Source organism: Ruegeria sp. MALMAid1280 (assembly GCF_049195285.1).
Classification (GTDB): Bacteria; Pseudomonadota; Alphaproteobacteria; order Rhodobacterales; family Rhodobacteraceae; genus Ruegeria.
Window position 1 is genome coordinate 1 of the sequence record NZ_JBMIRT010000037.1, and the last position, 54,004, is coordinate 54,004.

Sequence of the window (54,004 nt, forward strand, 5' to 3'; positions counted from 1 at the left end):
AGCAAGCCTGCTTCCCGCCGGGCTCGATGGGCGTCGACAAATACTGGTCCCCCGTCAACCGCGTCGACAACGCATACGGTGACCGAAACCTCGTCTGCACATGCCCCCCAATGGACGCATACCAAGACGCAGCTGAGTGAACTCAGTTCAAGAACAGACAAAACCCCCGCCTTGGCGGGGGTTTTTCTATTCGGCGGCCTCTTTCTGTTGGGCCGAGGCCAGTAGCGTGGCCAGTTCCGGGCGACATGATCCGCAATTGGTTCCGGCCTGCAGCGCCTCGCCAATGGCTTCAACCGAGATCAGTCCCTGGGTCTCGATCGCTGTCAGGTTCGCGTTCACGCCGACATCAAAGCAGGAACACAGAATTGGACCCGGGTCGGCATGTCTGCCGGGGCACGGCCCGACAACAGGCCCAGATTGGACACCTGTGGCAGCGTGGTCAGAAAACCCCGCATCACTGCCACCGCGTTGATGCGAGCCGAGGGCGCGGTTTCTCCGGTCCAGTGGATCGGGGCAATGACCTGACCTTTGGTGATATCCGTCGTTATAAACGCCCGCAGGATGGCTTTGCCGTGTGGATCACCCACAGCGCCGACCAGAAATCGCGCAGGGCGGCGCGGTGGTCGGCGTTTTCGATCTCCAGATGACTGGCGAGCACATTGGCCAAGCCGCCGACGTCACGCCCGCCCATGGCGTTGGGTTGACCGGTGACGGACAGAGGCCCGCAGCCCGGTATGCCGATCCGTCCCGTGGCCAGACGGTAATTGAGGATTGCGTTGACCTTGTCACTGCCCGAGGTGGACTGGTTCAAACCCTGACTGCAGATGGTCACCACCCTCTGGGTGCCAATCTACATGTCGCAAAACGTTGCGATACCCTCCGGCTCCAGCCCGATGACCACGATCTTGGTGCCGCGTGGCCGTCAGGCGTTGGTACAGAACCGGATGACGCCACGCCAGATTTGAGCCGACCAGTACCACCAGATCGGCGTCATTGATATCTTCCTAGGCGCCGGGGACGGTGTCGGTGCCGAAGGCGCGTTTGTGCCCCGCCACTGTCGAGGCCCTGCAAGGCCGCGAGTTAGGCTTGCGCATCCTGATGCAGGTTGACGGCTTCGAACCAAACCTGAGCCGGTCCGGGGACGGTCTCTGGCGAGGTCTTCACCTTGAGTGGCCCCATATTCCGGCTGGCTCAGCATCTCCTCTGCGGCGGGGCGGTTGGCGTTGTCGTTTTCGTCCAACCAGTAGCGCAGTTCATAGTTGTGGGTCGAAACCGGGAAGACCATGCCCATGTTGAATGGCTTGCCTTCGGATTTGTAGTTCTCGACCACCGGGGCCAGCGCCTCGGCCAAGATCGGGTGTTGCGGACGGCCGTCCTCCACAACCGGGATGTTCGGCTTAATTTCTTCCCAGATCGCGTTCGACACGGTGATGCCGTTGCCGTTCATGCCCATCGAGACGGGGGTGACGATATGCGCCTCGGTGCCGTAACCGATGGTCGCGGCCAGCAGCGGCCCAGCCAGCATATGCGTGCCGTCCAGTTGTCAGTCGATCACGCCATCCAGCAGAACCTTCCAGTTGGCCTGCGCTTCCAATGTCACGAACAGGCCTTCGTCCAGAAAATAGCCGTTCTCATATGCCAGCTTCAGCGTTTCGGCCAAAGCTCCGCTGATCAGGGCGGTGGTGGCGACAAGGCCTGCGAGGAGACGCGCCATCTGGGTCTGTCCCTTTCTTGGTCCCGGCAAATCCGGGTGTAAAAAAAGCCGCTGCACGTTCTGACCAGAAGGAGGGGCCAGAGAGCGAGCGGTTTTGCTCGGACATTCTCAAACTTTGGGAGGGATTTGTAAGGTACACGCCATTGCGTGCCGATAGTGGTATCGTGAGAAATGGTGCAGGTCTGATCTAGGGAACTTGCTGCGATGCGGCGTAAATTGCTGCGCTTGCACCTCACGCCGCAGGTCGATGCCTTTTTTGGGGGCGTCAGAAATCCTGCGGGTCAAAATTGCGCCCGCCCAAAACACGTCCCGCTGCCGCGACAGTTGCCCGATCTATGAGGCGACGGGCGTGGTGCTGCGAATCGCCCCGACAGCGCCCGGCACGAACATCATAACGGGCCGTTCCAGCGGCCCCGAGGCCAGCGTCAGTTCCTTGAGCATGTCGCGGGTGGGGTTATCGGTATCGATCAGCACCACATCGGGCACCAGCGCCGCGATCTTGCGCGCCAGGCTCGAGACATTGCCGATCACATGCACATCATAAGGCCCGGACGCCTTGAGCGCGTTGACGATGGCAATCGCGCGTTCGCGGTCTTCTTCCACCACTACTATGGTCCGCGTGTTTGGCATGACTTCCTTTCACCGGCGCGTTGCCTGTTCACAAGAGACCGGGCCCGATTCTGTCCGCGTCCCGCCTGCTTTGCCTAAAAAACAGTCAAATGCCTGCGGTGCGGCCTTCGGAAGTCATCGATTTGCCGCCTATCGGAAACTTGTGACCACAAGGGGCACAAATGAAGTTGTCGTTTTCTACTTTCAAAGCGTCTTTTTTGCTTGCTGCGCCGCGGCGGGCTTTCTAGGTGTTGAGGTGGGACACCCCTCCCCAACGAGGGGCGTGTATCTGGAAGGGTAATACAGATGACTATTCAACAACCGGTCACGCGGCCGGAAAATCCGCGTTTTTCCTCGGGGCCTTGCGCCAAACCCCCCACATTTGATCTGAGCAAACTGGCCGATGCCGCACTTGGCCGGTCGCACCGTGCCGCTGTCGGCAAGGGCAAGCTGAAAGCGGCCATCGATGGCACGCGTGAGGTGCTGGGCATTCCGTCGGATTACAAGATCGGCATCGTTCCCGCCTCGGACACCGGCGCGGTTGAGATGGCGCTATGGTCGCTTTTGGGCGAACGCAAGGTCGAGATGCTGGCCTGGGAAAGCTTTGGCGCGGGCTGGGTGACTGACGTGGTCAAGCAGTTGAAAATCGATGCCGAGGTGAAGACTGCCGAATACGGGCAGATCGCTGATCTGGCCTCGGTCGATTTTGCCAATGACGTGGTGTTCACGTGGAACGGGACGACCTCGGGCGTGCGGGTTCCCAATGGCGACTGGATCGCCGATGACCGTCAGGGTCTGACGATCTGCGACGCGACCTCGGCGGCCTTTGCGATGGATCTGCCCTGGGACAAGCTGGATGTGACCACCTTCAGCTGGCAGAAGGTGCTGGGCGGAGAGGCCGCGCATGGGATGCTGATCCTGAGCCCCCGCGCAGTGGAACGGCTGGAAAGCTATACCCCCGCATGGCCGCTGCCGAAGATTTTCCGCCTGACCAAAGGCGGTAAACTGATCGAAGGCATTTTCACCGGGGCCACCATCAACACGCCGTCCATGCTGGCGGTCGAAGACTACCTGTTCGCGCTGGACTGGGCGCGCTCGGTCGGTGGGCTGCAAGGCCTGATCGCCCGCGCGGACGCCAATGCCGGGGCCGTGCACGCGTTTTGTGACCAGAATGACTGGATTGCCAATCTGGCCGAGGACGCAGCGACGCAATCCAACACTTCGGTCTGTCTGAAATTCACCGACGCGCGGATTCAGGACGGTGCGAGTTTTGCCAAGGCCGTAGCCAAGCGGCTGGAAGCCGAGAACATCGCGCTTGATATCGGCGCCTATCGCGACGCGCCTGCGGGCCTGCGCATCTGGTGCGGCGGCACGGTTGAGACCTCGGATATCAAGGCGATGCTGCCCTGGCTGGAATGGGCCTTCGAGGCCGAGATCGCGGCCCAAAGCGAAGCCGCCTGACGTTTTTACCGGGCCGTCCAAGGCCCGGGCTTTCCATACAATTCAAGGACCAGAGAATATGGCCCCCAAAGTACTCGTATCTGACAAGCTCAGCGAAACCGCCGTGCAGATCTTCCGCGATCGCGGCATCGACGTGGATTTCATGCCCGACCTGGGCAAGGACAAGGACAAGCTGGCCGAGGTGATCGGCCAGTATGACGGCCTTGCCATTCGGTCCGCCACCAAGGTCACCCCAACCCTGCTGGAAAAAGCCGACAACCTGAAGGTCATCGGCCGCGCCGGGATCGGCACAGATAACGTCGACAAAGACGCGGCCTCGAAAAAAGGTGTGATCGTGATGAACACACCGTTTGGCAACATGATCACCACCGCCGAGCACGCGATTGCGATGATGTTCGCAGTTGCGCGGCAAATCCCCGAGGCCAGCACCTCGACCCATGCGGGCAAGTGGGAAAAGTCCAAGTTCATGGGGATCGAGCTGACCAACAAAACCCTCGGCGTAATCGGTGCCGGAAACATCGGCGGCATCGTCTGCGAACGCGCGCTGGGCCTGAAAATGAAGGTCATCGCCTATGATCCCTATCTGGGCGAAGAGAAAGCCGCCAAGATGGGTGTCGAAAAGGTCGAGCTGGACGAGCTGTTGTCGCGCGCCGATTTCATCACCCTGCACGTGCCGCTGACCGATCAGACCCGTAACATCCTGAGCCGTGAGAATCTGGAGAAAACCAAACCGGGCGTGCGCATCATCAACTGTGCCCGCGGCGGACTGGTCGATGAGGAAGCACTGGCCGAGATGCTTCAATCCGGTCATATCGCCGGTGCCGCCTTTGACGTGTTCAGCGAGGAACCGGCCAAGGAAAACGCCCTGTTCAACCTGCCCAACGTCGTCTGCACCCCGCATCTGGGTGCGGCAACGACCGAGGCGCAGGAAAACGTGGCACTGCAGGTGGCTGAGCAGATCTCGAATTATCTGCTGACCGGTGCGGTGGAAAACGCGCTGAACATGCCCAGCGTCACCGCCGAAGAAGCCAAGGTCATGGGCCCCTGGATCAAACTGGCCGGACATCTGGGCAGCTTCATCGGTCAGATGACGGACGAGCCGGTCAAGGCCATCAACATCCTTTATGACGGCGTGGCCGCTGAAATGAATCTGGCGGCGCTGAACTGCTCGGTGGTCGCGGGGATCATGAAAAAGTTCAACCCCGAGGTGAACATGGTCTCGGCCCCGGTTGTCGCGAAAGAGCGGGGGATCAAGATCTCGACCACCAATCAGGACAAGACCGGTGTTTTTGACGGCTATATCAAGGTGACGGTCGTGACCGACAAGCGCGAACGGTCGATCGCGGGCACCGTGTTCAGCGACGGCAAGCCGCGTTTCATCCAGATCAAAGGCATCAATATCGACGCCGAGGTGGGCGCGCATATGCTTTACACCACGAACGAGGACGTTCCGGGTATCATCGGCACGCTGGGTCAGACCATGGGTGAGAATGACGTGAACATCGCCAACTTTACGCTTGGCCGGTCCGAGGCGGGCGGTGAGGCCATCGCTCTGCTTTACGTCGACGAGCCGGTCCCGGCCGAAGCCCGCGCCAAGCTGGCGGAAACCGGGCTGTTCACCCAGATCAAACCGCTGGAGTTCGATGTCGCCTGAGCGGTGGACGCTGGAACTGTAACCAATTCGATGCCCGCGTCGGAAAAGCGCGGGCATTGTCTTTTTAGATGGACCGGGATACGGCACGAGGCACCTGAGCAGTTTTGAAGAGGCGCTGTCGTGACATCACCCATTTACGCCGTCGGGGATATCCACGGTCAGCATGAGATGCTGGAGGACGCGCTGCGTCTGGTCGAACAGGATGGCGGCCCGGATGCACGTGTCGTTTTTCTGGGCGATTATGTAGATCGCGGGCCAAACAGCCGTGGTGTGCTGGACCTGCTGATCGAAGGGCAGCGCGCGGGGCGAAACTGGGTGATGGTCAAGGGCAACCACGACCGGATGTTTGCCCGGTTCGTGCAAGGGGGCGAGATCGCCGACAAGCATCTGCCGGTCACGCTGAACTGGCTGGACCCACGTCTGGGCGGGCGTGAGACTCTGGCCTCCTATCGGGTAGCGGTCACGGACCGGGACCGGATTTTTCAGGTGCAAGAGCGCGCCCGCGCCGACGTTCCACAAGCACATACCGACTTTTTGAACGGCCTGCCTGCCTATCATCAGGAAGGCGAGTTGTTGTTCGTGCACGCCGGTATCCGCCCCGGCATTCCGCTGGAACAGCAGACCGAGGATGATCTGGTCTGGATTCGCAATGAGTTTCTGATGGAATCCGGTCCACACCCTTGGCTGGTTGTGCATGGGCACACGCCGGTGGATCGGGCCGAACATTGCGGGAATCGTGTCAATCTCGATACTGGCGCGGGCTATGGCAAGCCGCTGGCCACGGCGGTGTTCGAGGGCAAGGACTGCTGGCTGCTGACCGAGGCCGGGCGGGTGCCGCTGACCCCTAATCCTTGGTAAACAGGTCCTTGTAATCTTCGCGCAGGACGTTTTTCTGCACCTTTCCCATGGTATTGCGCGGCAACTCATCCAGCACGATCAGCTTGCGGGGATGTTTGAACCGGGCCAAAGCGTCTTGCACATTGGCCAGAATGGCCTCGGGGTCCGGGGATTGTCCCGGTTCGGGCACCAGAATACCCACCGGGGTTTCGCCGAAATCCGGGTGTGGCACACCGATCACCGCGCTTTCCAGCACGCCGGGCTGGTCATCCAGCAGCAGCTCGATTTCCTTGGGATAGATGTTATAGCCGCCCGAGATGATCAGGTCTTTGCCCCGGCCAACGATATGGACATAGCCGTCCTCGTCTACACGGCCCAGATCACCGGTGATAAAGAACCCGTCCGCGCGCAGCTCGGCGGCGGTTTTCTCGGGCATCTGCCAGTAGCCCTGGAACACGTTGGGGCCGCGCACTTCGATCATGCCGATCTCACCCTGCGGCAGGGTTTCGCCCGTTTCGGGATCGGTCACCTTCAGGTCCACATCCGGCAGGGGGAAGCCCACCGTGCCCGCGCGACGTTCGCCGTCATAGGGGTTCGAGGTGCTCATGTTGGTTTCGGTCATGCCATAACGTTCAAGGATGCGGTGGCCGGTGCGGGTTTCAAACCGTTCATGGGTTTCGGCCAGCAACGGGGCCGAGCCCGAAATGAACAGCCGCATATGTCGCGTCAGATCGTCGGTGAACCGGTCATCGTCCAGCAAGCGGGTGTAAAAGGTCGGCACCCCCATCATCGAGCTGGCCTGCGGCATCAGGCGCAGCATGTCCTCAAGATCAAACTTCGGCAGAAAGATCATCGACCCGCCCGAGGCCAGCACCACATTGGTCGCCACAAACAGCCCGTGGGTGTGAAAGATCGGCAGGGCGTGCAGCAGTACATCACCCTGCGTAAACCGCCATTCTTGTACCAGCGTCCCGGCGTTCGACAGCAGGTTGGCTTGCGTCAGCATCGCGCCTTTGGATCGCCCGGTAGTGCCCGAGGTATAGAGAAAAGCGGCCAGATCGTCCTCGCTGCGGCGAACAGGCTCGAACGCGGGTAGCATACCCAGTGACCGCCGCATCAGGCTGCCGGATCCGTCGGCGTTCAGCGTCTCTAACCTTGCATTTTGGGCGGCGGCGATGGGAGCGAGCCCTTCGGCTTTCGCATCGCCGCAGACGACCAGCTTGGCGCCGCTGTTTTCGATGAAATACTGTAGCTCGGCTGTGGTGTAGCCGGTGTTCAGCGGCAGAAAGATCAACCCGGTCTGTGCACAGGCGGCATAAAGCGCCAGTGCCTCGGGGGATTTTTCGGCCTGCACGGCCACCCTCTCACCGGGCTCCAACTCAAACCCGGTCAGCGCGTTGGCGATTTGCGCAGCCATATCCAGAAAGGCGGCATGGGTCAGGGTCTGACCATCGGGCAGATGAAGGAACGGGGAATGCTTGCCCGCGTGAATGCCAAACAGTCGGTCATAAAGCGGGTTGCCCATGGTGTTATTCCTTTGCGCCTGCTCAATTCGGAGCTGAATCTGTCCCGGATCGGTTGGGCGGTAAAGCGGAAAACGGGGTCGGGATCAGAATTCCGTGGTCATCCGGTACCTTGCGGCACGCCCGCAAACGCCGACAAACGTGGCGCGGGTGCACGAGAACTCGGTGGCCAGCATGCCCTCGGCAATCTCGCGCCCGACGGTCTGCGCTTGAGCCGTTGCGGCCCTGCATTCTGCTGTGAACACAACAAGGTCTCTGGTGAATTGGTCGGCTGTGCGATATGCGCAGAACAGCCCGCAGGAGACTGACCATGTACGTAGCCACTCTGTTGACCAACCCAAACACGCCTAAGCTTGAAGAAGCTTTGGTCGAGACGCTCTGCAATGCCTGGGGCGGGTCGGAGCCGATCTGGCTGGGCGAGAATGAGGCGGCCGAGTTCAGGTTCCCGGCGTTGTCCGACAATCAAGAGGCGGTCTGGGCTGAACTGCAGCTGTTGGAGGTCGACCTGATCGTGCAACCCCTCGGTAAGCGGCGCAAGCTGATGCTGCTGGCCGATATGGACAGCACTATGATCCAGCAGGAATGCATCGACGAACTGGCCGACGAGGCCGGTGTCGGCGACCGGGTCAAAGAGATCACCGCAAGGGCGATGAATGGCGAGCTGGATTTCGATGGCGCGCTGATTGAACGGGTCGGCCTGATGAAAGGGTTGGACGAGGCGGTGATCGACAAGGTGCTGCAGGAACGCATCACGCTGATGCCGGGTGGGGCGGAACTGGTTGCGACCATGCGCCTGAACGGCGGCTATGCGGCTTTGGTTTCGGGCGGGTTCACTGCTTTCACCGCCAAAGTGGCCGAGCAGCTGGGCTTTGACGAAAACCGTGCCAATGCGCTGCTGGTTGAGAACGGCAAACTGACCGGAGATGTGCAGCGTCCGATTCTGGGCAAGCAGGCCAAGGTGGACGCGTTGGAGCAGATCACCAAACGACTGGGCCTGTCTGCTGCCGATGTGCTGGCAGTGGGTGACGGTGCCAACGATCTGGGCATGTTGGGCAAGGCCGGAACCGGGGTGGCGCTGCACGCCAAACCCTCGGTCGCGCAGCAATGCGACATTCGGGTCAATTACGGAGATCTGACGGCGCTGCTGTATCTGCAGGGCTATTCCCGCGCGGCATTTGCTGACGTCTGACGCAAGGCTCTTCCATTTATTTAACAAAAATGTTAAACAGCGGTCATGACCACGCTTCTGACCGCATTCTCGGCCCTGTCCGACGCCACCCGTTTTTCGATTGTCGAGCAATTGATGCAGGATGGTGAACTGCCCGCCGGTGACCTGATCGACGGGCGCGGCATGTCCGGTGCCGCGATCTCGCGCCATCTGAAGGTACTGCGCGAGGCCGGTCTGGTGCAGCAACGGGTGCAGGGCAGCCAGCGGATGTATTCCGTCCAGCCCGAGGGGCTGCGGGCGATTGCCGAATGGGCCATCTCGAAACGGCAATTCTGGGAAGGCAGCCTCGACCGTTTGAATGATTTGATTGAAAGGGAAAACTCATGGCCGACCTGAAACTGGAACGTGAGTTCCCGACCACCCCGGAAAACCTGTTTGCCTGGATCAGTGACGGTGCAAAGCTGTTGCAGTGGTGGGGCCCGGAAGGGATGCATGTGCCTCAGCATGATCTGGATTTCTCGCGCCTTGGGCCGTGGTATTCGGTCATGCAGAACGCCGAGGGCCAGCAATACAAGGTCTCGGGGCAGGTCACCCATGTCGATCCGCCCAACTCGGTGGGGTTCACTTGGGGCTGGCATGATGATCAGGATCAGCGTGGGGCGGAAAGCCACGTGACGCTGACCGTTGAACCCGCGGACGAGGGCGCGCGTCTGATCCTGGATCACCGTGAACTGGGTGACGATGAAATCGCGGCCAACCACAACCAAGGCTGGACCTCATCGCTGCGCAAGCTCGAAGCGCAATTTTAAGGATATCATCAGGGAGGAAGAGAAATGCCCCAATTTCTGTTTGTCTATCACGGCGGTCATACCCCAACCGATCCCGCCGAAATCGAAGCGACCATGGCCGCCTGGGGCGCGTGGTTCCAGAACATGGGCGAGGCGCTGGACATCCCCGGTAACCCGGTGGGCCAGTCCTATACGGTCAGTTCCGGTGGGGTCGTCGACAATGGCGGCGCCAATCCGGCCTCGGGCTTTACCGTCGTCAAGGCCGACAGCATCGACGCCGCGACCGAGATGGCCAAGGGCTGCCCCATGGTTGTGAACGGCTCAGGTTCCGTCGAAGTGGCCGAGGTGCATCCGATCGAGATGTGACTCTTAGCCAGGGAAACCCGGCGCCGGGCGGATCACGCCGCATTCTATCCCGCGGCGGCTGTATTGGATGGCGTTCATGAATTTGCGGGTGGCCGGGTGTTCGGCCTCCAGCACGCCCAGATGCACCAGAATGGCTGCGATGGCGCATTCGCTGGCGCGGGTGGTGCCATCGGTGATCTTCAGCGCCACACCCATGCGTTTTTCGGGAATGACGGCGACGTAAACGGCCTCGGCCCCGGTTTTGATCGCGGCGCGGCCATTCATGGCGCGCATCAGCTCGGTACAGGCGCGGTTTTCACCTGCCACCAGTTCCGGATGTTTGATCATCGCGGCGGTCAACTGTTGCGCCGCATCACTGGCCCGGTCCGATCGGTCAGCGGCCGAGGCGAACCACGCCATCGACCGCGCCAACCCCGCCAGCGAAGTGGCAAAGTTCGGGGCCGAGCAGCCATCGATGCCATAGGCCGGGCTGGTCTCGCCCGTGGTGTCCTCAAGCGCCGACAGGCAGGCCTGCTGCACGGGGTGGTCGATTTCCAGATATTCCGGCCCCGCGCCCATATGCTGCGCCACGGTCAGGAACCCGCAATGTTTGCCCGAGCAATTGTTGTGAATTTGGCAAGGCGTGTCGTCGGCCAGAATCAGCCCGTCGCGCGCCGCCATATCCTCTGGTTCCTGCGGGCCACAGCGCAAATCGTGTTCCGCAAGGCCCAGATGATCCAGCCAGGCCGTCACGCGGTCGGTATGAATATGCGCACCGCTATGCGAGGCACAGGCCAGCGCCAGATGCTCGGAATTCAGCCCGTATTTCGCCGCCGCGCCGGATGTGATCAGCGGAAGCCCTTGAATCATCTTGGCCGAAGACCGGGGATAGATCGTCACGTCCGGATCCCCCCAGCTTTGCACGATCTGGCCGCTGTCGTCGCAGATCATCGCGTGGCCAAGATGCAGACTTTCCAGCAAAGGGCCGCGCCACAGTTCTGTCATTGCTATGGGCTGTGTCATCTGGACCTCCTAAATATGCGCAAAATTCTGCCAATCGCCCTTTCGCCTGTGGCGAAACCTGCGTTAGTGTGTGTATGTCGGCAATCATCGGAATACGCAACTTACAGACGAACCGGCAAGGGGCGCAGGTGTTTCCGATGGGTATGAGGTTTAGGTCGAGCTAGGAGGCTGGACAAATGGGATCGAAACTCGTCCGCGTGATCGCGGGCCTGTGCGTGGCAGGGATGGCCACAACTGTAACCGCTCAACAGGCGTCCAGCACCAATCGCGTGGCCGCCAAGACGGATTGGAGCGTGTTCGTCGAAAAAGATCCCACCGAGTGCTGGAGCGTGGCGACACCCGACGAAACCGTCAACACCCGCGGCGGGCGCGTGGTTTCGGTGCGGCGCAGCGACATCCTGCTGTTCGTGGTTTTCCGCCCCAGTGAAAACGTCGCCGGTCAGGTGTCCTTTACCGGCGGATACCCGTTTGCGGCCGGGTCTTCGGTCAATGTCCGGATCGACGATCAGGAGTTCGAGTTCATCACTGACGGCGAATGGGCCTGGCCCGCGACGCAAGGTCAGGAACCCAAAGTGATCGCCGCCATGAAAAAAGGCACCGAGGCGGTGGTGACCGCGCGATCCGAACGCGGCACGCAGACCAAGGATACGTTCTCGTTGCTGGGGTTCACTGCGGCACTTGAGGATGCCCAGAAACGCTGCGCGAACTGATTGCGATCCGCAGACACGCATAACCCCGTCATCCGGGGGGGTTTTCTTTTGGGCAAAACACGCCCGCTTGACGCCACGTCTGCCTGAAAAATTGATCCGTATCAAAGAGAGTCACCGGCCTTTCTGAACTAATCAGTTCAGAGACAAGGAAGGAGCTTGCCATGCTGAACAAAACCATTGTCGCTTTCATGATGACCGCCGCTATGTTCCTGAGCGCCTGTGAAAAAGGCGCCGACACCTACCCGGTCTCGGGTGAGCAGTGCGGTCCAGAAGATCCGGTGAAAACGTTGGACGCTGCAGATTGCGATATCCTGCCTGCGGGTATCTGAGGGGGTCAATCTGATCCGATGGACATGAACTCGGTCGCGCCGGCTTGGTCGGTGCGGCCGATCTGTATTTGGGGCCTTGGCCCGTTGCGTGGTATCGTCGCCCGGCAATGCCACAATCGGGACCGGACAATGCGCCACGCCTTGCTTTTATTGTTGTTGCCAACCGCTGCTATGGCGGACCCGACATTGGAGTGTTCGGACGCCGGATCACAGGTTGAAATCGGGTCCTGTGTCAGCGCGATGGAGGATCGGGTCGCGCTGGCGCTTGAGGAAAGCTACGGCTTTGCAATGCAGGCCGCTGCAGAGCTGGATGAGGTCACCGGGCGCTTGGTCGCTCAGCCAGCGCTTGAGGCCGCGCAATCGGCCTGGGAAAGCTACAGGGATGCGCAATGCGAGGCCATAGGTGCCTCATACGGCGGAGGGTCGGGAACCGGCATCGCGATCACATCCTGCCGCGTCGATCTGGGGCGTGCGCGTGTGGATGAATTGCTGCGCTTTGCCGATTGATTGGTACGATTCCTTTTGATCTTTGCGAATGTTCCTATATAGAGGCGCATCCCAAGCCAGAATCCGTTGAGATAGCCCCATGTCGCCCAAAGCGCCGATCACTCAAGATGTCATGACCATCCCCCGCAAATTGCCAGAGGGAAAGATTAACCTTGTCGGCCTGACCCGCGACCAGCTGCGCGAAGTTCTGATCGAACATGGCGCGCCGGAAAAGCAGGCCAAGATGCGCACCGGTCAGATCTGGCAGTGGATCTATCAATGGGGCGTGCGCGACTTTGGTGAGATGACCAACCTGGCCAAAGCCTATCGCGCGCAACTGGCCGAGAATTTCGTGATCGAAATCCCCGAGGTTGTGACCCGTCAGGTGTCCGAGGACGGCACCCGCAAATACCTGTGCCGCATCGCGGGCGGGCATGAGGTTGAGGTGGTGTATATCCCCGAAGAGGATCGCGGCACGCTGTGCATCTCGTCCCAGGTCGGGTGCACGCTGACCTGTTCCTTCTGCCATACCGGCACGCAGAAACTGGTGCGCAACCTGACTGCGGCGGAAATTGTCGGTCAGGTGATGATGGCGCGCGATGATCTTGAGGAATGGCCGGTTCCCGGTGCACCCAAGGATGAAACCCGTCTGTTGTCGAACATCGTTCTGATGGGCATGGGTGAGCCGCTGTATAATTTCGAAAACGTCCGCGATGCGATGAAGATCGCCATGGACCCCGAGGGGATTTCCCTGTCGCGTCGCCGCATTACCTTGTCGACCTCGGGCGTGGTGCCCGAGATTGCACGCACGGCCGAGGAAATCGGCTGCCTGCTGGCGATCTCGTTCCACGCCACCACGGACGAAACCCGCGATGTGCTGGTGCCGATCAACAAGCGTTGGAACATCGAGGAGCTGTTGCAGGCGCTGGCAAGCTACCCCAAAGCGTCGAATTCCGAGCGGATCACCTTTGAATATGTGATGCTGGACGGCGTCAATGACAGCGATGAGGATGCACACCGCCTAATCGACCACATCAAGCGCCACAACATCCCGGCCAAGATCAATCTGATTCCGTTCAACGAATGGCCGGGCGCGCCCTATAAACGCAGTTCGAACAACCGTATCCGCGCTTTTGCGAATATAATCTATCAGGCCGGTTACGCCTCACCCATCCGCAAAACACGCGGCGAAGATATCATGGCGGCCTGTGGTCAGCTGAAATCGGCCACCGAGCGCGCCCGCAAATCGCGCAAGCAGATCGAGGCCGAGGCCGGACTGCAAAACTGACCCGTTCGATTGTCTTGCAGCGGGCGACAATAATTTAATGTTTGCCCCGCTGTTTTTTGAATGCAAAATTTGATATATTTCGACCGTCAAGGCGGGATGGGCGCATTTCACTCTTGCGCACAAAGCGGTGAAAGCCGCCTTTCAGTCGTGGCGTGTTTGTTCAAGGCCGCTATCTTATTTCTGGCATGACGAGCGGCGTTCAGGCGAACCTTATTAACCAGGTGGGCCATCCATATGTTATTACGATTAAAACGAATGTATTCGATTTTCCTTGCAGCGTTGGTGATTTCGGGCGTTTCCGTCGCCCCTGCGGCTGCGCAATCCACCGGTGAGGATGCGCATATTGCCATCGAAAACCCGGCGGATCTGTCCAAGGACGAGGCGTTGCAGATTTACAGGTCGCTACAACGGCGCATGGCGCGTGGCTATGGTGCCGCGCAGCTGGATGAGTTGATGAATTACCAAAGCTGGCCGCTGTTCAACGATGCGCCCTATATCTCGGCCACCCATGGCCAGCGTTTCGTGAACAGCTATGCCAACCGTATGGCGCATAACTACGGCACCTTGCAGAAGGGCGAAAAGCTGCCCAAGGGCTCGGTGCTGGCCAAGGACAGCGTCACCGTCACGGATGAGGGCAACATTCATCCCGGCGCCCTGTTCGTGATGGAGAAACTGGCCGAGGGCGCCAGCCCCGATACGGCCGACTGGCGCTATATCATGGTGCTGCCGGATGGATCGCTGTTCGGTGACACGATGGGGTTCCGCGCCTCAGCGGTCGGCTATTGCCATGATTGCCACGAGGCGGTGGCGGACCGGGACTACACCTTCTTTGTTCCCGAAGACTATATCGCCGGGAACTGAACGTCAGACAGCATCGCCGGGCAGTTTCAGCGCCGTGGCTTCGCGGCGGCTGAGCTGTTCGCCCTGTTTGCGTTTCGACAGCGCCTCGCGGGCCAGCGCGTATTTCTCATCCTGCCAGAAGATCAGGCAGCCATTGCAGCCTTTGCCGCAACAACCCTCGGTGCCGATCCGGTTGGTCTTGAAGCGGCGTTCGTTGCCATCCTCGCCGATCTTTTCCACCAACGCGTCGCGGCGGCGGGCATAGGCGTTGGGGTTGTCGCGGCCTGTGGTTTCCAGCCCCTGCACCAGCTTGTCAAAGCGGATGCGGCTCCAGTGTTCGTCGGTCAGGGCGCGCTCCTTGCGCAGGACGGAATAGACCGGGAAACGGGCGCGCAGGTCGTCGATGTCTTCGTGATCGAACTGAGTGAAGGGCAGGCGGATGACGGTTTTCGTGCTGCCATGCACCACGTCCAGCCGCGCGCCATCTTCGGCGCGTTCGAAATCGTAGACGCGCAGCAGCACAGTTTCGCGCGCGATGGGCGAGACGAAATCCAGCACGTCACCCGGTTCCAGCTTGTTCTTCACCTCAACCAGAAACGCATCTTCGGTGACCTCGGTGACGATCCCGGCATATTCCCATTGCGCGATGGATGCCGTGTGCTCGTAATCATGCGCATAATTGGTCAGCCGCCCTTCGTGGAAGGCCAGCGTATAGCCGCGATTCCCGACGGTTTCGAGTTCGCGCATGTAAGGCTTGGGATCCCAGCTCTCGGGGTCGGCGTGATAATCGTCGATGGCCATGCGATAGGCCCGCGCGACGATGGCGGCGTAATACTCGGACTTGCCGCGCCCCTCGACCTTGAGGCTGTCGACGCCGATCTTCAGGTACTCATCCAGCTTGGGCATGATGCACAGGTCGCGGGAGTTCAGGATATATGAGCCGCGATCATCTTCTTCGATCGGCATCAGGTCACCGGGGCGGCAGCCCTCTTCCAGCAGGAACTCGAACAGGTCGGCATTTTCCTCGGTGATACGGAGTTCCTGATGCGTGCCGTCCTTCAGGCGCAGCTTGAGCCCATAGTTCCAGCGGCAGGAATTGGCACAGTTGCCCTGATTGGCACCACGCTCGGCCATGAAGTTCGACAGCAGGCAGCGGCCCGAATAGGTCATGCACATGGCACCGTGGACAAAAGCTTCAAGCTTGATATCGGGGCATTTCTCGCGGATTTCGACCAGTTCAGGGTAGGACACCTCGCGGGCCAGAACCACCAACTCGGCCCCTTGGTCCTGCCAGAACTTCACCGACAACCAGGAACAGATATTGGCCTGGGTCGAGATATGCAGCGGCAGCTCGGGTGCCCGCTCGCGCACATATTGGAACACACCGGGATCGGCGATGATCAGCCCGTCGGGCTTCACCTTGCGCACCGTGTCGATATATTCGTCCAACTTGGGGATGTCCTTGTTGTGCGAAAACAGGTTCAGCGTCAGGTAAGCGCGCCGCCCGTGCTGGTGGCAGAACTCGACTCCTTCGATCACCTCTTCCAGCGAGAACTCGGATTTCGTGCGCAGCGACATATCCGGCGTACCCAGATACACCGCATCCGCCCCGTAAAGGATGGCGAGTTTCAGCTTGCGCAGATTGCCCGCGGGCATCAGCAATTCGGATCTGGACTGGGTCATGGTCATACCGGGTTTTGGATCAAGGGGGCCTTTTACGGCAAAGACCCTGAGTCCAAAAGCCCGTTATCTGCGACGGAATCGCGCTGTGCCTATGACCTCGATCAGTTGCTGGCGCACGGGGTCGGACTGCGCCTCGACCGCGTTCAGCACCTCGCGCAGTTCGGCGCGTAACCCGTGCATCTGGTCGATCAGAGAGATCATCATCGACAGTGCATCTGGTTCCATCTCGTACTGATCATGCAGTTCGCAGGCCAGTTCCAGACGGGCAACGTCGAGGCTGTGATAGACCAGACCCTCATCGGTTTGTTCAGGGATCACGATCTCGGCGGCCAGGTATTCGGTCAGCCGGGCCGAGGTCAGGCGGGTAATGGTTGCGATCAGTTGCTCTTCGGTCAGGCTCATGACGGCATTCCTTTGCGCGGATCATAGCTGTGGGTTTTGCGCCATGTCTCCATGAATTGCTTGAGGTCATCGTCGATCTGGTCAGGCATCGTGATGGTCAGTTCGATCAGCTGATCGCCGCGTTCGGTTGAGCCGCGTTTCTTGACCCCCTTGCCCCGCAGGCGCAGGGTCTTGCCGCTGCTGGTGCCTGCCGGAACGCTGACATTGACGCCGCCGTCGATGGTGGGGGCGGGTACCTTGCCGCCCAGAATGGCCTCATCAATGGTGATCGGCAGGGTGATGTGGATGTCGTCGCCCTGACGGTCAAAGACCGGGTGTGTCGCGACCGAGACCGTGACCAGCGCGTCGCCCGGAGGACCCTCGCCAAAGCCCGGATCGCCCTTGCCGCGCAGGCGGATCGTCTGGCCGCCGGTGATACCGGCGGGGATTTTCACCTCGATCCGGTCGCCATCGGGCAGGGTCAGTTTCTGGCTGGCCCCGAACACCGCATCCAGAAAGCTGATCTGCAGGCTGTAAGCGCGATTATGCCCCGGCGCGTGAAATCCCTGTGTGCGTTGGCCATACCCGCCGCGACCACGCATGAACTCGGCGAAGATGTCCGACATGTCGTCCGGGTCTGCCGCCCGTCCGCGATAGGGGTTTCCGGCGGCCTCGGCATAGTCGCGATAATACTGCTGCTGCGGGCGTTCCTGACCCGAGGCATCGATCTCGCCCCGGTCGTACTGCCCGCGCTTTTCCGGGTCTTTCAGCAGGTCATAGGCGGCTGCAGCGGCCTTGAACCTGGCTTCGGCCTCGGCGTCGCCGGGTTTCAGGTCGGGGTGGCATTCCTTGGCGATGCGCCGATAGGCTTTCTTGATCTCGGCATCGCTGGCGTCCTTGGAGACGCCAAGGGCGGAATAGGGATCGTCGCTCATCTCACTTCTCGCGGGTCGGACTGAACAGGGTGGGTTTTATCATGCGTTTTCAAGGGGCCAAAAGGAAGAGGCTTTTGAAACCGTTCGCAAATCCGCGCAGGTCTGTTAACATATGCATGTTTCGAATTGTTTTTGACGGAGACCCTCATGACACGCAGACTCAAGTCCGTTCTGGCCCTGCTGGCCGGGAATGCCATCGGGTTGCTGCTGGCGGCGCTGCTGTTGTCGGAATTTGCGATCCGGCCGATCTCGTTCATTGTGGTGGTGATCGTCTTTACGCTGGTTCAGGTGATTGCCGAACCCCTGATCCTGAAACTGGGGGAAAAGAAAGCACCCTCGATCAAGGGCGGCATCGCGCTGATCGTGACGTTTGTGGGTTTGCTGGTGACAGATTGGATCACCAACGGCTTGACCATCGGAGGGATTGCCAACCTGCTGGCCGCAACGCTGCTGGTCTGGCTGGGTGCGCTGATCGGCAGCATCGTGTTGCCGATCTTTGTGTTCCCGGAACTGCGCGAGCCCAAGAAGTAGCTACAGAGCGTTCAGGCTGGCCTCAATCGCCTGCCACAGCTCTTCCACCGGCTCGCACCCGACCGACAGGCGGATGAAAGCGGGGTCGACATCGTCACCCCACCGCGCGCGGCGCTCGGCGGAACTGTGGACGCCGCCAAAGGAGGTGGCGGGCCGCAGCATCGGGCAGGCGTTGATGAAGGTTTCGGCCTTGTCTTCCGACGCGAGCGTGATCGACAGCAAGAACCCGAACCGTGCGGTCTGGGCCTTTGCCAGCATATGTGAAGGGTCGCCGGGCAAGCCAGGATAGCGGATCTTGTTGACTGCCGGGTGCCCTGCCAGTCGTTCTGCCAGCACCTGCGCCGAGCTACACATACGGTCGAAACGCACGTCCAACGTCTCTAATCCGCGATGCAGCAGCCAGGCCTCATGCGGGCCGGGGATCGCGCCCGAGACGCGCCGCCATTCCTCGACCCGCTCCATGATCTGCGGGTTGCGGCTGGTCACATGGCCCATCAGCAGGTCGGAATGCCCGCCCATGGCTTTGGTGTCCGAGGCCACCACCACATCGACACCCATATCCAGCGGGCGCTGGCCCAGCGGCGTCAGGGTTGTGTTGTCGGCAATCGTGATGCCCCCGGCTGCGCGCACAGCTGAGGCGATGGCCGGCAGGTCCAACATATCCAGCCCGGGGTTTGAGGGGCTTTCGACAAAAACCACATCAAACCCGTCAAACCCGCCTTCGGTAAACGCGATTGTCGGGCGTTCGGTGACGGAAACACCCAGCCCGGACAGAAACCGGTCGGCCAAAACCCGCGTGACGTAATACCCATCCGACGGGATCAGCAGGCGCGATCCGGCTTTCAGGGTCGTAAACAGCGCGGCTGAGATTGCCCCCATGCCCGACGGGAAGGTCAGGCAAGGCGCGTCCTCAAGATGGGCCAGAACGTGTTCCAGATGCTGCCATGTGGGGTTGTCGACCCGGCCATAGGTGGGCAGGCCATCGGTCGCACCGGGCAGATGATACATGCTGCTTTGGGTCAGCGGCAGCGCCACGGGATCGCCTGCGTCCAACGCAATACCGCGCAGATGCAACATCTCTCCGGTCTTCACGGTCATGCTTCAGCGCCCCGGAATTTCGTCGCGGGGCGGGGCGGGTTCCCAGTTCTCGATGATATCCACCGCCTCTTGCGCGGTATCGACAAAACGGAACAGGTCGAGGTCCTCGTCCGAGATGGTGCCCGCATCGGCCAGCGCCTCCCAGTTGATGACGGTTTCCCAGAATGCGCGACCGAACAGCAGGAAAGGGACACGTTCCATCCGACCGGTCTGGATCAGGGTGAGGGATTCGAACAGCTCATCCATGGTGCCGAACCCGCCGGGGAAGATGGTGATGGCGCGGGCGCGCATCAGGAAATGCATCTTGCGGATGGCGAAATAGTGAAAATTGAAGCTGAGATCGGGCGTTACATAAAGATTGGGCGCCTGTTCATGCGGCAGCACGATGTTCAACCCGATGGAACAGCCTCCAGCATCCTGGGCGCCGCGATTCCCGGCCTCCATCACTCCGGGGCCGCCGCCGGTGACGATGACATTCTCGCGGCAGCCGGTCTGGTTTGACTTCTCGGTCATCAACCGGGCGAATTCGCGGGCCTCGTCATAGTATTCCGACAGGTTGGCCAAGGTCTGGGTCCGGGCGGTGTGTTTCTGCGACGGTTCCGGAATGCGTGCCCCGCCGAACATGACGATGGTCGAGGTGATCTCGCGCTCGGTCATGATCATCTCGGGTTTCAGCAATTCCAGCTGCAGGCGCACCGGGCGCAGCTCATCCCGGCACAGGAAATCGTCGTCGGCAAAGGCAAGGCGATAGGCGGGCGAGCGCGTTTGCGGCGTGTCCGGCACCTCGCTCGCGGTCGAGCGGTCGGTCTGTGCGTCACGGAAAGGGCTCAGGCGGTCTTCTCTCATGGGTGATGGTTCCCTGCTTGCGTGTTCCTGAAACAGCTATAGGGTTCGCGGCCAGAGCGCCAGTCACGGAAGAACAACAATGAATTGGAAGAGTGAAATTTCAGCAGCCGCCGACCGGATCGCCGGATATGCGCAGGTGACGCCGGTGATGGAAAGCACCGCCGTGGGGCTGGCCTTTCCGGTCGGGATGAAGCTGGAGCATCTGCAACACACCGGCAGTTTCAAGGCGCGTGGGGCGTTCAACACGTTGCTGAGTTCGGATGTGCCCGAGGCCGGTGTCGTGGCCGCATCCGGCGGCAATCATGGCGCTGCAGCGGCTTATGCGGCGCGGTCGTTGGGCTATCCGGCCAAGATATTCGTGCCGGAGATTGCCGGGCCGTCCAAGATTGCCCTGATCGAACAGACCGGTGCCGATCTGAGCGTGGTGCCGGGTGAATATGCCAACGCACTGACCGGGGCGCAGCAGCACGAAGAGGCAACCGGCGCAATGCAGATCCATGCCTATGACGCGCCCGCCACCGTGGCCGGGCAGGGCACCTGTTTCGCCGAGTGGGAGGCGCAGGGCCTGCGGGCCGACACCGTTCTGATCGCTGTTGGCGGCGGCGGATTGATCGCGGGGGCGCTGGGCTGGTTTCAGGGCGCGCGCAAGGTTGTGGCGGTTGAACCCGAGACCTCCTGCGCGCTGAACGCGGCCTTGCAGGCGGGGGCGCCGGTGGATGTCACGGTCTCGGGCATTGCCGTCAATGCGCTGGGCGCGCGGCGGATCGGGTCGATCTGTTTCGGGCTGGCGCAGGGGGTGACTTCGGTTCTGGTGCGGGATGAGGCCATTGCCGAGGCGCAGCAAGCCCTGTGGCAAGCGCATCGGATTCTTGTGGAACCGGCAGGTGCGACGGCCCTGGCGGCGCTGCTATCGGGGGCCTACCAGCCGGAACCGGGTGAGCGGGTGGCGGCGCTGATCTGCGGCGGCAATATCTCTCCGGACCCGCTGGGAGTATAAAACCGCAGCAAACAGCCGCAAAGCGCGCGTTCAGCGTCGCATTGCGGCCAGTCCTTCGCTTGCGTATAGGCAACACCAACGTGAACAGATTCTGCAGGGAGCCCACTCATGTCCAACGCGCAACTGGAAGCCGCCATCGAAGCCGCCTGGGAGGCGCGCGACACCATCACCCCCGCCACCACCGGCGAGACCCGTGAAGCGATCGAAGATACGCTGAACGCGCTGGACAGTGGCTCGCTGCGTGTGGCCGAAAAACTGGAGAGCGGCGACTGGCACGTGAACCAGTGGGCCAAAAAGGCCGTTCTGCTGGGCTTCCGCATCAAGGATATGGAAATCCAGAACGGCGGCCCGCAGGCTGGCGGCTGGTGGGACAAGGTGGACAGCAAGTTCGCCGGTTGGGGTGAAAACCAATGGCAGGCCGCTGGCTTCCGCGCCGTTCCGAGCTGCGTGGTCCGAAAATCGGCCTATATCGCGCCGGGCGTGGTGCTGATGCCGTCTTTCGTGAACCTCGGCGCCTATGTCGACGAAGGCACCATGGTTGATACATGGGCTACCGTTGGATCCTGCGCGCAGATCGGCAAGAACGTGCACCTGTCCGGTGGCGTCGGAATTGGCGGCGTGCTGGAGCCGATGCAGGCAGGCCCGACCATCATTGAAGACAACTGCTTTATCGGTGCGCGCTCCGAGGTGGTTGAAGGCTGTATCGTCCGCGAGGGCTCGGTTCTGGGCATGGGTGTGTTCATCGGAAAATCGACCAAGATCGTCGACCGCGAAACCGGTGAGGTCATGTATGGCGAGGTTCCGCCCTATTCGGTGGTTGTTGCAGGTTCGATGCCGTCCAAGAACAACATCAGCCTGTACTGCGCCGTGATCGTGAAGCGGGTGGATGAGAAGACCCGCTCGAAAACCGGGATCAACGAGCTGCTGCGCGACTGATCCGAGCGCAGAACAGACAGGGGCCGCAGCATCGCGCTGCGGCCTTTTTTGTTTACCCTTTGACCGGGTAGCGGTCGGGTTCCTCGAACACGTCGATCACCCGCGTGCCGGCCTTGATCTTGCCCCCGTGCTCGACACCGGACGGGATCGAATAGCTGTCGCCCGGGCGATAGGTTCTGGTCTCATCCCCAATGGTCAGCTCCACCGCACCCTCGATCACGGTACCCCATTGCGCCTTGTGCGAATGCGCGGGCAGTTCGAAATCCTTGAGGAAGGTAAAGAACGCCACCAGCCCCGCATCCGACCGGATCACCGCGGATTGCACCACGTCCTCGGGGAAGGGCACGTCAAGGCTGGGAAAGTCGGTGATGAAATCTGGGTACGCCATGGAAAGGTCCTTTGCGGTTTATGTCCAGGAACTATGAACGCGCAGTCGACGTCCCGCAATTGCCGACCGCTTGACCGTGGGCGGACGCGCGGCTATGGCCCCGGCATGGAAAAGCAAAAGAAACCCTCTCGTCAGCAGGTTTACACCCTGCTTGTGCAGATCGGCCGCAAGGATGGCGACGGCCTGCCCGAAGGCGCGACCGGGGCGGCGCTGATGTGTTTCGCCAGCGGTGTGGACGAGGCCGAGGCCGTGCGCGAAACCGTGGCCATTCTGAAACAGGCCGATACCGCGCCGCTGGATGTCACCGGCTATGGCACCCTGGCCGAGCGCGAGGCGCAGGGCCATGACATCGGCCCCGACGAACGGGCGTTGATGCAGCGGGCCTTGGATGAAAACGCGGTGATTGTCGCGCAGATGACGCCGTTTTTCGGGGATGAGGAACAGGCCTAAACGCTAAGCGTTTTAGTTCCGCACCCCGAACCACTTGCGGTAGATCTCGTCATAGGTGCCGTTTTCACGCAGCGACAACAGCGCCTGGTTGACCTCTTCAACCAGAGGCGACCCGGTCGGGAAGGCAATTCCATAGCTTTCGCGCAGGAAGATACCGCCGGTCATTGTGGCGATCCGGCGCCCCTCGTGCGAGGCATAGTAGGACAGGATCGGCGCGTCAAAGACCGCGGCGTCCAGTTCCTTGTCCTCGAAGGCGGCCAGCATCTCATCAAGGCCGGAATACCCGACAAACTCGATCTCGCGCCGGTTCAGGAAACTGGCGGCGGTGGACTCCGTGATCGTGCCGACCTGCTTGCCGTACAGATCGTTGACCGAGTTCACGCTGCCGCTGATCGCATCCACCGTCATGACCGAAGTAATGCGCGCCGTGAACACCGATACGATGAACAGCGACGAGACCACCAGAATCACCCCCAGCAGACGGCCGAACGGGGTGCGGGGCATCCGTTCCTCGAACCCGCCATTTACCACCAGGTTCAACGCCCACCAGAATGACGGGAACCATGCCTCGTTCAGTTTGCGGTCGAAATAGGGCTGCGAGCGGCGCTCGAACGTCCACATCAACATGCCACCGCCCAGCAAAAGGGCAAAGGCCAGACCGATGGCGATGAACAATTCGCGCGACAGCAACGCATGCAGCAGTGACGGCTGCCGCATGGCCTCGGATGGGACCATGATCTGCAACCCGGCCTCGAAAATCGGCTGGCTGAAGTCCATCTGCGTTTCACGCGCAGCGGTGATCGAGATGTTGGCGATGGCCAGATCGGCGGACCCGTCCTGCACCGCGCCCAGCATGTCGTTGAAGGTTCCGACCCGGTCGACCGAGTACTCCCAGTTCAGTGCCTCGGCCAGCGCCTCGATCAGGTCCATGGAAAATCCGGTCTGGGCCCCGTCTTCGACATAGGAAAACGGAGGGCGGGTCACCGTGGTGACATCCAGCGTCTGGGCCCGGCTTTGCTGTGCAAGAACGGCGAAGGTCAGCCAGACCAATGCGAAAAGCGCGCGTATCATCTTCAAATCACCTGTTTCGCGGGGCTCTAACGCAGATTTGAACGGTGCAGCAAGGTGGTCACAGGGTAAAGACCTGTGTTTTGATTGGGTGTCACGGTGATATGTGCAGAAAAAAGCCCTCAGATTTGGGCGGGCAGGGGTTGGCAATTGGCTCAATTCGTTGAATCTGTGCGCGCAAACGAACCAAAGGGGCCTTGCCATGACAGATCCGGTAGAACTGACAGCGGCCCTGACCCGTTGCCCATCGGTCACACCCGAGGAAGGCGGCGCCCTGGTTCTTTTGGAACAACTCCTGTCCGATGCGGGGTTCGACTGCACCCGTGTGGACCGTGGCGGCATCAGCAACCTGTTTGCCCGTTGGGGTGAAAAGGGCCATGCACGCAGCTTCGGGTTCAACGGTCACACCGATGTTGTGCCGGTTGGGGACGAGGCCGCCTGGACCATGCCGCCCTTTGGCGCCGAAATCCGCGATGGCGTGATGTATGGGCGCGGGACCACCGACATGAAATCCGGCGTCGCGGCCTTTGCCGCAGCGGCGGTGGATTTCGTGCGCGAAACGCCGCCCGACGGCGCGGTGATCCTGACCATCACCGGCGATGAAGAGGCCGACGCGCTGGACGGCACCACGGCGCTGCTGGATTATATGGCCGAGGCTGATGAGAAGATGTCGGTCTGTCTGGTGGGTGAACCGACCTGCCCGAATACCATGGGTGAGATGATGAAGATTGGCCGTCGGGGCTCGATGACCGCGTGGTTCACCGTGACCGGCGTGCAGGGCCATTCGGCCTATCCGCACCGGGCGAAAAACCCTTTGCCCGCGATGGCGCGGCTGATGGATCGGCTGGCCAGTCACGAGCTGGATCGGGGTTCGGACCACTTTGATGCCTCGACGCTGGCGGTCGTGAATATCGACACGGGCAACGAAGCGACCAATGTGATCCCGGCGCAATGCAGCGGTGCGGTGAATATCCGTTTCAACGATCTGCATTCCGGGGCCAGTCTCAGCGAATGGCTGCAGACCGAAGCGCAGAACGTAGCTGAAGCCTATGGTGTCGAGGTTGGTGTGCGCATCAAAATCTCGGGCGAAAGTTTCCTGACCCCGCCCGGCCCGCTGTCCGATCTGGTGGCGCAGGCGGTTGAGGCGGAAACCGGTATCCGGCCCGAGATCTCCACGACGGGTGGCACTTCGGATGCGCGGTTCGTGAAAAACCACTGCCCGGTGGTCGAGTTCGGCCTGGTCGGTCGCACGATGCATCAGGTGGATGAATGCGTCGAGGTGGCGCATATCGAGCAACTCAAGGCGATCTACACGCGCATCCTGCGGGACTATTTCGCCTGAGTGATGCAGCGCACTCTGGTCATCATGGTCAAGGAGCCACGCCCGGGGCGGGTGAAAACCCGGCTGGGCCGCGATATCGGCATGGTCGGCGCGGCGTGGTGGTTCCGGCATCAGACCCGGTCGCTGATCCGACGGCTGCGCGACCCGCGCTGGCAGATCGTGCTGGCTGTGGCTCCGGATCGAGAAGGCCTGACCAGCCGCATCTGGCCCGCCGACCTGCCGCGTGCCGCTCAGGAGCGCGGTGATCTGGGAGACCGGATGGCGCGGATGCTGCGGGGTATGCCGAAAGGACCGGTCTGCCTGATCGGCGCGGATATTCCCGGCATCACACGCGGGCACATCGCGCAGGCGTTCAAGGCGCTTGGTCAGGACCAGATGGTCTTCGGCCCCGCGCCGGACGGAGGGTACTGGCTGGTCGGGGCGCAACGATACAGTGCGCTGCCGCTGGGCCTGTTTCGCAATGTGCGCTGGTCGACCGAACACGCCCTGGCCGACACGTTGGCCTCTGTCCCCGGCACGCGCGTGGCGCTGTTGGATCAGTTGCGCGATGTCGACACGCTGGCCGATCTGAAACCCTGATCCTTTTTAGTCATGACGCGGTCGCATCCCCGTGCTAGGCCGGAATTATGACTCGCATCCCCACCAAGCAAGAGGTCCTCGACTGGATCTCGGCGAACCCCACCCTGACCTCGAAACGCGATATCGCCAAGGCCTTTGGCATCAAGGGCGCGGACCGGATTGATCTGAAGCGTATCCTCAAAGAGCTTGAGGCCGAAGGGCATCTGGAAAAGCGCAAGCGCAGCTATGGCGACCCGGATCGTCTGCCGCCGGTCAGCGTGTTGCAGGTGAAGGCACCGAACGCCGATGGCGATCTGTTTGCCCGTCCGCTGGAATGGCATGGCGAAGGGGTCGAGCCCATCGTTCTGATCATCACCCGTGCCAGCGACCCGGCGTTGGGCGAGGGCGATCGTATCTTGGCCCGCCTGACCGTGGTGCATGAGGAAGACCACAATTACGAGGCCCGCCTGATCCGCCGCATCGGGACCAACCCGCGCAAGATCGTCGGCATCTTCCGCAAAGGGGCCGAGGGCGGGCGGATCGTGCCCATCGACAAGACCGGCCAGACCGAATGGCTGGTGCATGACGGCGCGGTTCTGGGCGCGAAAGACGGCGAATTGGTCGAGGCCGAACAGGCCGGACCCAAGAACCGCATGGGTCTGCCGCGTGCGCGCATAGTGGAACGTCTGGGCGACCCTTCAGCGCCCAAGGCCGTGTCGCTGATCGCCATCCATCAGCACGGCATTCCCGACGATTTCGCCGACAAGGTGATTGCCGAGGCCGACAAGGCCAAACCCGCAGGCCTGAAGGGCCGCGAAGACCTGCGGGACATGCCGCTGCTGACCATCGACCCCTCGGATGCGCGCGATCATGACGACGCCTGCTATGCCCATGCCGATGATGACCCCAAGAACCCCGGCGGCCATGTGATCTGGGTCGCTATCGCCGACGTCGCCGCATATGTGCAGCCTGGCACCGCGCTGGACCGTGAGGCGCGCAAGCGCGGCAACTCAAGCTATTTCCCCGACCGCGTGGTGCCGATGCTGCCGGATCGTTTGTCGGGTGACCTTTGCTCGCTGCACGAAGGCGTCCCGCGTGCCTGTATTGCCGTGCGGATGCAGATCGACGCCGACGGCAACAAGATCGGCCACCGATTTGTGCGCGGCCTGATGCGCTCGGCTGCGTCATTGCATTACGCCGAAGTGCAGGAGGCCATCGATGGCGCCCCGAACGACCGCACCGGGCCGTTGTTGGAGCCGGTTCTGAAACCGCTCTATGCCGCCTATGCTGCGCTGAAAAAAGCACGCGCCGTGCGGCAGCCGCTGGAACTGGACCTACCGGAACGCAAGATCGTGCTCAGCGAAAAGGGCGAGGTCGAGAGCGTGGCTTTCCGAGAACGTCTGGACGCGCACAAGCTGATCGAAGAGTTCATGATCCTCGCCAATGTGGCCGCTGCCGAGACGCTGATCGCCAAGCGCCGTCCGCTGCTGTTCCGGGTACACGAGGAACCCGCGCCCGAGAAACTGGAAAGCCTGCGGGAAACGGCGCAGGCCGCTGGCTTGAACCTGGCCAAAGGGCAGGTCTTGCAAACCCGTCACCTGAACGCGCTGCTGAACGCCGCCGCCGGGACCGAAGACGCCGAACTGATCAACCTGACGACGCTGCGGTCGATGGCGCAGGCCTATTATAACCCCGAGAATTTCGGTCATTTCGGGCTGGCGTTGCGCAACTATGCTCATTTCACCTCACCCATCCGCCGCTATGCCGACCTGATCGTGCACCGGGCGCTGATCTCGGCCCATGGCTGGGGCAAGGACGGTTTGACCGAAGATGAAATTATGCGCCTGGACGAAACGGCCACCCATATCTCGGACACCGAGCGCCGCTCGATGATGGCCGAACGCGACACGACTGACCGCTATCTGGCGGCCTATCTGAGCGAACGGGTGGGCAATGAATTCGAGGGCCGCATCAGCGGCATCGCCCGGTTCGGCGCCTTCGTGAAGATGGACGAAACCGGCGCGGACGGGCTGGTGCCTGTGCGATCATTGGGGCGCGAGTTCTTCCACTTCGACCGAGAGGCGGGAACGCTGATGGGCTCAGACACCGGGCTGGTCATCGCCATCGGCCAGCGCGTCACCGTGCGCCTGACCGAAGCCACGCCCGTCACCGGCGGGCTGGAGTTGGAGCTGCTGTCCATCGACGATCAGGCGCTGCCCCGTGGGCGTGCACCGAAAGGGCGGCCAACGCGGCGTAAGGCGGTCAGTACCAAGCGCAAGAAAGACAAGATCAAACGCAAGGTCGAGCGCAAACGCCGTCAGAGATGATAGGTCAGCGCTCGCGCAATCAGCCAGCCATGGCGCGTCGGGTCGATCTGATCCGGGTTGTCGAACAGCACGGCCCGGTTGCCGTCGATCCGATCCTCGCCCGGAAAGGCCGAGGTGAAATCGCCCATCAACCGGCTTTGGCAATGCACGAACAGTGCAAAACACGCGGCTTTGTGGGTGCCGATCCGGATCGTCGACCCCTTTGGCGCCAGATAGGCGGGCTGCCCCCAGCGCAGCGCCTCTTGCAGCGGCTGCGCAGCGGGCAGGGACGCGGCGGTGTCAAAGATCAACTCGCGCAGGATCAGCGCGCCGGCACGGGCGTTCTCGGGCAAGGTATCATAGGCGGCGGCAACTTTGGGATCGGTAAAAGGTGTCATGTCAGCAGCTTATCCGGTTTGACCCGGCAGGTCAGAAGTTTCGGCCTGAGTACTTTGTGAATCCCGCATTTTGCGCTATTCTGGCCCCGAGCAGTAATCAGGAATTTCGGAATGCGTAAATGCACAAGTGGCGTCATTGCCGCTGCATTATGGGCATCCATTGTGCAGGCGGAATCCCTCAATACAGCGGATGGGTTTCAGACCTTTCAGCTGGCCTCGGCCAATCTGACCGTGTCGTTGCGACCGGTTCTGCGGCCCTCAGCGATGGAGTATCGGGTGTCGACCGAAGGAAACGCGCGATTTCAGGCGTGGCTGGGGGCGTTTCGGGACCGGGCGCTTGCGCAGGGCATTTCCACCGATACGCTGGATTGGGCGCTGGCCGGTCTGACCTATGACAAGAAGATCATCGAACGTGACCGCAATCAGGCCGAGTTCTCGAAACCGATCTGGGAATATCTGGATTCTGCCGTCTCGGACACGCGCGTCGCCGATGGCCGCGCCGGGCTGGAGCGCTACAACGCGATCCTGACCCGGATTGAGGCGCAGTATGGCGTGGAAAAAGAAGTCGTAACCGCGATCTGGGGCCTTGAGACCGCGTTCGGGACGTTCCGGGGCAGTGATCACACCATCCGCTCGCTGGCGACGCTGGCCTTTGACGCGCGGCGGGCGCCGTTCTTTGAAACCCAGCTGATCGCCGCATTGCAGATCATTCAGGCGGGGGATGTCAGCCCCGGTCACATGGTCGGCAGCTGGGCGGGCGCGATGGGGCACACGCAGTTCATGCCAACATCGTATCTGGAACACGCGGTGGATTTCGACGGTGACGGGCGGCGGGATATCTGGTCGGACGATCCAAGCGATGCGCTGGCCTCGGCCGCTGCGTATCTGGCGCGGCACGGCTGGACCAAAGGCCAGCCCTGGGGCGTTGAAGTACGCCTGCCCGAAGGGTTCGACTATGCCACCGCAAAACGGGACCATACGTTGCTGCCGTCGGACTGGGCCAAACGCGGCGTGGTCGGGCGTGACGGCAAACCGGTCCCGGATCACGGGCACGCCGCCATCCTGCTGCCTGCGGGCGGGCAGGGCGTAGCGCTGATGATCTTCGACAATTTCCGCGTGATCGAGACATATAACGGCGCCGACGCCTATGTGATCGGCATCGGCCACCTGTCCGACCGTCTGGCCGGACGCACCCCGTTTCAGGCCGATTGGCCTCGGGGGGATAGGGTGCTGAGTTTCACTGAGAAAAAGGAGTTGCAAACCCGCCTGACCGAGGCCGGGTTTGATACGCAAGGTATCGACGGGCGGACCGGGCCAAACACAACCGACGCGGTGCGGGCTTACCAATTGGCACAGGGGTTGTTGCCGGACGGGTATGCCAGTTTGAAGCTGTTGGAGCGGTTACGGTGACTTGGCTGCGTCTTCCTTTAGATGCGCTTCTATCTATCGTTTGGGAATTTTGCTCGGTGGGCAAATAGACCCATGCTTGTCCCTTTGCCCGACACAAGGATCGCCTCGCCGGGCTTTATGGTGGTGGCGAGTTCCTCAGATTGGTTGCAAAGCCTGTCCCAAGGAGACGGTACGCCTTCCAGTTCAATAGAGTATGGGCAATGGCCGTCAGGTCCCAAACCGCCATACCACTCTGAGGTGTAAGGCAATTCGATTTCCTGCCCCACGAGTTTGGCAACTATCATAGGGACACCATAAGTGATTGGCCCCATGCCGCTAAGTAGAACAACAAAAATCGGCAGAATACTCAGAGTAATCCCGTCCCAGAAGACTTTGGATCTTTCGGACGGAGAGCTCTGTTTTTTCCACAGCCTGAACCACATTGCGCCTAAAAAGCAGGACATAGCAATGCCAAGAGCAATGTCCAAAGAGCGAGCTTTGATAACCCAGTCGGGAGACGGAAAATACTGAACTCCAAAGTAACCTTGGAAGATCTTTAGTCCGCACAGCAACACAAAACTGGCATATACAACAGTGACCCATAGCGGAGGGCGGGGTCTGCGTTTGCGTGGTGGTGGAGTGTCGGGCATCAAAAACCGGAGCTAATAAGACTGCTTCCGAGGTAAGTCAACCATATGGGTTTTGTAAAGCGCTGAGTACAGTGCTGGGTTGAAAAAGGGCGGTTGTTGAACCAACCGCCCGTGCGTTCTTCTTGTCCAGGCCGATGACCTACGCCGCCGCCTTCATCAGCCCCTGCGCAATGATTTCGGCCCGCGCCTCGTCCAGAGACTTGTGGATGCGCACGAACATCTCGTCGATATCCGCTGGGGTCACGACCAGCGGCGGAGAGATGATCATCCGGTCATCCACATGACGCATGATCAGGTTGTTGGCAAAGCAGCGTTCGCGACAGATATAGCCGACGGTGCCGGGCTCGGATGCAAAATTGGCGCGGCTGGCCTTGTCCGGGGTCAACGCGATGGACGCCATCAAGCCGACGATCTTGGCCTCACCCACCAGCGGGTGATCGACCAGCGCCTCCCATTTCTGTTTCAGATAGGGCGCAGCCACGTCGCGGACGTGATCGACGATCTTTTCTTCTTCGAGGATGCGAAGGTTTTCCAGCGCCACGGCGGCGGCGACCGGGTGGCCGGAATAGGTGTAGCCGTGGTTGAACTCGGTGCCGCCGATGACCTCGGCGATCTCGTCATTGACAATCGACCCGCCGATTGGCGCATAGCCCGAGCTGAGGCCCTTGGCGATGGCCATGATATGCGGCTTGATTCCTACGGTTTCTGACCCGAACCAGTTGCCGGTGCGGCCAAAACCACAGATCACTTCATCGGCGATCAGCAGGATATCGTACTTGTCGCAGATGCGCTGAACCTCGGGCCAATAGCTGTCGGGGGCCACGATCACACCGCCTGCGCCCTGTACGGGTTCGGCGATAAAGGCCGCGACGCGGTCCTCGCCCAGCTCCAGAATGGCCTCTTCCAGTTCACGCGCGCGGGCCAAGCCGAAGTCCTCGGGCGTCATGTCGCCGCCTTCGGCCCACCAGTTCGGCTGGTTGATGTGGTGGACATTCGGGATCGGAATGCCGCCCTGCGCGTGCATCCCCGCCATGCCACCCAGCGAGGCTGACCCCACGGATGAGCCGTGATAAGCATTATGGCGGCTGATGATGATGTTCTTGTCGGGTTGGCCTTTTTCAGCCCAGTAGGTGCGCACCAGACGGATGTTGGTGTCGTTCGCCTCGGACCCGCTGCCGGCGAAGAACACGTGATTCAGATCGCCCGGCGCCAGTTCGGCCAGTTTCTTGGCCAGTGCAATCGCGGGCACATGGGTCGTCTTGAAGAAAGTGTTGTAGTAGGGCAGCTCGCGCATCTGGCGGGCGGCGGCATCGGCCAGCTCATCGCGGCCATAGCCGATGTTGACGCACCACAGACCGGCCATGGCGTCCAGAATCTCTTCGCCCTCACTGTCGGTCAGGTAGACGCCTTTGGCGCGGGTGATGACGCGCGCGCCCTCTTGGCCCAGCGAGCAATTGGCCGAAAACGGGTGCATGTGGTGGGCGGCATCCAGCGCCTGCAATTCGGCGGTGGGCATGTGATTGGTGATGGTGGACATCCGGAAACCTCCTGAAAGAGCGGTCGGCACTCACAATATGATCAAATTTTTTCCTGTCAATCGAATCGCATGAATCTAGCCCTGGCTCAGGGCGTCGACCATCAGTTCCATACCCTGTTTGATGTCCTTCGCGGTGGCTTTTGCCACCCCTTCGGCATCCTGGGCGCGCAAAGCGGCAAGGATATCCTTGTGCCAATCCGGCAGGCTCTGGGTGCCAAACCGGCCACAAACCACCCGCAGAGACGGCCCGAATCTGAGCCACAGCCGCTCGGTCAGATCGCTGAGAATCGGGGCATTCGCGTGGGAATAGAGCGTCTCGTGAAAGCTGTGGTTCAGACGTAGATAGCCGCTGACGTCCCCATCGGCGATGGTGCGGTCCAGCTGCTGGTCGAGGCGGTCAAGGCGGTCGATATCCGCACCGCTCATATTCGTCGATGCGCGTCTGGAAAGTTCTGATTCCATTGACAATCTGGCAAAAATCATCTGCTCGACATCGCCTGCTGACAGCAATGGAACGCTGACCCTGCGATTGCCCTGGAACACCAGCGCACCATCCGAGATCAGGCGCCGAATCGCCTCGCGCACCGGGGTCATTCCGACCCCCAGAGATTCGGTCAGACCCTGTATGGTGACCGGCTGCCCCGGTACCAATTCGCCGAACATGATCTGCGCTTTCAGGGTTTGGTACACCTGCTCATGCGCGGGTCGTTTTTCACCCTCTGCCTTCGTTCCTGATGCCTTATTTTTGATCAAATCCAATTGGTTTGCCTTGTTTCCGATGATGTTAACTTGCCAGATGCCTGACCTTTTGAAACCATACGCGGGATCGGGGGAAAACGCAAAACTTGATCAAATCCAAAAAAACGGGAAAATACCCGTACACTTGCAGGGAGAAAAAAATGTCAATCAAAACGCTGACGATGACCGCGGTCATCGCTTTGGGGACTTCGGCGGCCTTCGCCGAAGAGGTGCGTGTCTACAACTGGTCCGATTATATCGACGAGGACCTGCTGAAGAAATTTGAGGAAGAGACCGGCCTGACGCTGATCTACGACGTGTTCGACAGCAACGAGGTTCTGGAAACCAAGATGCTGGCCGGGGGATCGGGTTATGACGTGGTGGTCCCGACCGGCAGCTTCATGAGCCGCCAGATCCAGGCGGGTGCGTTTCAGGAACTGGACGCGGCCAAGCTGTCAAATATCGGTAATGCGTGGGATGTCATTGCCGAACGCGTCGCGCAATTCGATCCCGACAACAAGCATTCGGTCAACTATATGTGGGGCACCACCGGGTTGGGCGTGAATGTCGGCAAGGTCAAGGAAGTGCTGGGCGAAGATGCACCGCTGGATTCGATGGAGTTGATCTTCAACCCGGAGAACATGGAGAAACTGGCCGCGTGCGGCGTTTATTTCCTGGACGCCCCGGATGAGATGGTGCCGGCGGCGCTGGTCTATGCGGGCCTCGACCCGAATTCGCATGAAAAAGACGATATCGCCAAGGCCGAAGAGGTTTTTGCCGCGGTGCGTCCTTACGTGAACAAGTTCCACAGCTCGGAATATATCAACGCCCTGGCCAACGGGGATATCTGCGTGGCCGTTGGGTTCTCGGGCGATGTGCTGCAGGCGCGGGACCGTGCGGCCGAGGCCGATAACGGCGTTGAGATCGCCTATAACGCGTTCAAGGAAGGATCGCAGATGTGGTTCGACCAGCTGGCGGTGCCGATTGACGCGCCGAACCCGGATGGGGCGCATAAGTTCATCAACTTCATGCTGGACGCCCAGAACATGGCCGCCGCATCGAACTATGTGTTCTACGCTAACGGCAACAAAGCCTCGCAAGAATTTCTTGCGGAGGATGTGATCGGTGACCCCGCCGTCTACCCGTCGGAAGAGGCTATGGCGAACACCTATATCAAGGGGCCTTACCCGCAAAAAACGCAGCGCGTCGTGACGCGCATGTGGACCAAGATCAAATCGGGTACCTGATCCGATTTCGCGCAGGGCGGTCGGGATCGCCTTGCGCCTTTTTCCAGCTTGTCGAAACGGGGGCCGCTTTGAACTCTGACGTCTTTGCGCCGTGGGAAGACCCACAGGCGAAACCTTTGATCCAGTTCCAAAATGTCACCAAACGGTTCGGTGATTTCACGGCCATCGACAACCTGTCTCTGGGCATTTTCGAGCGCGAGTTCTTTGCCCTGCTGGGGCCGTCGGGCTGCGGCAAGACCACCATGATGCGAATGCTGGCCGGGTTCGAGAAGCCGACCGAAGGGCAAATCATACTAGGTGGTCAGGACATCGATCCGATCCCGCCGAACAAACGGGCGGTGAACATGATGTTCCAGTCATATGCACTGTTTCCGCATCTCAGCATCTGGGACAACATCGCCTTTGGCTTGCGCAGGGACAACATGCCCAAGCATGATCTTGAGGATCGTGTCGAGGAAATGCTGCGCCTGACCCGGCTGGAGCAATTCGCCCGCCGCAAGCCGCACCAGATCTCGGGCGGGCAACGTCAGCGGGTGGCGCTGGCGCGGTCTTTGGCCAAGGCGCCGAAGCTGTTGTTGCTGGACGAACCTTTGGGCGCGCTGGACAAGAAACTGCGGCAGGACACGCAGTTCGAGTTGATGGATATTCAGGAAAAGACCGGCACAACTTTCGTCATCGTCACCCACGATCAGGAAGAGGCGATGACCGTCGCCAGCCGCGTCGCGGTGATGGATCAGGGCAGGCTGATGCAGGTGGCAACGCCGGATCGCATCTATGAGAACCCGAACTCGGTCTATGTCGCGGATTTCATCGGCGACGTGAACATCATCGAGGGCCGTGCCTCATCCGGCGGTGAGGATACCTATCAGATCGACTGGGCCGAAGGGCAGTCGCCCCTGACGGCGACCTCGGTCAACGAATTTTCGAACGGGCAGGCCTGCCATATTGCGATCCGGCCCGAGAAAGTGACGATTTCGGCCGACCGTCCGTCAGATGCGATCAACGCGGTGCAGGGCAAGGTGCATGACATCGCCTATCTGGGCAACCTGTCCACCTATCACGTCGAATTGCCGAACGGCACAATCATCAAGGCGCAGACGGCCAATACCCGCCGCATCTCGCGCCGATCGTTCACATGGGAAGACCCGGTCTGGCTGTCCTGGACAGCAACGGCTGCGGTTCTGCTGGCCAACTGATGCGCCGTGCGTTTCTGATTGCCGTTCCCTATATCTGGCTGCTGGCGCTGTTTCTGGTGCCGTTTTTCATTGTCCTGAAAATCTCTTTGTCAGACACCGAATTGGCCATCCCGCCTTACACCCCGACACTGGACCTGACGCAGGGCTGGGCCGGGATCAAAGAGTTTTTCGGCCAACTGGATTTCGAGAACTTCGTCTGGCTGACCGAGGATGATCTGTATTGGAAAGCCTACCTCTCAAGCGTCAAGATCGCGGTGATCTCGACCTTTTTGACGCTGCTGGTGGGGTATCCCATCGCCTATGGCATGGCCCGCGCGCCTGCGGAATGGCGGCCGACGCTGATGATGCTGGTAATCCTGCCGTTCTGGACCTCGTTCCTGATCCGGGTTTATGCATGGATGGGCATCCTGTCGAACGAAGGCTATCTGAACCAGATCCTGCTGTGGACGGGCATCATCTCGACCCCGCTGACCATTCTGAACACCAATACGGCGGTCTATATCGGCATCGTCTACACCTATCTGCCATTCATGATCTTGCCGATCTATTCATCGCTGGAACGGATGGACGAATCGCTGATCGAAGCCGCCGAGGACCTGGGCTGTTCGCGTCTTCACGCCTTTTGGCTGGTGACGGTCCCCCTGTCGCGCCCGGGTATCATCGCGGGGTGTTTCCTTGTCATGATTCCGGTGATCGGTGAGTTCGTGATCCCCTCGCTGCTGGGCGGGTCCGGCACATTGATGATCGGCAAGGTGCTGTGGGAGGAGTTCTTCGCGAACCGCGACTGGCCGGTCGCCAGCGCCGTGGCGGTGGTGCTGTTGCTGATTCTCGTGATCCCAATTGTTCTGTTCCAGCGCAACCAGCAGAAACAGGCGGAGGCAGACCAATGAATAGGCTAAGCTGGTTCAATACCGTGTCCCTGACGCTGGGGTTCGCCTTCCTCTATATCCCGATGATCATTCTGATCATCTTCAGCTTTAACGAAGGCAAGCTGGTTACCGTCTGGGCCGGGTTTTCGACCAAATGGTATGGCGAAGTGGTCCAGAACCAGGCGTTTCTGGATGCAGCATGGGTGACCGTGCGCGTTGCTGTGTTCTCATCCACGCTGGCGACCATTCTGGGCACCGCTGCCGCTTATGTGCTGGTGCGCGGCGGGCGGTTCTTTGGCCGGACGCTGTTTTCCGGCATGATCTATGCCCCACTGGTGATGCCCGAGGTGATCACCGGCCTGTCGCTGCTGCTGCTGTTCATCGGCATCGGGCTGGACCGGGGCATCCTGACCATTGTTCTGGCCCATACGACCTTTTCGATGTGTTTCGTTTCCGTAGTCGTTTCTTCGCGCCTTGTGACATTCGATCAGTCGCTGGAAGAGGCTGCACTGGACCTGGGCTGTTCTCCGGCGCAGGCGTTCCGGCTGGTGACCTTGCCGATCATCGCGCCTGCGGTGATTTCGGGCTGGCTGCTGGCCTTTACCCTTTCGCTGGATGATCTGGTGATCGCGTCCTTTACCTCGGGGCCGTCGGCCACGACCCTGCCGATCAAAATATTCTCAGCCGTGCGATTGGGGGTCAGCCCCGAGATCAACGCGCTGTCCACGATCATGATCGGGATTGTGACGGTGGGGGTTATCACCGCATCCCTTATCACAAAACGGGCGATGGTGCGGCAAAAGCAGGATGAGATGGCTGCCGCACGCGCCGAATGAAACGGCTGTTTTCCGAATACACCTATGGGCCCGGCCCCCGGACCAACTGCTGGTGGGATGAGACGATTGCCAGCCCCGACTGGCCGGTGCTGCAGGGCGATCTGAGCACCGACGTTGCCATCATCGGCGGCGGCTTCACCGGCCTCTCGGCGGCGCTGCATCTGGCTAAGGCCGGGGTGCCGGTTGCCGTGCTCGAGGCCGATACACCGGGCTGGGGCGCGTCTGGGCGCAATGGTGGGTTCTGTTGCCTGGGCGGATCAAAGCTGAGCCACGGTGCGATGGTCCGCCAGTTCGGAGAGGCCGCTGCAAACAGCTATGCCCAGGCCGAAGAGGACGCGGTTCACCTTGTCGCCGATCTGCTCGGCGCCCATTGCATCAATGCCGATGTGCATTCGCAGGGTGAGACCCAACTGGCCCATACCCCACGTGCAATGGACAAGCTCCGGCGGCAGGCCGAGGTGTCCGGCACGCTTCATGAGCCCGGTGATCTGCGGGGGCTTGGCTTTGGCGAGGGGTTTCATGGCGGCTACACCATTCCGGTCGGGTTTGCGCTGAACCCCCGGAAATACCTGTTTGGTCTGGCGCAGGTGGCCCGGTCCTGCGGCGCCGATCTGTTCCAGCGCTCCGCTGCGCAATCCATCCGTAAGACGCAGTCCGGTTTCGAGGTTCCGACCAATTCAGGCCGGATCAAGGCGCAGAACGTGCTGATCTGCACCAACGGGTATTCCAGCGAGGACATCCCGCCCTGGATGGCGGGGCGTTATATGCCCGCCCAGTCCACCGTACTGGTGACCCGTCCGCTGTCGGTGGCCGAGCTGCAGGCGCAAGGATGGACCACCGATCAGATGTGTTACGACACCCGCCATCTGCTGCACTATTTCCGTCTGATGCCCGACCGGCGGTTTCTGTTCGGAATGCGTGGCGGGTTGCTGTCCTCTTCTCGGGCCGAGGCCGCCATTCGGCGCAAGGTCGTCAAGGGTTTCAGGCAGATGTTCCCCGGCTGGGCGGGTGTGGACGTGACCCATATGTGGTCCGGTTTGGTTTGCCTGTCGCGGGGGTTGATGCCTTTTGCCGGTCCTGTGGCGGACCAGCCGGGGATGTTCGCCGGGTTTGCCTATCACGGAAACGGGGTGGCAATGGGCACCTATTGCGGGCGCGCGCTGGCCCGGATGGTTCTGGGGCGGGATGCTGGGTTGCCGGCCCCCGTTGGACATGAGCCGCAGCGGTTTCCGCTTGGACGCTGGCGTCGTGCTTTGATGCCACCCGCTTATGCGGTGATGGCGCTTGCGGATCGGTGATGGTCAGAGCGTTGCCAGCTCCAACTCCAACCCTTCGGCATAGTCGGCCGCGCCATTTTCGATCCGCCACAGGCAATAGGCCGCCATCCGCCATGCGTACCATCGGCGCAGTGTCTGAAACCGTTCCAGCGTATCCGTGTGGCCATAGGCGGACAGGAACTCACGCTCTTCTGCCTGCGTCAGAGCCGCGCCCCGATACAGGTGCTGCATCGCCGGGGACAGGAACAAAGCCAGGTCCTCACAGGGATCACCCTGCGCCGGGCATTGCCAGTCGATAAGGGTCAGGCCGGACGGTGAGGTCAGAATGTTCCCGGCAACCGGGTCGCCGTGGATCAGGCAGGTGTTGGCGGTCGGTGGCACTTGCCCGTCGGGTTGCAATTGGCCCAGCCGAAGCCGTGTTGGCGAAAGGCATCCATCAAGAATATTCTGCCCATGTCTGGCCAGATCAGCGCTGCCGTTACACCCTTTTGGGGCCTGTACGGGCAGGTCGAGCGCGTGAAACTTGCGCAGCAGCTTTCCCACTTCAGCCGCCCCCTTGCGCCACGGAGAACCCGGCGCATGATCGTAAAACACCCATCGGCCATGCTCATGCTGACCGGCTGCGCGCAGGCGCGGGGTAAAACCGGTTGGCTCCAATGCCGTCAGGCTCTGCGCTTCCAACTCGGCATCGTTGCGGAACAGCGGATTGCGCGGCCCGTCACGATATAGTTTCAGCACCTTGCCGCCGTTTTCCTCCAGCACCTTCCAGACCTGATTGGTGCGCCCGCCATACAGGGTCTGAAATCGCGCATTCCCTGCAATCAGACCCTGATCGCGCAGGTCATCAACAAGATCCAACGGAGGGGTAATCGGGTCAGACAGAGGGGCCACCGATACAAAAAGCGAGTCGCAGGTTGCACAGGTTTGGCCCGTCGCGCCCTGCAGATCAAGCTCCGGCGCGAACCGCTGTTACCATTCCTACCGGTACGACCTGACCGCTTTCCAGCGTCAGCAAGACCGAGTCTTCCCCGACTTGTGCTTCAACCACCTGATTGTAGGCTGCGACGGGTTGGGTCGACAGCAACTCATCCCCTTCATAGCTTTCCAGTGTCGCCATATAGCTGCCTGCCGGCAACGGGCTGCCGTCACTCGCTGTTCCGGCCCAGACAAAGTCTGTTTGTGTCACCGGTACGGAAATCCTTTCAATCTCGGTGCCCTTGCTGTCACGGATGACCATCACGGCACCGTCGGCCGCCGTTGCAGCCTGCGCGGACAGGGTCACAGGCTCACCGTCAAAGTGAAACGCCGCGGTGGTCTTAACGTCCATGCCGACCCAATTGGCCAGCTCTTCCAGCTTGACGCCACCCAGCGACAGCACCAGCCCGGACAGCGCCTCGTTGGTTTGCACCTGCTGTTCAACCATCGAAAACTGCGCCAGTTGCGAGGCGTACTCACTGGAATCCATCGGTTCCAACGGGTCCTGATTCTGCGCCTGGGTGGTCATCAGCAACAGGAACGTGTCGAAATCGGATGCCACGGATGCGGCTTGCGAACTGGGTGCCGCCTGAGCAGACGTGGTGGACTGGGTCGTCGATTGCGTTGGGGTGATCATGGTCAAAGCCTTATGTCGATTCGTCCGTCAGGGGCCATGTTTGGGTGCGCCGGGCCTGCCTCGGCGACGTGCTCGGGTTGAGGGGCCGAGAACTCGTTGCCCTCACCCCCGTCAGATTCGTCGTGCTGCGCATCGGCGGATGTTCCCAGATCAAAGGACAGATCGCCCAGACCGAAGTTCTGGAACTCGGCTTCCAGAACCGAGAGATGGCGCCGCATCATGTCCAGCGTCTCGGGGCGTTCCGCGCTGATTGTCAGGTGCAAACCATCGTCGCGGCCATTCAGAACGATTGAGACACGCCCCAGTTCTTCGGGGTTCAGCGCAACCTCGATGGCGCCGGATTGCGACCTTACATTGATGGCGGTTGCCATCTGAGATGCGATGGCGCGCGCCGTTTCTGCGCGGGCGGTGGCTGTCATGGCCTGAGCCGCAGGCCCCGATTCGCGCGTGGCAGACGGCGTCGGAGCTTCTCTGGCGGCCTGCATGTCCTCGACTTCGGGAATCGGCTGTGTTTCGGCCTGAACTTGCGATTTGTCGGATGCCAGAAACTGCACCTGCATAACTGTCGGTGCGCGATCAGCTGTTCCGGGATGGTTCGGCTTCGGTTCAGCCGCGGACGCGGCATGCGTCGCGCCCCGATCCGGGTCGGTAACGACCGATAAAACCGGCATCTCTTTCGGGCGCGGGTTCGTTATGATTGACCCCATCGGAAGGCTCGTTGGCCTAGGGGTGTTTTCAGATGGTCGCCTCGGCTGGTCACCCCCTGAAATCAACGCCTGAAAGACCGGCGGAACCAAACGTTGCGCGGGGCGTTCAGCCGTTCGCGGCAGTTCAGCCTGTGCAAGACCCGGTTGCTTGTCCCCGGTCGTTTCGGCGTCAGCCTGATCGATCGAAGGTATCACGGACGGCTCTTTGGGCGTCGCTTTCAATGCAGGGTCTGGAATCGCCTCGGCAGCAACGGGGCGGATTTCGGCAGGGGGCTGGTCATCCGCAGCAACAGCGATGCCTGTCGGCTCGACCTCTTCCGCGATGGCCTCCAGCTCTGACGCCGCATCCGGGTCCTGAACCAGAAGATCAGTTGTCTCAGCATCATCGGATTGCGGTTCGGTGTCCCGATCCATGACCGTTTGAAAGGACATACCGCCCTTGGATTCGCGTGCCTCATGCGCGGTCGCATCGGGTTTCGCGGCGGCGGTTGGTGAGGATATCACCGCTGAAAGAGGGTTGGGCATTTTGCTCCGGCTCCTTTTGTGTACCCGGAAATCTGCCTGCAGGAAGTTACGTTTATTTTAACCGCTTTCGCCTTTGATCAAGAAAGTTCGATGCAAATTTCGGAGAAAGCAATGAAGGTTTCTGCGACCCCTCCCGTCCCACAACCACCGGCGGCAACTCAGAAAGTACAGGCCGCCGCTGTCGAGTTGGAGGCGGCGTTTCTGGCAGAAATGCTCAAGGCCTCGGGGTTGGGCAAGGCGCGCCAATCCTTTGGCGGCGGCACGGGGGAGGACCAGTTTTCCTCATTCCTTGTGCAGCATCAGGCGCGCGCCCTGGCCGAATCCGGTGGCGTCGGCCTGTCCGAAATTCTGTTCCAGTCCATGATGGAGAAAACCAATGCCGACCAAAGCTGACACCGACCTGATTAAGTCCTTGGAAGAAGTGCTGGAGCTTGAGCGTACCGCGCTTGTCGACGGTGACCTGGACCGGCTGAATCACATGGCGCCGGAAAAGGAAAAGCTGATCGGGGCAATCAATGAGCTTCAGGTCTTTGACAGTGCCGAGTTGATTCGCCTGCAGGAGAAGGTAGAGCGCAACCAGGCCTTGCTGAACAGCGCGGCCGAGGGGATTCGCGCCGTGGCCAGCCGTATGGCCGAGCTGCGCCGCGTGCGGCAGGAATTCAGCACCTATGGCGCCGACGGTCAGCGCAACGGATACACCGTGCGCCACCATGCAAAGCTGGAAAAACGGGCATAGCGGCGGGTTTGATTCAAATCCGAATTTTCTGGCTTGGACGCTTTAGCACTCCGTTAGGGGATCAGGGGCAAAGGTGGTCGGGCACCTGGAAACAGCAGGTGGCGCGAACAGCCCGACGGCGGATCGCACTGATCAGAAAGACGTCAAAGCCCGCATGTGATGCGGGGTAAGCATGGGCGCAAAGGGCCCGAACGGAAAAGGAAGAAAGCTATGTCCAGCATTCTGACCAACAATGGCGCAATGGTTGCGCTGCAAACTCTGAAATCGGTCAACAAGAACCTGGCACAGACCCAGAACGCGATCTCGACCGGTAAGGACGTTGCAACTGCGAAAGACAACTCGGCCGTCTGGGCGATCTCCAAAGTCATGGAATCCGACGTAAAGGGCTTCAACGCGATCAAGGACAGCCTAGCGCTGGGTGAATCGACCGTTGCAGTGGCCCGGAACGCCTCGGAAACCGTGACCGATCTGCTGACCCAGATGAAGGGCAAGATCGTCGCGGCGCAGGAAGACAACGTGGATCGTGGCAAGATCAACGACGACGTGTCGGCTCTGAAAGATCAGATCAACTCGGTTGTCAGCGCAGCGCAGTTCAACGGTCTGAACCTGGTGGACGGGTCTGCAGGTTCTGCGTCGATCCTGGCCTCGCTGGATCGTGACAACCTGGGTGCGGTGACCGCTTCGTCGATCTCTGTGGCCGGTCAGAACCTGTCGACCGGCGGCTATACTGCGGCTCAGGTGTTTGACGGTTCGACAGGCGCCTCGACCGGCAATGACCGGGTGGGTGCGACCATCGACAATGGTGCAACTTCGGCAACCGCGCTGGTGACAGATGAATCCAGCGGTACTTTTGCCGCAGGTGACAAGGTTGTTGTCGCGATTAACGATCAGACTGTGTCCTACACCGTCTCGGCTGCGGACGCCGCTGCGACAACCACCGGTGACCTTGTCGCTGTGGGCCTGAAGGCAAAGATCGAAGAATTGGGTATCACAGGTTTGACCGTCGATTATGACTCGGGCACCCAGGGTACACTGTCGGTCACCAACGCAACTGGCAATGACGTCTCATTCTCGGCTCAGTACGTGAATGCAGGTTCGGGTGGTCTGGGCGCGTTGACCGGCATTGACGTTTCAACCGGCGCTGGCGCAACTGCCGCTATGGCAACGATTGAAACCTTGATCGACACATCGATTGACGCCTCGGCTGCCTTCGGTTCGTCGCAGAGCCGGATCGAGACCCAGAAAGAGTTCATCTCGAACCTGTCGGACTCGTTCAAATCCGGTATCGGTTCGCTGGTTGACGCCGACATGGAAGAGACCTCGGCCCGTCTTCAGGCGCTGCAGGTGCAGCAGCAGCTGGCCACCCAGTCGCTGTCGATCGCCAACCAGGCGCCGCAGTCGATCCTGTCTCTGTTCCGTTAATCTCCGGAACCTGGCCGGGGCGTGGAAGCGCGCCCCGGCCCTGACCGCCAAAAGACGGACTATTGGAAGGATTTCAAGTGACACCGCACACTCTTGCACAGCGAGCCTATGCGCAGACCGCCGCCCCCACGCGCACACCGCGCGACACCGAATACGAGGCGATTTCGAAGATCACGCACCGGCTCAAGGCCGCTGCCGCCCGGCGAAAAACAGATTTTGGCGGGTTCGTTCAGGCGCTGCACGAAAATCGCCGTCTTTGGACCGTATTGGCCAGCGGTGTCACGGATTCGGACAACGCCTTGCCTAACGAGCTGCGCGCACGGATTTTCTATTTGGCCGAGTTCACCGAACAGCACAGCAGCCAGGTTCTGGGCAACAAGGCGACCGTGGAACCTTTGCTTGAGATTAACATGGCGGTGCTGCGCGGCCTGCGGCAAATGGGGGCCACCTGATGGGTGGGTTGGTTCTGAAACTGGCACCGAAAGAGAGGGTGCTGATCAACGGCGTGGTTGTTGAAAACGGGGATCGCCGCAGCCGGTTCTCAATCATGACGCCCGATGCCAACGTCCTGCGCTTGCGGGACGCCATCCACCCGGACGAGGTGAACACCCCGGTACGGCGGGTCTGCTACGCCGCTCAGCTTGTGCTGTCGGGCGATATGGAGCCTGAACGGGCCCGCCAGCAGCTGCTGCGCCGGGTCGAGGAATTGAGCCAGGTCTTTACCGACGCAGACAGCCGAAGGGTGCTGTCCGAGGCGACAGAGGCTTTGCTGGCTGAGCAGTATTACAAGTGTCTGAAATCTCTGCGTGCGCTATTGCCGCGCGAAGAACGGTTGATGGCGTATCAGCAATGACGTTCCAGCCTGTCATCCCTACGGGCGGCCTTGTGGGCTGGCGGTTTCTGCAACGCACCTATGACGCGCAGCTCGACAGCTTTTCGTCGTCATCTGCCAACGAGAGGGAACGGCAGTATTTTCTGGAAAACATCGGCAAGGTGCAAACGGCCGAGGATCTGGTGTCGGATCGCCGCTTGCTGCAGGTCGCGCTGGGCGCCTTCGGTTTGGAAGGTGATGTAAACAACCGTTACTTCATCCAGAAGGTGCTGTCCGATGGCACCAGCGCCGATGATGCGCTGTCGAACAGGTTGTCTGACGGCAGGTACCGGGAGTTTTCCGAGGCGTTTGGCCTGGGGCCGGGGGAAATACGCCGGACGGGGCTGGTAACCTTCATGGAAGACATTGCGCGCGACAACGATGTGTCCCGGTTCGAAATCGCGGTGGGCGAGTCTGACGAAACCATGCGGATTGCGCTGTACGCTCAGCACGCTCTGGTCGATCTGGCCGGACAAAGCGGCAGTGCGGATACCAAGTGGTTTGATTTGATGAGCTTGCCTCCGTTGCGCAGCATGATGGAAACGGCGCTTGGCTTGCCGTCCAGCTTCGCCCAGCTGGATATCGACCGGCAGCTTGAGGTGTTCAAAGACAGGCTGTCGGGTGTGACCGGATCGGATGATCTGTCGCAGTTTACGGATGAGGCGGCGGTGGCGCAACTGACGGACCGGTATCTTGCCCGCAGCCAGATTGCGCAGTTGCAGAGCACGATTTCACCTGCTCAGACCGCACTGATCCTGTTGGGGGCGTGATGGTGGTATTGGTCGGGCGGGTTCCAATCTGTCAGCGATACCTGCCTAAAAAGCTAGCTGCTCAAAACCGCATCTGCTGAGGTTCGGAGGGCGAAGGAAGTGACCGGCAGGGACACGTTGTGCAGTTTGACATCCCCCAGCGGCACCGCGTTGGCGCAGGCTGGCTGAATATCGGCCGAGACGACAATACGGTGGCCTACATTTTTGCCATATTCCGCTAATCGGGCTGCCACATTTGCAGCCTGTCCAATGACAGTGAAATCCAGCCTTTCGCGTGATCCGACATTGCCATAGGTGACCCGGCCATAGGCAACACCGATCGAGCAATCGCAATGAGTGTCAGAACCGGACTGGCGCAGCTCGCCCAGTTTTTCGACGATTTCGATGGCGGAACGCTGGGCATTCCAGCGCGCCGATTCAGCGTCGTCGCCGGCCGGGAACACCGCCAGTACAGCGTCGCCGATGAACTTTAGAACTTCACCGCCGTTTTCATGCACGATGCCGGACACGGTCTCAAAAAACTCGTTCAGCAGGTTGATATAGGCGGATCGACCCAGCTGTTCTTCCAGGCTGGTGGAATTGCGCAGGTCGCAGAACATGATCGCGGCGTCGATCTCATCGCCGTCCCCGCGCCGGATTTCACCCCCCAGAACGCGCGCGCCGGAACGTTTGCCCACATAGGTTTCCAACAACACCTGCGCGTTTTCACGCTGCATGAAGACCTCGTAAAACCGGGCAATGACCGAGGAGCATTCGAACACCAGCCCCAGATTTTCGGTGGTAAACCCGTCCGGGTGGTCGCAGGTCAGGGTCAGAACGTTGGTTCGCCCGTCTGAAAACGGCAGCGGCATGGCGACGTAGTCGGTTGCCCCCTTGGCACGCAAATCCTCCATGATCGGAAAACTGTTCTGCGGATTTTCGTCGTTCAGCCGCTGACGCACCCCGCCCAGCCCGTTCGACACATGACGCAGGGGGCTGTTGATATAGGCCGGGTGGTCGTGAATTTCATAGGTGGGCACATTGGTCGAGATCTCAGCCGCGCCCTTTTCCCAGATATAGTGTTTGCCCGCGATCAGCGGATGCAGCGACCAGGCCAGAATGCTGAGCCGCTGGATGGCGATGCCGTGCTCCAGCATCTTTTCAGCCAGGGCTTTGGTAAAGGCTTCGGGGGTCTGGTTCTCGGACGCGCCGCGCATCAGCCAGTCGATCAGCGGGCCGCTGATATTGCCATCCTCGGGGTCGCGCAGATCGTTCTCGCCCAGATCGATCCGCGTATAGGCGCCGGGCATAAAGCCGATATGGCCCTGAATGGCCGCGCTTTCGGGCAGGGCGTCCTCATAGGCCCAGACGGAATTGGCCAGTTGTTGGCCATCCAGAATGACATCGTGATAGGTCGCGGTGCCTTTGAAGGGGCAAAAGGTCTGCAATTCGGTTTCGTCGCCAAGATCGACGCAGACGTCGTCCCGCGGGATATAGATCGTGGCCGGCAGCCGCGTCTCATACATGACCTTGGCGTTGCTGCTTTCGGCAAGAAGGATGTCGTCGCGGTAGATCGCAACCCGCCCGGTCAGCTCTTCGACCGAGATGCCATAACCTTTGGTCTTTGGGGTGGTGTGCACATTCATCATCAGACTCCCTGACGCGAGTCTTTATAGGATGGGCCTTTCACTGCCGCATTCCAAGGGGTGTCACCGGCATTTTATCGAACGTGCCCTGTGCGACGCGGCAGGATCAGACCATCTGGATCACGTCTTTTTCGATCGACAGCATATAGCCTTTTTTGGCGATGTTCTTGACCAGCAACTCACTGACCATCTGGTTGCCAAGGGCATCGCGCAGCCGTTTGATCCGGGTGGCGCCTGCGGCCTCATCACATTCGGCGGCGTCTTTGCCGGATATCATCGCCTCGATCTGCACGCCCGACAGGACCTCATCATCCAGACGGGATTCGGCCAATACCGACAGGGTCTCCATCGCCGCCGGGGTCAATTTGAAATCCATATTGTTCAGGTAGACGGTGTTTTCCTCGCGGCTGATCAGCAGAGAGGTGACCTGAATGCCAGTGCGTTCGATCTGTGCCATCCGGCGGTTCAGCAACACCAACATCACCAGAAACACCAGCGCGGTCACCAGCATAGCGGTGGCGAAAACCAGCAGCACGAAGATCACCATGCGATAGCTGGACAACGTGTCGGCAAAGGCTGTGCCGGATTGTGCCAGAATCTCCAAAAGCCGGATTTCAGTCTGCGAGGTCAGGTCGCTTTCGATAAACAGCCGCTCAACCCGCGCGTTGAAGGCGTTTGCGTCGGGCAAGGTCCAGAACAGAAAGATCGCCGCCGTTATCAGAATCAACACGATCGCCGCGATGCCCGCGCCGACCAGTCTGACACCGGACCGGCGGGCCTCAGTAACGGAGATAGAATTGTCCGGCATTGGCCTTCCTTTTCTCCAACCCGTCCGGTCCGAACACGGACATGACGTTCAGCAGGGTCCAGCCCGTGCCCTTGAGGCGCTGGGCGACTTCACGTTTTGCCTGCCCCTTGTCGCAGGCCGAAACCTGCATCACGCCGTAGTGCAGGCGCAGCGGATTGTCCTGTTTGGCTTTGTAATCCGCATAGCAATCGGCCGCCACAGCGGCAGAGCCAAGCGATATCAGGGCCAGCAGGGCCAGAGAAGAGAGGATCTGTTTCATAGGCCGCATCCTGCGCATGGGTTGCCACGATATTCAATAACCCAAGGGGTTTGGCGGGGCTGATATCGGATAACAGGGGGTCGTTATTGCTTGTCTGGACAGCGAGCACCCAGTGTCAGGGCATCGAGCACACGGCCCGCAAACGGGCCACCTGAGACTTCTGAAGGACAAGCACCATGCATAAGAAATTCATCGCCCTGATCGTGGCCTCTGCGGTTGCCATCACCGGAATTTCGGCGTCGCAGGCGCGGGCGGCCGATGTCGAAGATATCCTTGGTGGATTGGCAGCCATCGCGCTGCTGGGCGTTGCGGTGAAGCACTTGAATGACAATAACAAGAAGAACACCGTTACGCACAACTACAATCAGGTATATAAGGCGCCGCAAGATCACGTGTACACAAAACCGCAACGCAGGCCGCGTGACATACGCCCGCTGCCGAAGCGGGTCGCGCGTTATAACCTGCCGCAACGATGCTTGCGCACTTTCCACGGGTTCTCGCCTGATCAACCGCTGTTGGGCAAGAACTGCCTGAGCAAGCATTACAAATACAGCAATAGCCTGCCGGACCAGTGCAAGGTCAGGTTCTGGAATGGCAAAAAGGTCAAGCGGGCATACCACCCTGGCTGCCTGCGCCAGAACGGATACCGGGTGAGTTACAAGTAACAGTTTTCGAGCAGGAGCGGCGCCACAGAAGTGCCGTGCAGGGAGAGGGTGGCGCAAGCTGCCCTCTCTTTTTTCTTGCGGTGGGTGGTGAAACACGGTTTTCCGGGGGTATGACGACACCGGATTATGAATTTGAGAATGCAGCTGCGGCGCAGGGGTACCTGCGGATCGCGGGCGTGGATGAGGTTGGGCGCGGGCCGCTGGCCGGGCCGGTTGTTGCTGCGGCCGTGATCCTGAACCCCGAGGACATTCCCGAGGGGTTGAACGATTCCAAAAAGCTGACCGCCAAACGCCGCGCAGCGCTTGAGGCTGCCGTACGTGACCGGGCCGAGGTCGCGGTGGCCGCGGCCTCGGTGGCCGAGATCGACGAACACAACATCTTGCGTGCTTCGCATCTGGCGATGGAACGCGCGGTGGCGGCGCTGGACCCGCCGCCGGATTACCTGCTGATCGACGGAAACATGATTCCGCGCGGGTTGACGATCCCGGCGCTGGCGGTGGTGAAAGGTGATGCGCATTCGGTGTCGATTGCGGCAGCCTCGATCATTGCCAAAAACTGGCGCGATCAACTGATGGTGGATTTGGCGCAACAGCATCCCGGCTATGGCTGGGAGACAAATGCGGGTTATCCGTCGAAACAACATCGCGAAGCCCTGCAAAATCTTGGTGTGACCCCACACCATAGACGTTCGTTCAAGCCGGTACACAATATCTTGTATCAAGAGTAAATCGTAAGTCGCTGATTCAAAAAAGAAATTGACGGCGAATCGTCTTTGACTCATCCTTGTCTCAACCAAATGAGCGCAAAAGCGCCGTGGATACTTGAGGCAGTAAAATGACAACAACCACCAAAAAGGGCGCAAAAGCGCTCCCTTTAAACACGATTCTATCCGGGGACTGCATCGAAGTGATGAACAGTCTGCCCGAGGCGTCGGTGGACCTGATCTTTGCGGATCCGCCCTATAATCTACAGTTGAAAGGCCAGTTGCACCGCCCCGACAACAGCCAGGTGGACGCGGTCGACGATCACTGGGATCAGTTTTCCAGCTTTGGCGCCTATGACCAGTTCACCCGCGAGTGGCTGAAGGCGGCACATCGTCTGCTCAAGCCCAATGGCGCGATCTGGGTGATCGGCTCCTACCACAACATCTTCCGCGTGGGCTCGGCCCTGCAGGACGCAGGATATTGGATTTTGAACGACGTTGTTTGGCGCAAGTCGAACCCGATGCCGAATTTCCGCGGCAAACGCTTCACCAACGCGCATGAAACGATGATCTGGGCGTCGAAACGCGAAGGCGCGAAATACACGTTCAACTACGAAGCGTTGAAGGCGCTGAACGAAGGCGTGCAGATGCGCAGCGACTGGGTGCTGCCGATCTGCACCGGGCATGAGCGTCTGAAGGACGAAAACGGCGACAAGGCGCATCCGACGCAGAAACCGGAATCGCTGTTGCACCGTGTACTGATCGGCTCGACCAATCCGGGTGATGTGATTTTGGACCCGTTCTTTGGCACCGGGACCACCGGCGCCGTCGCCAAGATGCTGGGCCGCGAATTCATCGGCATCGAGCGCGAGGAAAGCTATCGCAAGGTGGCTGAGAAGCGGATTTCGAAGGTCCGCAAATTCGACCGCGAGGCGCTGGAGGTCAGCGCCAGCAAACGCGCCGAGCCGCGCGTGCCCTTCGGTCAGTTGGTCGAACGCGGGATGCTGCGCCCGGGTGAGGAACTGTATTCGATGAACCAGCGCCACAAGGCCAAGGTTCGCGCCGACGGCACGCTGGTTGGACAAAACGTCAAGGGCTCGATCCATCAGGTGGGTGCGCATCTGGAAAACGCACCGTCCTGCAATGGCTGGACCTACTGGTGCTTCAAACGCGACGGCAAGACGGTGCCGATCGACGTTCTGCGCCAGCAGATCCGGGCCGAAATGAACTGATTTCACCAATACCGCCGGTGCCTGTGGCCTGACACAAGGCACTACGCCTTGCCCCGCCGACCTCGGCGGGGTCTTTTGTTTTCCGGGTGTCTGGTGTCAGAATACGCCTCCTGTATCCTTCGGCGCAGTGAAGGAGCCTCAGCGATGTCGGATACCACAGCCAGCCCATCCCGATTTGACCGGTTCTTTGTGACCCGCCCGGATAACTACGATCTGGACAACAAATACACCGAAGCCGCGCTTGAGCGTCACAAACGCGAAGGTTTGGAACTTGCCGTCCGTGCCCGCTGGATCGCGATGGGCTTTACTGCGGTTCTGCTGGTTTTCCTCAACCCGCAATGGGAGATGATGTGGTACCACTTCATCCTGTTGCTGATATGCGCCAACGGCTGGCTGATCCGGCGCGCAGGTCGTGTGGGGCAGTCGCGGGTCGAATTGCTGCTGATTTTCGCGGATCTTCTGATCATGACATTGGGAATGATCGTTCCCAACCCGTTCAGCGACGATATTCGACCGCTGGCGATGCAGTACCGGTTCGACAACTTCCAGTATTTCTTCATCATTCTTGCGGCCGGAACGCTGGCCTATTCCTGGCGCACCGTGATTGCGATGGGATCATGGACGGCGGCGATGTGGACCGTAGGTTGGATCATCGCCTGGTGGATTGCGACGCCAATGCCCGGTCTCAGCGAGCGTGTGGCCGAGGCTTTGGCGGGATATCCGGATGTGGCCGAGCTTCTCGATCCCAACAGCTTTCGGCCTCAGTTGCGGATTCAGCAGATTGTCGTGTTCATGATGGTGGCGGTAACGCTGGGTGTGTCGATGCGGCGGCTCAACCGGTTGCTGATGACGAATGCCGGTCTGGAACGCGAGAGGGCAAACCTGTCGCGGTATTTTTCGCCCAATGTGGTGGACGAGCTGAGCCAGAATGACGAGCCGCTCAAGCAGGTGCGCAAAGAGAATATTGCGGTTCTGTTCATCGATATCGTCGGGTTCACCAAATATGCCGCCGGGCGCGATCCTTACGAGGTGATCGAGGTTCTGCGCGGCTTCCATGCCCGGATGGAGGCCGAGGTGTTTCGCCATCATGGGACGCTGGACAAATATCTGGGTGACGGGCTGATGGCGACCTTTGGAACGCCGGTGCCGACGCCATCGGATGCCAGCAACGCGGTGGCCTGTGCCCGGGCAATGGTTGCGGTGATCGACCGCTGGAACATCGAGCGCCGCCGGGCGGGAGAGCCCGAAATCCGTGTCGGGATCGGGGTTCACTTCGGCGCTGTTGTCTTGGGCGATATCGGGGCCAACCGGCTGGAATTTGCGGTGATCGGGGATGCGGTGAACGTGGCCGCCAAGCTGGAGGCGCTGACCCGGGAGTTTCAGGCGAAGGTGATCGTCAGCGACGCGGTACGGGGGCAATTGCTGGAGGAAGGCGCCAATGCGACGGAGGCGATGGCAGGGTTTGTCCAACACGAAAATCACGCTGTCCGCGGGGTGGAAGCCCCGATGAATGTGTGGGTGATGAAAGGGTAGGTGCTCCCGCCGGTCTGCCCTGCATCAAAGATGCAAAGCGGATCGTTGGGCCGGGCAGCGCGCTGGCGCGCGCTGCGGTCAGGGCTGAGGTGAGGGGTTTTCAGCACGGTTGTAGGGCGCCCAGTCGGTGACCTCGGGGTAGTATTGGCGGCGCCAGGCGCGGACGCGGGGGTTCATGACCCGGCGCCAGAGGGGCGGGATCATCGCGGCAACCGTCATCACCGGATACCCATAGGGCAGTTGCGGCGCGGTGTCCTCGGAATGGTGCTGCAGCAGCGGAAAGCGGCGGTTGGGTTTGTAGTGGTGGTCCGAGTGCCTTTGCAGGTTGATCAGCAGCCAGTTCGACGCCTTTTGAGAGGCGTTCCAGGAATGACGCGGCAGGACATGTTCGTATTTGCCCTGACCCAGATGTTTACGGGTCAGGCCGTAATGTTCGACGTAATTGACCAGTTCCAGCTGCCAGATGGCGGTGCCAGCCTGGATCAGGAACAAGGCGAGGCCGGGCAGCCCTCCGATGGCAAAGGCAAGGGTAAGCATCGCGGTTTGCAGGGCCCAATACCGCCAGAAGGGGTTGGAGCGGTCGGTCCAGGGGCGGTCCTTGCGGTCCAGTTTTTCGCGCTCGGCCCGGAAGGCAGAGACGAGGCAATGTTTCAGGACACGCGGGTAGAAGCGGTGGAAGCCTTCGTTATAACGCGCGGTGACCGGGTCGCGCGGGGTGCCGACATAGCGGTGATGAACCAGCAGGTGTTCCGAGCGGAAATGCGAATACAGCACCATCGCCAGTAGGATGTCGCCGAGCCAGCGCTCGAACCGGCCCCTTTGGTGCATCAGTTCGTGGCTGTAGTTGATCCCGATGGTGCCCGAGATCACGCCCATACCAAAGAACAGCCCGACCTTGGCCGGGGTCGACAGATGGTCGGTTTGGGTGGCGTACCAGATCAGCCCGTAGAGGGTCAGGAACTGTACAGGAACCCAGGCTTTGGTCAGCAGGATGTACCAGCGCAACATGGTGTCGGGCGTGTCGGGGTCGGCGTTGTTCAGTTCCAGTCCGGTGAACCGGTCCAGCACTGCAAAGGCCCACCATGTCGACATCGGGACAAGCAGTACCCACCAGCCGCCGGCCATCGCCGTTGTCCAGATCACTGGGATCAGCAGAAATGAGGTCCAGAAGGGCAGTGCCGATTGCCAGCGTGACAGGGACAGGTTTGCGGTCATGGGAGGGCTCCGAACGATTGCGCATAGACTAGTCACAGTCCATTGGTGTGCACAACGGACTATCGGTCGCGCCAGAGGTCGTGCACCTTGCGCATCACCGTGGGCAGGTCGCCGGGGCGAAAGGCGTGCTTTTCCAGTACAATCAGGCCTTCGGGCACGCATTCGGCAGGCAGCGGAGCCGTCCAGACGCGCAGGATCAGGTGGAAATGTGTGAACGTGTGTCGCACCTCTCCGGTCAGCATTTGCCAATCCGCCTCAAACGGAGGTGACCCATCCGGCGTATCGGACCAATCCGATCCCGGCCAGCCCAGCATTCCGCCCAGTAGCCCCTTGTCGGGGCGGCGCTCCAGCAGAAGTGCACCGTTGTCGCTTTGGGCGATATAGACATGGCCGTAGCGCGTGGGTTTGGTCTTTTTTGGTGTCTTGCGCGGCAGTTCGGACTGCGTTCCGGCCGCGCGGGCCTGACACGGGTCGCGCAGGGGGCAGATACCGCAGGCCGGAGATTTCGGGGTGCAGATCGTGGCGCCCAGATCCATCACCGCCTGCGCATAGTCTCCGGGCCGCGTGTCCGGCGTCAGCGCGGCGGCCTTGTCCTTGAGCAAGGGTTTCGAACCGGGCAGGGGGTCGTGAATGTCATAAAGCCGCGCCATGACCCGCTCGACATTGCCATCCAGCACCGTCTCGGGTTGGTCGAAGGCGATGGCCGAGATCGCGGCGGCGGTATAGGGGCCAATACCTGGCAGTTCCAGCAGCGCGTCACAAGTGTTGGGGAAGATGCCGCCATGATCCCCGGCCACCACCCGCGCGCATTTCAGCAGGTTGCGGGCGCGGGCGTAGTAACCCAGCCCGGCCCATGCGCCCATGACCTGATCATCGGGCGCGGCGGCCA

At 60.6% G+C, this 54,004-nt stretch carries 60 protein-coding genes and 2 pseudogenes (1 of these 62 cut by a window edge); 35 read left to right on the forward strand and 27 right to left on the reverse strand.

Features of this window, described 5'->3' with window-relative positions; all coding sequences use genetic code 11:
• Positions 1-186 precede the first annotated feature (186 nt).
• From ACOQFT_RS03830 to ACOQFT_RS03850, 5 genes and pseudogenes are all read right to left on the reverse strand, one after another.
• Positions 187-339 (reverse strand): (2Fe-2S)-binding protein, encoded by a 153-nt coding sequence (locus ACOQFT_RS03830; protein ID WP_421596715.1) that lies wholly within the window; start codon positions 337-339, stop codon positions 187-189.
• The gene (locus tag ACOQFT_RS03835; protein ID WP_421596716.1) at positions 336-587 is read right to left on the reverse strand and encodes a hypothetical protein; all 252 of its coding nucleotides are present in this window, start codon (positions 585-587) and stop codon (positions 336-338) included. The genes ACOQFT_RS03830 and ACOQFT_RS03835 overlap by 4 nt, the downstream gene beginning before the upstream one ends.
• A 2-nt stretch (positions 588-589) precedes the next feature.
• Positions 590-1,082: pseudogene (locus ACOQFT_RS03840) on the reverse strand (molybdopterin-dependent oxidoreductase); the annotation flags it as partial.
• Positions 1,083-1,237: 155 nt separating this feature from the next.
• A pseudogene (locus tag ACOQFT_RS03845) lies at positions 1,238-1,714 on the reverse strand (ABC transporter substrate-binding protein); the annotation flags it as partial.
• 333 nt (positions 1,715-2,047) lie between these two features.
• Positions 2,048-2,344, reverse strand: coding sequence for a hypothetical protein (locus ACOQFT_RS03850; protein ID WP_421596717.1), 297 nt, complete (start codon positions 2,342-2,344; stop codon positions 2,048-2,050).
• Positions 2,345-2,629: 285 nt separating this feature from the next.
• Here ACOQFT_RS03850 and ACOQFT_RS03855 point away from each other — a divergent pair, with 285 nt between their 5' ends.
• The 3 genes from ACOQFT_RS03855 (at position 2,630) to ACOQFT_RS03865 (ending at position 6,296) form a co-directional block, all read left to right on the forward strand.
• On the forward strand, positions 2,630-3,784 hold the full coding sequence (locus tag ACOQFT_RS03855) for a phosphoserine transaminase (protein ID WP_421596718.1): 1,155 nt from the start codon (positions 2,630-2,632) through the stop codon (positions 3,782-3,784).
• 58 nt (positions 3,785-3,842) lie between these two features.
• The gene (gene serA / locus ACOQFT_RS03860) at positions 3,843-5,438 is read left to right on the forward strand and encodes a phosphoglycerate dehydrogenase (RefSeq protein ID WP_421596719.1); all 1,596 of its coding nucleotides are present in this window, start codon (positions 3,843-3,845) and stop codon (positions 5,436-5,438) included.
• A gap of 120 nt (positions 5,439-5,558) precedes the next feature.
• A complete protein-coding gene (locus tag ACOQFT_RS03865; protein ID WP_421596720.1) occupies positions 5,559-6,296 on the forward strand; it encodes a metallophosphoesterase family protein in 738 nt (245 codons plus the stop codon).
• On the opposite strand, the gene ACOQFT_RS03870 is transcribed toward ACOQFT_RS03865, so the two are convergent.
• Positions 6,283-7,800, reverse strand: a complete 1,518-nt coding sequence (locus ACOQFT_RS03870; RefSeq protein ID WP_421596721.1) for a malonate--CoA ligase — start codon at positions 7,798-7,800, stop codon at positions 6,283-6,285. The two genes, ACOQFT_RS03865 and ACOQFT_RS03870, sit on opposite strands and share 14 nt — an antisense overlap.
• A gap of 84 nt (positions 7,801-7,884) precedes the next feature.
• The gene (locus tag ACOQFT_RS03875; RefSeq protein WP_421596722.1) at positions 7,885-8,043 is read right to left on the reverse strand and encodes a hypothetical protein; all 159 of its coding nucleotides are present in this window, start codon (positions 8,041-8,043) and stop codon (positions 7,885-7,887) included.
• Positions 8,044-8,108: 65 nt separating this feature from the next.
• Here ACOQFT_RS03875 and serB point away from each other — a divergent pair, with 65 nt between their 5' ends.
• Genes serB through ACOQFT_RS03895 form a run of 4 tightly spaced genes read left to right on the forward strand, consistent with a single transcriptional unit; the run spans position 8,109 to position 10,120 of the window.
• A complete protein-coding gene (serB, locus tag ACOQFT_RS03880) occupies positions 8,109-8,987 on the forward strand; it encodes a phosphoserine phosphatase SerB (protein ID WP_421596723.1) in 879 nt (292 codons plus the stop codon).
• 45 nt (positions 8,988-9,032) lie between these two features.
• Complete coding sequence (locus ACOQFT_RS03885; protein WP_421596724.1) at positions 9,033-9,362, forward strand: ArsR/SmtB family transcription factor; 330 nt, start codon at positions 9,033-9,035, stop codon at positions 9,360-9,362.
• Positions 9,350-9,775 carry an SRPBCC family protein gene (locus tag ACOQFT_RS03890; protein WP_421596725.1) on the forward strand — a complete coding sequence of 142 codons (426 nt, stop codon included), beginning with the start codon at positions 9,350-9,352 and terminating at the stop codon, positions 9,773-9,775. The genes ACOQFT_RS03885 and ACOQFT_RS03890 overlap by 13 nt, the downstream gene beginning before the upstream one ends.
• 24 nt (positions 9,776-9,799) lie before the next feature.
• Positions 9,800-10,120: a YciI family protein gene (locus ACOQFT_RS03895; protein WP_421596726.1), complete on the forward strand. Its 321-nt coding sequence runs from the start codon at positions 9,800-9,802 to the stop codon at positions 10,118-10,120.
• Positions 10,121-10,123: 3 nt separating this feature from the next.
• On the opposite strand, the gene ACOQFT_RS03900 is transcribed toward ACOQFT_RS03895, so the two are convergent.
• Positions 10,124-11,122 (reverse strand): asparaginase, encoded by a 999-nt coding sequence (locus ACOQFT_RS03900; protein ID WP_421596727.1) that lies wholly within the window; start codon positions 11,120-11,122, stop codon positions 10,124-10,126.
• A 176-nt stretch (positions 11,123-11,298) separates the two neighbouring features.
• On the opposite strand from ACOQFT_RS03900, the gene ACOQFT_RS03905 reads away from it, so the two are divergent.
• The 5 genes from ACOQFT_RS03905 to ACOQFT_RS03925 all read left to right on the forward strand — a co-directional run bounded on the left by ACOQFT_RS03905 (position 11,299) and on the right by ACOQFT_RS03925 (position 14,796).
• A complete protein-coding gene (locus tag ACOQFT_RS03905; protein WP_421596728.1) occupies positions 11,299-11,832 on the forward strand; it encodes an invasion associated locus B family protein in 534 nt (177 codons plus the stop codon).
• A gap of 161 nt (positions 11,833-11,993) precedes the next feature.
• Entirely contained in the window at positions 11,994-12,161 is a 168-nt protein-coding gene (locus ACOQFT_RS03910; protein ID WP_421596729.1) for a hypothetical protein, read from the forward strand.
• An 18-nt stretch (positions 12,162-12,179) separates the two neighbouring features.
• The gene (locus ACOQFT_RS03915; protein ID WP_421596730.1) at positions 12,180-12,668 is read left to right on the forward strand and encodes a lysozyme inhibitor LprI family protein; all 489 of its coding nucleotides are present in this window, start codon (positions 12,180-12,182) and stop codon (positions 12,666-12,668) included.
• 79 nt (positions 12,669-12,747) lie between these two features.
• Positions 12,748-13,935: a 23S rRNA (adenine(2503)-C(2))-methyltransferase RlmN gene (gene rlmN, locus ACOQFT_RS03920; RefSeq protein WP_421596731.1), complete on the forward strand. Its 1,188-nt coding sequence runs from the start codon at positions 12,748-12,750 to the stop codon at positions 13,933-13,935.
• A gap of 255 nt (positions 13,936-14,190) precedes the next feature.
• Entirely contained in the window at positions 14,191-14,796 is a 606-nt protein-coding gene (locus tag ACOQFT_RS03925; protein WP_421596732.1) for a cytochrome P460 family protein, read from the forward strand.
• 3 nt (positions 14,797-14,799) lie between these two features.
• On the opposite strand, the gene ACOQFT_RS03930 is transcribed toward ACOQFT_RS03925, so the two are convergent.
• The 3 genes from ACOQFT_RS03930 to ACOQFT_RS03940 form a co-directional block, all read right to left on the reverse strand.
• A complete protein-coding gene (locus ACOQFT_RS03930; protein ID WP_421596733.1) occupies positions 14,800-16,458 on the reverse strand; it encodes a U32 family peptidase in 1,659 nt (552 codons plus the stop codon).
• 63 nt (positions 16,459-16,521) lie between these two features.
• On the reverse strand, positions 16,522-16,860 hold the full coding sequence (locus ACOQFT_RS03935; protein WP_421596734.1) for a hypothetical protein: 339 nt from the start codon (positions 16,858-16,860) through the stop codon (positions 16,522-16,524).
• Positions 16,857-17,774 (reverse strand): DnaJ C-terminal domain-containing protein, encoded by a 918-nt coding sequence (locus ACOQFT_RS03940; protein WP_421596735.1) that lies wholly within the window; start codon positions 17,772-17,774, stop codon positions 16,857-16,859. The genes ACOQFT_RS03935 and ACOQFT_RS03940 overlap by 4 nt, the downstream gene beginning before the upstream one ends.
• A gap of 147 nt (positions 17,775-17,921) precedes the next feature.
• On the opposite strand from ACOQFT_RS03940, the gene ACOQFT_RS03945 reads away from it, so the two are divergent.
• Positions 17,922-18,305: a hypothetical protein gene (locus tag ACOQFT_RS03945; protein ID WP_170447154.1), complete on the forward strand. Its 384-nt coding sequence runs from the start codon at positions 17,922-17,924 to the stop codon at positions 18,303-18,305.
• Here ACOQFT_RS03945 and ACOQFT_RS03950 read toward each other — a convergent pair whose 3' ends face one another.
• Positions 18,306-19,403: a cystathionine gamma-lyase gene (locus ACOQFT_RS03950; RefSeq protein ID WP_421596736.1), complete on the reverse strand. Its 1,098-nt coding sequence runs from the start codon at positions 19,401-19,403 to the stop codon at positions 18,306-18,308.
• Between the two features lie 3 nt (positions 19,404-19,406).
• Positions 19,407-20,249, reverse strand: coding sequence for a TIGR00730 family Rossman fold protein (locus ACOQFT_RS03955; RefSeq protein ID WP_421596737.1), 843 nt, complete (start codon positions 20,247-20,249; stop codon positions 19,407-19,409).
• A 79-nt stretch (positions 20,250-20,328) separates the two neighbouring features.
• On the opposite strand from ACOQFT_RS03955, the gene ACOQFT_RS03960 reads away from it, so the two are divergent.
• Positions 20,329-21,246, forward strand: a complete 918-nt coding sequence (locus ACOQFT_RS03960; protein ID WP_421596738.1) for a threonine/serine dehydratase — start codon at positions 20,329-20,331, stop codon at positions 21,244-21,246.
• 108 nt (positions 21,247-21,354) lie between these two features.
• Positions 21,355-22,182, forward strand: coding sequence for a 2,3,4,5-tetrahydropyridine-2,6-dicarboxylate N-succinyltransferase (gene dapD / locus ACOQFT_RS03965; protein ID WP_421596739.1), 828 nt, complete (start codon positions 21,355-21,357; stop codon positions 22,180-22,182).
• A gap of 52 nt (positions 22,183-22,234) precedes the next feature.
• Here the strand turns inward: dapD and ACOQFT_RS03970 are convergent, their stop codons facing one another.
• Complete coding sequence (locus tag ACOQFT_RS03970) at positions 22,235-22,570, reverse strand: cupin domain-containing protein (RefSeq protein ID WP_421596740.1); 336 nt, start codon at positions 22,568-22,570, stop codon at positions 22,235-22,237.
• A 105-nt stretch (positions 22,571-22,675) separates the two neighbouring features.
• On the opposite strand from ACOQFT_RS03970, the gene ACOQFT_RS03975 reads away from it, so the two are divergent.
• On the forward strand, positions 22,676-23,020 hold the full coding sequence (locus ACOQFT_RS03975) for a hypothetical protein (RefSeq protein WP_421596895.1): 345 nt from the start codon (positions 22,676-22,678) through the stop codon (positions 23,018-23,020).
• Positions 23,021-23,032: 12 nt separating this feature from the next.
• Here the strand turns inward: ACOQFT_RS03975 and ACOQFT_RS03980 are convergent, their stop codons facing one another.
• Positions 23,033-24,091 carry a transporter substrate-binding domain-containing protein gene (locus tag ACOQFT_RS03980; RefSeq protein ID WP_421596741.1) on the reverse strand — a complete coding sequence of 353 codons (1,059 nt, stop codon included), beginning with the start codon at positions 24,089-24,091 and terminating at the stop codon, positions 23,033-23,035.
• A 199-nt stretch (positions 24,092-24,290) separates the two neighbouring features.
• Here ACOQFT_RS03980 and dapE point away from each other — a divergent pair, with 199 nt between their 5' ends.
• Genes dapE through rnr form a run of 3 tightly spaced genes read left to right on the forward strand, consistent with a single transcriptional unit; the run spans position 24,291 to position 28,315 of the window.
• Positions 24,291-25,430 carry a succinyl-diaminopimelate desuccinylase gene (gene dapE, locus ACOQFT_RS03985; RefSeq protein ID WP_421596742.1) on the forward strand — a complete coding sequence of 380 codons (1,140 nt, stop codon included), beginning with the start codon at positions 24,291-24,293 and terminating at the stop codon, positions 25,428-25,430.
• 3 nt (positions 25,431-25,433) lie between these two features.
• On the forward strand, positions 25,434-26,009 hold the full coding sequence (locus ACOQFT_RS03990; RefSeq protein ID WP_421596743.1) for a TIGR04282 family arsenosugar biosynthesis glycosyltransferase: 576 nt from the start codon (positions 25,434-25,436) through the stop codon (positions 26,007-26,009).
• Positions 26,010-26,056: 47 nt separating this feature from the next.
• Positions 26,057-28,315, forward strand: a complete 2,259-nt coding sequence (gene rnr, locus ACOQFT_RS03995; RefSeq protein ID WP_421596744.1) for a ribonuclease R — start codon at positions 26,057-26,059, stop codon at positions 28,313-28,315.
• Here the strand turns inward: rnr and ACOQFT_RS04000 are convergent.
• Entirely contained in the window at positions 28,306-28,692 is a 387-nt protein-coding gene (locus ACOQFT_RS04000) for a DUF1801 domain-containing protein (RefSeq protein WP_421596745.1), read from the reverse strand. The two genes, rnr and ACOQFT_RS04000, sit on opposite strands and share 10 nt — an antisense overlap.
• 111 nt (positions 28,693-28,803) lie before the next feature.
• Here ACOQFT_RS04000 and ACOQFT_RS04005 point away from each other — a divergent pair, with 111 nt between their 5' ends.
• A complete protein-coding gene (locus ACOQFT_RS04005; protein WP_421596746.1) occupies positions 28,804-30,102 on the forward strand; it encodes a lytic murein transglycosylase in 1,299 nt (432 codons plus the stop codon).
• Positions 30,103-30,131: 29 nt separating this feature from the next.
• Here the strand turns inward: ACOQFT_RS04005 and ACOQFT_RS04010 are convergent, their stop codons facing one another.
• The 3 genes from ACOQFT_RS04010 to ACOQFT_RS04020 all read right to left on the reverse strand — a co-directional run bounded on the left by ACOQFT_RS04010 (position 30,132) and on the right by ACOQFT_RS04020 (position 33,027).
• Positions 30,132-30,569, reverse strand: a complete 438-nt coding sequence (locus tag ACOQFT_RS04010; protein ID WP_421596747.1) for a hypothetical protein — start codon at positions 30,567-30,569, stop codon at positions 30,132-30,134.
• Between the two features lie 301 nt (positions 30,570-30,870).
• Positions 30,871-32,268: an aspartate aminotransferase family protein gene (locus ACOQFT_RS04015; RefSeq protein ID WP_421596748.1), complete on the reverse strand. Its 1,398-nt coding sequence runs from the start codon at positions 32,266-32,268 to the stop codon at positions 30,871-30,873.
• 75 nt (positions 32,269-32,343) lie between these two features.
• Positions 32,344-33,027: a GntR family transcriptional regulator gene (locus tag ACOQFT_RS04020; protein ID WP_421596749.1), complete on the reverse strand. Its 684-nt coding sequence runs from the start codon at positions 33,025-33,027 to the stop codon at positions 32,344-32,346.
• A 140-nt stretch (positions 33,028-33,167) separates the two neighbouring features.
• On the opposite strand from ACOQFT_RS04020, the gene ACOQFT_RS04025 reads away from it, so the two are divergent.
• From ACOQFT_RS04025 to ACOQFT_RS04045, 5 genes are all read left to right on the forward strand, one after another.
• On the forward strand, positions 33,168-34,253 hold the full coding sequence (locus ACOQFT_RS04025; protein WP_421596750.1) for a polyamine ABC transporter substrate-binding protein: 1,086 nt from the start codon (positions 33,168-33,170) through the stop codon (positions 34,251-34,253).
• A 68-nt stretch (positions 34,254-34,321) separates the two neighbouring features.
• Positions 34,322-35,449: an ABC transporter ATP-binding protein gene (locus ACOQFT_RS04030; protein ID WP_421596751.1), complete on the forward strand. Its 1,128-nt coding sequence runs from the start codon at positions 34,322-34,324 to the stop codon at positions 35,447-35,449.
• Positions 35,449-36,339 carry an ABC transporter permease subunit gene (locus ACOQFT_RS04035; protein WP_421596752.1) on the forward strand — a complete coding sequence of 297 codons (891 nt, stop codon included), beginning with the start codon at positions 35,449-35,451 and terminating at the stop codon, positions 36,337-36,339. Before ACOQFT_RS04030 ends, ACOQFT_RS04035 begins: the two co-directional genes overlap by 1 nt.
• On the forward strand, positions 36,336-37,154 hold the full coding sequence (locus ACOQFT_RS04040) for an ABC transporter permease (protein ID WP_421596753.1): 819 nt from the start codon (positions 36,336-36,338) through the stop codon (positions 37,152-37,154). Before ACOQFT_RS04035 ends, ACOQFT_RS04040 begins: the two co-directional genes overlap by 4 nt.
• The gene (locus ACOQFT_RS04045; RefSeq protein ID WP_421596754.1) at positions 37,151-38,452 is read left to right on the forward strand and encodes an NAD(P)/FAD-dependent oxidoreductase; all 1,302 of its coding nucleotides are present in this window, start codon (positions 37,151-37,153) and stop codon (positions 38,450-38,452) included. Before ACOQFT_RS04040 ends, ACOQFT_RS04045 begins: the two co-directional genes overlap by 4 nt.
• A gap of 3 nt (positions 38,453-38,455) precedes the next feature.
• Here the strand turns inward: ACOQFT_RS04045 and ACOQFT_RS04050 are convergent, their stop codons facing one another.
• The 3 genes from ACOQFT_RS04050 to ACOQFT_RS04060 all read right to left on the reverse strand — a co-directional run bounded on the left by ACOQFT_RS04050 (position 38,456) and on the right by ACOQFT_RS04060 (position 41,275).
• Positions 38,456-39,289 (reverse strand): phosphotransferase, encoded by an 834-nt coding sequence (locus ACOQFT_RS04050; protein WP_421596755.1) that lies wholly within the window; start codon positions 39,287-39,289, stop codon positions 38,456-38,458.
• Positions 39,290-39,377: 88 nt separating this feature from the next.
• Positions 39,378-40,043, reverse strand: a complete 666-nt coding sequence (locus tag ACOQFT_RS04055) for a flagellar hook capping FlgD N-terminal domain-containing protein (RefSeq protein ID WP_421596756.1) — start codon at positions 40,041-40,043, stop codon at positions 39,378-39,380.
• A 2-nt stretch (positions 40,044-40,045) separates the two neighbouring features.
• A complete protein-coding gene (locus tag ACOQFT_RS04060; RefSeq protein WP_421596757.1) occupies positions 40,046-41,275 on the reverse strand; it encodes a flagellar hook-length control protein FliK in 1,230 nt (409 codons plus the stop codon).
• 111 nt (positions 41,276-41,386) lie between these two features.
• On the opposite strand from ACOQFT_RS04060, the gene ACOQFT_RS04065 reads away from it, so the two are divergent.
• The 6 genes from ACOQFT_RS04065 (at position 41,387) to ACOQFT_RS04090 (ending at position 45,074) form a co-directional block, all read left to right on the forward strand.
• Positions 41,387-41,668, forward strand: a complete 282-nt coding sequence (locus ACOQFT_RS04065) for a rod-binding protein (RefSeq protein ID WP_421596758.1) — start codon at positions 41,387-41,389, stop codon at positions 41,666-41,668.
• Positions 41,652-42,011 (forward strand): flagellar biosynthesis protein FlgN, encoded by a 360-nt coding sequence (locus ACOQFT_RS04070; protein ID WP_421596759.1) that lies wholly within the window; start codon positions 41,652-41,654, stop codon positions 42,009-42,011. The genes ACOQFT_RS04065 and ACOQFT_RS04070 overlap by 17 nt, the downstream gene beginning before the upstream one ends.
• A 210-nt stretch (positions 42,012-42,221) precedes the next feature.
• Positions 42,222-43,433 (forward strand): flagellin, encoded by a 1,212-nt coding sequence (locus tag ACOQFT_RS04075; RefSeq protein ID WP_421596760.1) that lies wholly within the window; start codon positions 42,222-42,224, stop codon positions 43,431-43,433.
• 77 nt (positions 43,434-43,510) lie between these two features.
• Entirely contained in the window at positions 43,511-43,885 is a 375-nt protein-coding gene (flaF, locus tag ACOQFT_RS04080; protein ID WP_421596761.1) for a flagellar biosynthesis regulator FlaF, read from the forward strand.
• Positions 43,885-44,286, forward strand: coding sequence for a flagellar biosynthesis repressor FlbT (gene flbT / locus ACOQFT_RS04085; RefSeq protein ID WP_352996402.1), 402 nt, complete (start codon positions 43,885-43,887; stop codon positions 44,284-44,286). The genes flaF and flbT overlap by 1 nt, the downstream gene beginning before the upstream one ends.
• On the forward strand, positions 44,283-45,074 hold the full coding sequence (locus tag ACOQFT_RS04090; RefSeq protein WP_421596762.1) for a DUF1217 domain-containing protein: 792 nt from the start codon (positions 44,283-44,285) through the stop codon (positions 45,072-45,074). The genes flbT and ACOQFT_RS04090 overlap by 4 nt, the downstream gene beginning before the upstream one ends.
• 53 nt (positions 45,075-45,127) lie before the next feature.
• On the opposite strand, the gene ACOQFT_RS04095 is transcribed toward ACOQFT_RS04090, so the two are convergent.
• The 3 genes from ACOQFT_RS04095 to ACOQFT_RS04105 form a co-directional block, all read right to left on the reverse strand.
• Complete coding sequence (locus ACOQFT_RS04095; RefSeq protein WP_421596763.1) at positions 45,128-46,699, reverse strand: DUF427 domain-containing protein; 1,572 nt, start codon at positions 46,697-46,699, stop codon at positions 45,128-45,130.
• A gap of 106 nt (positions 46,700-46,805) precedes the next feature.
• The gene (locus ACOQFT_RS04100) at positions 46,806-47,507 is read right to left on the reverse strand and encodes a winged helix-turn-helix domain-containing protein (protein ID WP_421596764.1); all 702 of its coding nucleotides are present in this window, start codon (positions 47,505-47,507) and stop codon (positions 46,806-46,808) included.
• A complete protein-coding gene (locus tag ACOQFT_RS04105; RefSeq protein WP_421596765.1) occupies positions 47,479-47,766 on the reverse strand; it encodes a hypothetical protein in 288 nt (95 codons plus the stop codon). Before ACOQFT_RS04105 ends, ACOQFT_RS04100 begins: the two co-directional genes overlap by 29 nt.
• 176 nt (positions 47,767-47,942) lie before the next feature.
• Between ACOQFT_RS04105 and ACOQFT_RS04110 the strand changes: the two genes are divergently transcribed.
• The 4 genes from ACOQFT_RS04110 to ACOQFT_RS04125 all read left to right on the forward strand — a co-directional run bounded on the left by ACOQFT_RS04110 (position 47,943) and on the right by ACOQFT_RS04125 (position 51,900).
• On the forward strand, positions 47,943-48,431 hold the full coding sequence (locus ACOQFT_RS04110) for a hypothetical protein (RefSeq protein ID WP_421596766.1): 489 nt from the start codon (positions 47,943-47,945) through the stop codon (positions 48,429-48,431).
• A gap of 110 nt (positions 48,432-48,541) precedes the next feature.
• Positions 48,542-49,159 carry a ribonuclease HII gene (locus ACOQFT_RS04115; protein ID WP_421596767.1) on the forward strand — a complete coding sequence of 206 codons (618 nt, stop codon included), beginning with the start codon at positions 48,542-48,544 and terminating at the stop codon, positions 49,157-49,159.
• Positions 49,160-49,266: 107 nt separating this feature from the next.
• Positions 49,267-50,367: a site-specific DNA-methyltransferase gene (locus ACOQFT_RS04120; RefSeq protein ID WP_170328082.1), complete on the forward strand. Its 1,101-nt coding sequence runs from the start codon at positions 49,267-49,269 to the stop codon at positions 50,365-50,367.
• A gap of 144 nt (positions 50,368-50,511) precedes the next feature.
• Positions 50,512-51,900 carry an adenylate/guanylate cyclase domain-containing protein gene (locus ACOQFT_RS04125; protein ID WP_421596768.1) on the forward strand — a complete coding sequence of 463 codons (1,389 nt, stop codon included), beginning with the start codon at positions 50,512-50,514 and terminating at the stop codon, positions 51,898-51,900.
• A gap of 78 nt (positions 51,901-51,978) precedes the next feature.
• Here ACOQFT_RS04125 and ACOQFT_RS04130 read toward each other — a convergent pair whose 3' ends face one another.
• Both ACOQFT_RS04130 and mutY read right to left on the reverse strand, forming a co-directional pair.
• Entirely contained in the window at positions 51,979-53,115 is a 1,137-nt protein-coding gene (locus tag ACOQFT_RS04130) for an alkane 1-monooxygenase (protein ID WP_421596769.1), read from the reverse strand.
• Between the two features lie 59 nt (positions 53,116-53,174).
• A protein-coding gene (gene mutY, locus ACOQFT_RS04135; protein ID WP_421596770.1) for an A/G-specific adenine glycosylase crosses the window boundary here: on the reverse strand, positions 53,175-54,004 show its 3' portion. Its footprint extends 226 nt past the window's final position; 830 of the gene's 1,056 nt are visible here — the last part of the coding sequence; its start codon lies off the right edge, out of view — the gene reads right to left on this strand; the stop codon is at positions 53,175-53,177.

Coding starts and splice junctions, on each gene's coding strand:
- ACOQFT_RS03850 (WP_421596717.1), bottom strand. CDS start 2,344: ATGCCAAACACGCGGACCATAGTAGTGGTGGAAGAAGACCGCGAACGC.
- ACOQFT_RS03855 (WP_421596718.1), top strand. CDS start 2,630: ATGACTATTCAACAACCGGTCACGCGGCCGGAAAATCCGCGTTTTTCC.
- serA (WP_421596719.1), top strand. CDS start 3,843: ATGGCCCCCAAAGTACTCGTATCTGACAAGCTCAGCGAAACCGCCGTG.
- ACOQFT_RS03870 (WP_421596721.1), bottom strand. CDS start 7,800: ATGGGCAACCCGCTTTATGACCGACTGTTTGGCATTCACGCGGGCAAG.
- serB (WP_421596723.1), top strand. CDS start 8,109: ATGTACGTAGCCACTCTGTTGACCAACCCAAACACGCCTAAGCTTGAA.
- ACOQFT_RS03885 (WP_421596724.1), top strand. CDS start 9,033: ATGACCACGCTTCTGACCGCATTCTCGGCCCTGTCCGACGCCACCCGT.
- ACOQFT_RS03890 (WP_421596725.1), top strand. CDS start 9,350: ATGGCCGACCTGAAACTGGAACGTGAGTTCCCGACCACCCCGGAAAAC.
- ACOQFT_RS03895 (WP_421596726.1), top strand. CDS start 9,800: ATGCCCCAATTTCTGTTTGTCTATCACGGCGGTCATACCCCAACCGAT.
- ACOQFT_RS03900 (WP_421596727.1), bottom strand. CDS start 11,122: ATGACACAGCCCATAGCAATGACAGAACTGTGGCGCGGCCCTTTGCTG.
- ACOQFT_RS03905 (WP_421596728.1), top strand. CDS start 11,299: ATGGGATCGAAACTCGTCCGCGTGATCGCGGGCCTGTGCGTGGCAGGG.
- ACOQFT_RS03910 (WP_421596729.1), top strand. CDS start 11,994: ATGCTGAACAAAACCATTGTCGCTTTCATGATGACCGCCGCTATGTTC.
- ACOQFT_RS03915 (WP_421596730.1), top strand. CDS start 12,180: ATGGACATGAACTCGGTCGCGCCGGCTTGGTCGGTGCGGCCGATCTGT.
- rlmN (WP_421596731.1), top strand. CDS start 12,748: ATGTCGCCCAAAGCGCCGATCACTCAAGATGTCATGACCATCCCCCGC.
- ACOQFT_RS03925 (WP_421596732.1), top strand. CDS start 14,191: ATGTATTCGATTTTCCTTGCAGCGTTGGTGATTTCGGGCGTTTCCGTC.
- ACOQFT_RS03930 (WP_421596733.1), bottom strand. CDS start 16,458: ATGACCCAGTCCAGATCCGAATTGCTGATGCCCGCGGGCAATCTGCGC.
- ACOQFT_RS03935 (WP_421596734.1), bottom strand. CDS start 16,860: ATGAGCCTGACCGAAGAGCAACTGATCGCAACCATTACCCGCCTGACC.
- ACOQFT_RS03940 (WP_421596735.1), bottom strand. CDS start 17,774: ATGAGCGACGATCCCTATTCCGCCCTTGGCGTCTCCAAGGACGCCAGC.
- ACOQFT_RS03945 (WP_170447154.1), top strand. CDS start 17,922: ATGACACGCAGACTCAAGTCCGTTCTGGCCCTGCTGGCCGGGAATGCC.
- ACOQFT_RS03950 (WP_421596736.1), bottom strand. CDS start 19,403: ATGACCGTGAAGACCGGAGAGATGTTGCATCTGCGCGGTATTGCGTTG.
- ACOQFT_RS03955 (WP_421596737.1), bottom strand. CDS start 20,249: ATGAGAGAAGACCGCCTGAGCCCTTTCCGTGACGCACAGACCGACCGC.
- ACOQFT_RS03960 (WP_421596738.1), top strand. CDS start 20,329: ATGAATTGGAAGAGTGAAATTTCAGCAGCCGCCGACCGGATCGCCGGA.
- dapD (WP_421596739.1), top strand. CDS start 21,355: ATGTCCAACGCGCAACTGGAAGCCGCCATCGAAGCCGCCTGGGAGGCG.
- ACOQFT_RS03970 (WP_421596740.1), bottom strand. CDS start 22,570: ATGGCGTACCCAGATTTCATCACCGACTTTCCCAGCCTTGACGTGCCC.
- ACOQFT_RS03975 (WP_421596895.1), top strand. CDS start 22,676: ATGGAAAAGCAAAAGAAACCCTCTCGTCAGCAGGTTTACACCCTGCTT.
- ACOQFT_RS03980 (WP_421596741.1), bottom strand. CDS start 24,091: ATGATACGCGCGCTTTTCGCATTGGTCTGGCTGACCTTCGCCGTTCTT.
- dapE (WP_421596742.1), top strand. CDS start 24,291: ATGACAGATCCGGTAGAACTGACAGCGGCCCTGACCCGTTGCCCATCG.
- ACOQFT_RS03990 (WP_421596743.1), top strand. CDS start 25,434: ATGCAGCGCACTCTGGTCATCATGGTCAAGGAGCCACGCCCGGGGCGG.
- rnr (WP_421596744.1), top strand. CDS start 26,057: ATGACTCGCATCCCCACCAAGCAAGAGGTCCTCGACTGGATCTCGGCG.
- ACOQFT_RS04000 (WP_421596745.1), bottom strand. CDS start 28,692: ATGACACCTTTTACCGATCCCAAAGTTGCCGCCGCCTATGATACCTTG.
- ACOQFT_RS04005 (WP_421596746.1), top strand. CDS start 28,804: ATGCGTAAATGCACAAGTGGCGTCATTGCCGCTGCATTATGGGCATCC.
- ACOQFT_RS04015 (WP_421596748.1), bottom strand. CDS start 32,268: ATGTCCACCATCACCAATCACATGCCCACCGCCGAATTGCAGGCGCTG.
- ACOQFT_RS04025 (WP_421596750.1), top strand. CDS start 33,168: ATGTCAATCAAAACGCTGACGATGACCGCGGTCATCGCTTTGGGGACT.
- ACOQFT_RS04035 (WP_421596752.1), top strand. CDS start 35,449: ATGCGCCGTGCGTTTCTGATTGCCGTTCCCTATATCTGGCTGCTGGCG.
- ACOQFT_RS04040 (WP_421596753.1), top strand. CDS start 36,336: ATGAATAGGCTAAGCTGGTTCAATACCGTGTCCCTGACGCTGGGGTTC.
- ACOQFT_RS04045 (WP_421596754.1), top strand. CDS start 37,151: ATGAAACGGCTGTTTTCCGAATACACCTATGGGCCCGGCCCCCGGACC.
- ACOQFT_RS04055 (WP_421596756.1), bottom strand. CDS start 40,043: ATGATCACCCCAACGCAATCGACGACCCAGTCCACCACGTCTGCTCAG.
- ACOQFT_RS04060 (WP_421596757.1), bottom strand. CDS start 41,275: ATGCCCAACCCTCTTTCAGCGGTGATATCCTCACCAACCGCCGCCGCG.
- ACOQFT_RS04065 (WP_421596758.1), top strand. CDS start 41,387: ATGAAGGTTTCTGCGACCCCTCCCGTCCCACAACCACCGGCGGCAACT.
- ACOQFT_RS04070 (WP_421596759.1), top strand. CDS start 41,652: ATGCCGACCAAAGCTGACACCGACCTGATTAAGTCCTTGGAAGAAGTG.
- ACOQFT_RS04075 (WP_421596760.1), top strand. CDS start 42,222: ATGTCCAGCATTCTGACCAACAATGGCGCAATGGTTGCGCTGCAAACT.
- flbT (WP_352996402.1), top strand. CDS start 43,885: ATGGGTGGGTTGGTTCTGAAACTGGCACCGAAAGAGAGGGTGCTGATC.
- ACOQFT_RS04090 (WP_421596762.1), top strand. CDS start 44,283: ATGACGTTCCAGCCTGTCATCCCTACGGGCGGCCTTGTGGGCTGGCGG.
- ACOQFT_RS04095 (WP_421596763.1), bottom strand. CDS start 46,699: ATGAATGTGCACACCACCCCAAAGACCAAAGGTTATGGCATCTCGGTC.
- ACOQFT_RS04100 (WP_421596764.1), bottom strand. CDS start 47,507: ATGCCGGACAATTCTATCTCCGTTACTGAGGCCCGCCGGTCCGGTGTC.
- ACOQFT_RS04105 (WP_421596765.1), bottom strand. CDS start 47,766: ATGAAACAGATCCTCTCTTCTCTGGCCCTGCTGGCCCTGATATCGCTT.
- ACOQFT_RS04110 (WP_421596766.1), top strand. CDS start 47,943: ATGCATAAGAAATTCATCGCCCTGATCGTGGCCTCTGCGGTTGCCATC.
- ACOQFT_RS04115 (WP_421596767.1), top strand. CDS start 48,542: ATGACGACACCGGATTATGAATTTGAGAATGCAGCTGCGGCGCAGGGG.
- ACOQFT_RS04120 (WP_170328082.1), top strand. CDS start 49,267: ATGACAACAACCACCAAAAAGGGCGCAAAAGCGCTCCCTTTAAACACG.
- ACOQFT_RS04125 (WP_421596768.1), top strand. CDS start 50,512: ATGTCGGATACCACAGCCAGCCCATCCCGATTTGACCGGTTCTTTGTG.
- ACOQFT_RS04130 (WP_421596769.1), bottom strand. CDS start 53,115: ATGACCGCAAACCTGTCCCTGTCACGCTGGCAATCGGCACTGCCCTTC.